Genomic DNA, 54,063 nt, shown 5'->3' with positions numbered 1-54,063 from the left:
GCAGTCAGAGGAGTACTCAGACGGTCTTCGCGTACCAGCCAACTATCCGAAGTATGGAAAGAAGGAGCTTTTTCGGGAGAACGAAGATTCTGGCGGTACCAGAAACCGGGCATATAGAACTGGCAATCGGAATGACGGTATCCGGTTTTTATTTGCTCGCCATAATTGAAATAAACAGTATCCAAGGCCGTGATGACAACGTTAATACGCTGCTTGCCATCTTTATCAACTACCTGGCGGGTAATAACCAATGGCAACTGCTCGGAAGAGTGACAGGTATACACACCGTCCTGCTGCTTCTGGAGAGTCAGTGAATAGTGCCGGGCGTCATTGCCCGGAACTTTTAAAGAAATAGAGGTTGAAACATCTCCCAGAGAATGCTCCATAGCCCCTACATTTGTAATGCCCGCTAAAAGCATTACTCCAAAAAACAATCTCTTTAGTCTCATAATCGCATTTGTTTTATAGTTGTTAGAATACTGGTTTTTCTGCCTCTATTGATGGAGAAGTACCCTTTACAGATGGCCATCCATCTTTCCACTCAATCTTATCCATCAGCAACATACGTCCTTCGGGATTTTTCACGCTTACCGCATGATAGAAAAACCAATCATTACCGGCATTATCCGTCACAATCTCAGAATTATGACCGGTGCCTACAAAAGCACTATTTTTATGAATCAGGATTTCATGTTTATTGTCGAGCATACTCCCACCCTTTTTATCAACATAAGGGCCGAAAAGATTTTCTGAACGTCCTACTACTGTTGTATATGTGCTGTTCAATCCTTCACAGCAAGTACCTATTGAAGCAAAAAAGTAGTAATAACCATCCTTCTTATGAATATAAGTGCCTTCGTAGGCTGTTCCTGCCACTTTTTGAGGTGTAGCACCTTCTTTAAGGAAAAGTCCATCATCTGACAGCTCAATAGCATAAATGCCGCGGAAACTGCCCCAGAAAAGATATTTTCGTCCTCCTTCCTCTATATAGAAAGGATCAATAGAATTCTGCACATTGATTTCATTGCTACGAAACATTTTTCCATGATCCTTAAAAGGGCCTTCAGGCTTATCGGCAGTAGCACATCCGATGCCACAAGTCCACTCGCCTCCCCAAACGGACATGGAATAATAAAGCACGTATTTATCGCCTATTTTATTAATATCTGGAGCCCATAGTCCTCCTTTGGGTTCAAAGTTCGGACGAGTATCATTTGTAAAAGCCGTACCCACATATTCCCAATCTACTAAATTCTTGGAGCGATGAATAGGCAGATTACGGATATTTTCAGTGGCATATAAGTAGAAATAACCATCCTCTCCTCTGATAACAGAAGGATCAGGCAAACTATAGTTTATAACCGGATTATGATATACATTCTTCGGTTGATTTTCCGGATCATCTTCTGTTTTTGACGATGATGAAGAACATGCCGCCAAGCAACATAATGCCGATATTATAAATAACTTTTTCATCAGAACAAATATTTATGATAAAAAAGAAAATGAAGGTATATTTCTCACAGCAATTCACCATTCTGACTTTGCCGATCCTATATACCTCCAATATTCTTTCTGCACTATAGCGAAAGTGACTGATTAAATTTTATCTTCATCAGCTACGGCTTCTTCCCAAGTATTCCATATAGGAGTAGCAGGGTCGTATTCTGTATAACCTACATTCTGCCACAGCTTGGCATTTTTATTAGCCTCGATAGCATTATAAGGAATCGGCCAATAAATATTATGCTTACCCATAATGAAATTAATGTCTGTTTTAGTGGCATCAACACGAATCGTTACGCCCTTGTTGTACATACCTTTGCGTACACAACGTTGATACCAATAGCTACCACCTTCCAGATCTGTACCGGTTTGTTTGTCAAAAGTTTCCACATTATAGGTATTGCCCCATTCATCAGGTCTTCCACTGCGAGCCAGACAGAGAGATACACGAGTCAACTCTACATTACGCCACTCTTCATAGAAAAGCTCACGTGCACGTTCGTCCATGATATCACCGATAGTCACATTGCCGGTATAGAGTTCAGAACATTGTGCACGTTTTCTGATGATATTCAGGTCATCCTTGATAGTCGGATCACTCGGATTAATGTAGAATTTAGCTTCAGCACGAAGTAAGTATGCTTCTGCCAAACGATAGAGATACCAATCGGCAACACTACCCTCAGTAGCTCCTTCAAGACCATTATTTTTAATCAAAGCTTGGTTGACAACATCATCCAGACAGAAAATATAATGAGGCACATCATACCAGCGTCGAATTGTATCGGAACATAATAATTGTCCCTTTGCGGTAACCAACACGGGATTTCCATCTTTATCTTTACCCCAAAAATCTCTGTCGGAATGAAGCATAATGTTCTGTCCATAGAATTCGGAGTCTACATTGTTACAACGCAAATTTTCCATGTGCATCCAGTTTCCAGTTTCTGAACTATGGCGCAAATCCGTTTCATCCATCTTGCCATTTACAGCCCACAATCCATCCTGATAGAAAGTACTGGTACGGAAAGTTGCAATACCACGACCCAAGCCACGCATATAATCATATTCCACACGGTATTTGCTATTAGTACGGTCAAGGTTATACAACGCCTGTTTACCGTCGGGCATCTTGATTCTACCATCAAAGAAGAAAGGATACATGATACGCATACTCAGCATCGGGATAAACGATTCGGCAGCTGCACCACGGTTGGGCATACCCATAATAACTTCCTTGTTAGCTGTAATCAACTTGTTCTCAGGACGATGTAAATCCCAAATCACGTTGCGCGTAATGGGCCAAGAGGTAGGTTCACCACCTTCAAAGAAGGTACCGAAGTTATTAGTCATTAATGAATAACCGGACTCGTCAATCAAAATATCCAGCTGTTTCTTTGCATCCTCATATCTACCCAGAGCTAGATATAACTTGGAAAGCAACATACGACAAGCTCCCTTATTCACCATACCGATGTATTGCATATCCTTCTGGTCGGGCACCCACTGAACTGCAAATTCCATATCAAGCGCCATCTTCTCCAGAATTGCATCCCTGTGAGTAGAATGGTAACTCAATTTAGGAGATGATGTCAATTTAGTAAGTAAAGGCACATGCCCATACTGAAATACCAATGCATAATATCGATAAGCACGATGGAAATAGGCACGACCAATATATTCTTTCTTTAACGTCTCATCCATAGGGACACCATCTATAAATGAAAGTATTGTATTGGCATTTCGAACACCTTCATACCCTTGTCGCCAAAAGAAATAGATGCTGTTTGTACGACCTAAGTTTTTTTCTGTACTTTGATCGCTATTCGAACGCAACATATTATCTACATTATCAAGGAATCCTGATTTATCAGTCGCAGCAGGTACCATCAAATCAGAGAAAGTGTATTCTGTAGCCAACGCCATCATTTCACGAGAATCTTCACTCACATAGTTTCTCTTCAACTGACGATCGCAGATAGCCAACACAGACCTAATACCATCTTCTGTAGTAAACACTTCACTAGGTTTGAACATGGTTTGCGGATCAGGTTCCAAAAAGCTTTCTTTACAACCGGTCAGCACCATTGAAGCTCCGGCCATCAGGATAAATCCCTTGCAAATAAATTTTTGAATATAGTTTTTCATATTTATTCTTGAGTTAAAAGATTTAGAATGTTAAGTTAAGTCCCAGTGTCCAAATACGAGAAGCATAATTGCCTGTTTCCGGGTCACCATAATATTCCCAGTCCTTAGAGCCCCATACAGCAGCATTCCGAACTGTAGCATATACCTTAGCACGTTCAATATCTACTCTTTTTGTCCATTGTCTGGGTAATGTATAGCCTATTGAAATATTTTCTAAACGGACAAAAGAACGGTTATAAAGTCTGCGGGCTCCTCTGGCGCCTTCAGGACCTTGTGCTTCAATACGCGCATATTTATTGCTTGGATTATCTACTGTCCAATACTCTTTTGCTGGTTTATTCACTAAACGGTAAGTCATACCACCACCATCATCGTCATTGTTCAGATACATACTTTCCAAACTCTTATGACCCATACGAGAATAAATATTGATAGATAATGTCAAATCTTTCCACAAAGTAAAGTCATTACGTAATGCCCAAGTTACGGGAGCCGCCGTTTGTCCTTGGAATACTTTATCATCATTGTTATAAATAACCTTCTTCAGATTTCCATCAGCATCATATTCATCGTTAGCCGGATTGTTCCATACCTTTGGATCACCCGGAACCTGACCATATTTCTTTGCTTCCTCTACTTCATCTTTCTGCCAAATACCGGTCACTTTATAGTCCCAAATGGCACTGATAGGTCTGTCAATAAACCAGCCATTACCCACGTAATCAGCTTCTTTTTTACCAATCACATTGCCTGAAGCGTCCAATATATCTTCATAATCACCATATAGATGTTTAATACGGTTCTTATTGTATGAGAGGCTAAATGTTGTGCTCCATTGGAAATTCTTATTATCAATATTCAACGTGTTCAAAGCAATTTCCAAACCATTGTTATCAACTTGTCCCAAATTGGTCGTGATACTTTCAAAACCTGTAAAGTTAGGCAAGCGCTGTCCCATAATCATATCTTTGGTACTCATACGGTAATATTCCAATGTACCGGTTATACGATCATTCAAGAAACCAAAGTCTAAGGCAAAATTCCAAGACTGTGTCTTCTCCCACTGTAGCCCCGGATTCTCCATGCGTTGAGCCATTAAGTAACGCATCAAGTATAAATCGCCAGAAGATGTAATATAGCCCTGCATCTTTCCACCACCCGGATAGAGGTTAGCAAGAGCTTCATAAGGATTAGCCAGCGAACGGTTACCATTCTTACCGAAAGATACACGCAATTTACCAGTACTCATGATGTGAGTGTACGGCTGGAAAAACTTTTCATTAGAGAAAGTCCATGCCAAACCACCGGAGGGGAAGTAAGCGTAAGGATTAGAAGAACCGAAAGCCGAATAACCATCGCGACGCATAGTGAAAGTAGCCATATAACGATCATCATAAGAATAGAACACACGCCCCATTAAACCATCAGCAGTCTGATGTGAGTCATCACTTCTAAACGAACTTGCCGACTTATCACCATTTTGTGTATTGTGGAATCCAAGTACATCAGATGGCAAAATGTTACGGGCTTCAATACGGTCTGACCAATACTGACGTTCTTCAGCTTCTTGTGCCAGTGTCAAAATAACATGATGTTTATCGGCAAAAGTATGATCCCAAGTAATGGTATTATTCAAAGACCAGTCGAAACGTTTAGCTTGTTCACGATTCACTCCACGGTCAGTTGGTTTAGAATTCGGCCGTTCAGCAGACATGAAGTAACGGTCATGGAAATACTGAAGACGCGGAGCAGCATTGAATGTATAAGTAATACCAAACGGTAATTTCAATTTCGCATTAAAAATCGTATTGAATGTAGTATATCCTTTTTGCAATTCCAAAAACTGTTTTTCGTAATACCAGTTTGTCAGATTGTTACGGTCATACTGGAACATCAAAGGGTCTTGTACATAATTACCTTCATCATCCTTAAATACTGCGTATGGACTATTTTCCATGAAACCACCTTTATTCATACCAATTTCACCATCTGAACGATCCTGGAAATTGATGTTAGCACCTATTTCAAACCAATCAGTCACTTTTGCATTCAATTTGAAATTACCACGAATAGCACGATAAGTATCATCTACAAAAGCACCTTCATTACGCAAGTAACCTAATGACATATAATAGTCAATCTTCTCACCTGCACCACTGATACTAGCATTATAATCTTGGTTGAATCCCAGACGGAATGCTTTATCCTGCCAGTCCATTACCTTACCGGACAAAAGATTATCCATCAAAGCTGTATTAGGTCTAAATCCCAAACGTCTTGCCCAAATACTCAGGTCTGATTCCCCTTCATCATTGGTAGTATAACCTCTCCATGCTTCCAAAGACACATCGTCAAGGTTATTAGGATTGCGGAAGTAACCCGGTTTTGAAGTATATTCATTACCCGGTCTTGAGTAAGCGGCATATTCACCGGTTTCAGCATTTACACCATACGTATTTTTTTCTTTCCAGTCTACATAATGTTGCAGATATGCTTCCGGGCTCTGCCACCTGTCGCGATAAGCAGCTTTTTGAGTCAATCCGATGCTAGCTGTAAAATTGATTGTCGGTTTACCCTGCTTACCCTTTTTGGTAGAAATAATGATAACACCATTCGCAGCACGTGCACCGTAAACAGCAGCAGCAGAAGCATCCTTCAACACGTCAATCTGTGCAATGTCATCCGGATTAATTTCAGAGAGCTCACCATAAAAGAACATTCCATCAAGAATAAGCAACGGGTCATTGTGCCCACCATCGGTATAAACTGAACGCTGACCACGGATCTTCATTGAGCCACCACCTTTAGCACCGGCATCACTTTCACCGTATCCTACCGTCAAACCTGGTGTGCCACGCAAAACATCTTGTACTGTCTTGGGATTATCATTAGCTATCTTGTCCGGACGTACTTGTACTACAGACCCCGTAAGGTCTTTCTTACGCATCGAACCATAACCTACAACTACCACTTCCTCCAGAGCCTGGGAATCGTCTTTCAATACAACATTCAGAGGTTGTCCTTTATACTCCACTTCTTGGGTCACCATACCAATATAAGAAATTACAAGCGTAGCACCCTTTGGTCCATTTATTGAGAAGTTACCATCAATATCGGTAATGGTACCTGTAGAAGTTCCCTTTACCTTAATATTCACACCCAACAAAGGTTCCTTATTAACATCCGTTACAGAACCTTTTATTACAACATTCTGAGAATGTGCTGCAAGTGCAAACACGCAAAAAAATAAAAATAAGATTTTCTTAGACATGTTTTATAGATATTAGATTAGAAATACTACGGAAGATGAATATTCCGTATTTTTTATTAATACAGTGTATTGCAAGCAAATTTTTAGCTAGCAAATTAGATTAATCAAAAATTGTTTCTCTTTATACCATAGGCTTATTATTAGATTTAACATTAAACGAAACTTCTGTTTTCACGAAGCAAAATTATCTCTTTACAAGAAAAAACAATAGAACGATCTTTTCAAGAAATGCAATTATAAAACCAAAATATGCCCCTACAGACATTTCTCGACAAGACTATAATCTATATTTTCTAAATAGCGAAACTTTTGGTAAAACTGCATACTATTTAGTATGCAGTTTCTCTTCAAGCATCTTAATGAAATACCCGCCTACCACCGAACGAGCTTGGAAGCCTCGTTGTTTCGGACTGTCTGTAAAGACCCAATCAGACATTGGAATGCGGTCAACGGTCTCATTCATAAAGCTATAAACCGGATCAACAAAACTTTCAAAAGTAGTCTTATCCTTAGCCATAGTGGCTGTCCAGATAATCCAGTCAGTCTTGGTATATGTTTCACGACTGTCAAGTGGCAAACCATAGCGATTTTGCTTGGTCAGATAGTATGCAATTTCCGTTTCAGCTACTTTTTCCGGGAATATCTGCCAATTCATCAATTTATCCCATACCAAATTATACTTCTGACTCCAAGTGCCTGCCTTATCAAATGTCAAACGGTAGTGGTCGCCATCATCGGCCATCTCTACCCATTGGGCAGCCATTTCTTTTGCTTTATTTGTATATTTCTCAGCGACTTCAGTCTTTCCCAGCATATTGGCCAAATAACCATAAGCAGCAATACCCAATATAGCTTTTATAGAAAGATTCGCATTGTGAGCAAAGTGTCCTGCAAAATCATCTGTACAGAGTTGGTTTCCCGGATCTTGACCATATTCTACCAGATAATCAGTCCAGGTGGTCAATGTAGCCCAGTGACGGTTTGCATAGTCTGCATTTCCTTCTATGGCAGCAATGGCAGCAGTCACCAACAACATATTACCACTCTCTTCCAGAGGCATATCGCCACCGTATGTCTGTCCGTTAGCCAACGGATAAGTACCTACGTCATGGGCAGCAAACGGTTTTGTCCATTTACCACTTTCACTGTAGTAGAAAATATGATTAAGCAACCCTTTGGCCAATTCCGGATTATAAAGTAAATATAAAGGAGACGAAGGATATGTAATATCAACAGTTCCAATAGAACCGTTACTGAAGTTCTCCTTAGAAAGGAACAATAATTCACCGTTCGGAGCTTCTACAAGTTTATGGGCAGCTATAGATTGGCGATAAGCTAATACACAAAGTTCAGCATACTTACGACCGCCCACTGCAGTAGCTTCCTCCATCAATTTCTTATCAAAAGCAGCACAATCCTTCATCAGTTTCTGATAGTCAACCGCAGCTTTCTGGAACTGAGATACAATAGTTTCTTTCCCTGAGCGATTCCAATAAGGACGCAAATTGTCACCAAAATATTGGATGGAGTAAATATCATCATATCCCAGCATCAGATAACCATCAGCATTCTTTGTTTCACCTAACGAACATACCAAGGCTAATTTATCATAACCATCAGTAGCCGGTGCATCTAATTTATTCTCCAAAAAGCTCTTACGTAGAGTCTTGCCATCGCCGATACCATAAGTCGCATTATCCTTTTTACCAGCTAAATAAAAATAGCCCCAGTCAATCCGGACATCATCCCCTCTCTTTTTCAGAATTTCCTGACTCTGGCTTCCGGTACGTAAAAGCAGCAAATCGCCTTCTTCAAAACTACCAGCTATAGATTTCTGATGAGGTACATCAACCGCCCATTGCGGAGAGGCCTCGAAATACAAATCCACCTGATGCTTTTTACCATCTCTGGAAACAACTTCATACGAGAGATAATTAACCGGACGAGTCATTAAATCCAGATTATCCATAAACAAAGGAGCTGTAAAAGTCAGTTTCAGATCAACTGGCCCACAAATAAATGTATAATAGGTTTGCATAGCTTGTACATCTACCGAAGTTTGTTCTGCAGTCTGTTCAAAACAATGATAGTTTTCCTGTTCAACCAATAGTCCAAAGTCCAGCAAGGCATTTCCCACACGATTGTAGCAATACGCAGCTATCAGATTCTTTCCCTTTTTCAAAGAAGCGGCCACTCCATCCGAAAGTTTCACCTGGGCATGCTTCTTACAAGCATTACCTGTATCCACCACTTTGACACCATTGATATAAATAATTACGTCATCATCGTGTGAATAATCAAGGTATACACTCCTACCAGCCAAATCTTCCTGAAGATCTATAGTTCTGCGTACCCAAATATACTTTTCACTCCATTGCGTCTTGGCAGTATGCTCATTTTCCATGGTTCCAAAAGCAGCTTTGCCTTCTTTCCATCGACTATCATTAAAGTCCATATTCTGCCACCCTTCAGCCGGTTGTACCACTGTATATTTCGCTACCCAGTCTTCCTGCTCCGAATTGGGAACCACAGAATTCAATTCGAGTTCTTCCGCTCCCATGAAACGGTAAGTTTGTCCGTCTACTTTAGCTACGCCAATCAGAGGAAAGCTCTTGCCGGTCCAATGTTTCACTGCACCATCATACAAGTTATCTTGAAAAGCCCATGCACTCGTATAAGGGTCAATAGTAACCAACGGATAGGCAGGCGCACGCAATTCATTCTTCACATGCTGCTCAGATTGGGGTGAGGTACATCCCGCCAGGGTAGCAAATCCCAGCAATAGCGTCATCAATCGTTTCATAAAATCCAAAAGTTTATCTTAATTATTCATTAGTTACTTCACAACTACAGGTCGGATAACTGTTCCATGAATTGATACTATCCCCTTATCTGAGAGAGTAAGATCCTTGATATAGGAAGAACGAGGTTGTACCTTCTCTTCACTGGCATGAGCATGAAATATGTATTTATAGCTTCCGTCTTCGCAGATAAAAGGAGCACCATGGCCAGTACCCGCCAACCTCGCAGTCTGATCCATATCTCTTCTGAGGATAGGATTTCCATTATATTTCTCCCAAGGTCCGAAAGGAGAATCCGAGGTGGCATAGCCTACAGCATAATCCTTACTTTCAAAATGATTGGCTGAGTAAAGCAAATAATAGACTCCATTCTGCTTCAATATGGAAGGTCCCTCAGCTACAGTAGCCTGTTTACGTTCCCATTCATCCTGCGCTTCAATACACTTCGTCAATGTTTCCTCTTTCAAGCTTTTCAAATCAGAATTCATTTCTGCACACCAAATGACGTTTCCACCCGTAAAACGGACAAAATAGAGATATGCTTTACCATCGGAATCTATAAAAAGAGAAGGGTCAATATTCTTTTCACTACCAAAGAGAGGCTGCTTCACATCCTGCACAAACGGTCCTTCAGGCGAATCGGAAGTAGCAACACAAACCTGTTCGTTTACTGTATAGAACATATAAAACTTCTTCAACGATTCTACATAATAAACTTCAGGTGCCCAATAGCCTTTATTTCCCCAAGAATCTTCGGGTGACAAAGCTAAATTGCGGTTCCGATGCCAATGTTTTAAATCGGTAGAAGTATAAACTTCGAACCCCCGGACATTTGTTCCATATGCATAATAGCAATCCTCGTAAAAGAGTATATACGGGTCTGCTATAGGCAAACGTTCTTCCAGTATCTCAAAATCGTCATCTATTGATGTAGAAGCAGACGGCTTTGTAGAATTCCCACAAGACGTCCATATAAAAAACAATAAGAAAAGTATTAAATGTGTTTTCATAAAATTGATATTTTCATGGTGATACAAAAGTAGAGAATCGAAAACACACAGGATAACAGAAAAGATTCAACGTATGGAATAATTACGTCAATTGCATCTTAGGACGCCTCCTTGACTGGATAATTACTTTTTCTGACGCAATTCTTACTTTTCAGGAGTATACATTTCTCTTCTTATACCACCATTTTTGTTTGTCATGTCTTTTATACTATGATAGAAATAGCATATATATCAAAGCAAAGAAAGATTTTAAAGATCAAGAATCAAACGTGGGCAGAATTCTACCTTCAAAAGTTCACGCTGACGAGCATCAGCTACGAATAAACTAGTCGACAACACCTCACCTACAGCTCCGTTAGCCGTAACAACTGCTACTTCCCTTTTCCCCTCTACCAGTTTTCCACTCTGAGGATCGATAATATGTTTCCGCTCATGCGAATCATTACCCGAAGTTGTGAGACATTCATTTTTAAGAAATATTTCCGGCCATTCTTTCGCTTGCGTGACAGCACTTTGTCCGAAGTTAACCTTCCACCCATCAGCCAATGGATGATGCCCCAAAGCCAATACAGAACTATTCCCCATATTAACCAATGCATTCTCTATTTCATATTGCTGAAGTAGCTCCCGTATCTTCTCCAAAGCATATCCTTTCAAAAAACCGGAAAGATTGATAGTCACTCCAGGTTGCAAAAAGAAGAGAGTATGTTCCTGAGGTGAGAGTTGAATACTATAGATAGAATTACGTGTATAATTAGCCGAATGAATAGTAACATCGAAACATCCGTCAGTTCGAGTATAACATTCTACACAGAAAGCAAGCATATCATAAAGCTCCTTACTAACCGGTTGCGGTCCCGTGGCTGCTGTACGGTTCAAATATGCCAGTTCACTCTCTGCATCATAATAATTTGCCATCTTTTCCAAACGGCATAGCATTTCATGGATAGCACTGATCACAAGCATCAAAGACTCTTCGCCTTGCCTGCCGCACAGCACTATATCAACGCGTGTATGCATCGATGGAAACCAAGCATAAAGCAGTCCACCGTGGACAGATGAGAACTTATAAAGATGTTGAATTACATTCGACATTTTCAAATCTGTGTTTCTTAAGAGAAAAATGAAAAAGGCAAGCCACAGTGTTGCAACTTGCCCTTTTCGAAGACATAATATTAATTACAATTCTTTGATCTTTATATTCTTAAACCAGACTTCATCTCCATGATCTTGCAAAAGGATATTTCCTGACTCATGATTTCCGAAATTAGGCCAATTTTTATACTTGCTATAAGCAACCAATGCATCCCACATTTCATTCTGACGTGTGTATTCAATGAGCTTCACACCATTCAACCAATGTTCTACGTGATCACCTTTCACAACAATCATAGCCGTATTAAAGTCTTTCTTATTGAAAGGTTTGTTTGCCGGAGCAGGAATCAAATCGTAAAGCGAACCCAATTTACGGTTACCTTTTACGCCCAACTTAGCATCCGGGTGCTTGTCATCATCAAGAATCTGGAACTCACAACCGATAGCTGAACCGGCTCCCTTATTCATATCAGGACTAACAAAATACTTCACACCGCTATTAGCACCTTCAGTAATCTTGAAATCAACTTTCAGGATGAAATTCTTGTACTTTTTAGTTGTTACGATGTCGCCACCGTTAGCAGATTCTGCACCACCGCTCTTCATTACTTTCAGAATGCCGTCTTCCATCTTCCAACCCTTTTCCGGGAAAGAGTTCAATCGAGCTCCTCTCCAGCCTTCGGAAGTCTTGCCATCCCAAAGGAGTGCCCAACCTTCTTTGGCTTCGTTCGGAGAAATTGTATTAGGAATAACATTGATTTCCGGTGCTTTTTGAGCTGTCTGGTAACGTTCTACATCTGTAGTACAAATGCGGATATTCTTCCAGCTAACAGTCTTTCCTTCATCAGCTGCGTTGCCGATAGCATGTACTTGCAAAGCAATAAAGCCTACAGGAGTCATATCATCCCAAATATTAGCACAAGGTACTCCATTAATCCAGGTAGCAATAGAATTACCTACAGCCTCAATACGAGCCTTATTCCACTCATTATTTTTGAAAGCTGTTTTAGCTGCTGGATTCTGTGTCAAAGGATACAGCCAGTTACGGCGAGCCTCATCATAGATACCACCCGACCATGCACGCTTTGAAGGGTCTATTTCAAACTGATAGCCATGTACACGGCCCTTCTGATAGTCTTTCTTGCTTTCACTACGTACTTGTACGCCAGAATTCAATCCATCGTCTATCTTGAAATCAAATTCCAGGATAAAGTCACCATACGTTTTCTTGGTAGCCAGGAAGGTATTAGGAGTATTCATCTTTGAAACACCCACAATAGCGCCATCCACTACTTTGTATTCGGCCTTACCATTCAGTTTCTTCCAGCCACTCAGATTCTTTCCATTGAAAAGAGGCTCCCAATTCTGTGCTGAAACCATAGAGGCACAAAACACAAACAGAAGCAACAAATAATTCTTTTTCATATTGATATCTCTTCTATTAATTATTTTAATATGATGCTATTACATTTTATAAAACTCATCCCATCCCTTACGTGGCGGTACTCCTACCAACATGGCATTAGCAAATTCATTATTCGTAATCTGCTTCGTGCGAGGATCAAAGAATAACTGCGTATTGAGACGCTGAGCCATTACTCCCAATGAGAATACCTGACCCAGAACACCGTTAATTTCAAACGGAGAACGAGTCTTTTCTTGACCCATACAAGCTAACAAGAAATTCTCAAAGTGATTGGACGGGCTCTTAGGCACTTCCGGTAACTTATCAGCCATTTCCTTTGCCTTTTCCTCAGGAATGATAGATAGTGTGCTACCGTGACTTCCACCCTTAAAGGTAAGTTCTTTTGAATAAATAATCTTTCCGGGATTCAACTTCGCAGCCGGAGCATCTCCCTGGTTTGTTGTAGGAATGTTAGGATCCAGACCGGATACACCATAACCGGCAGGGATAGGAGGAAGATTATCCAAACCATCGTACCAAGTGATATCAACCGGCGGCATACCCTTACGTTGAGGGAAGCGGAACAGGATCGTGGAAGAATAAGGGAAGAAGAAATCATTATGCCCGTTGGCATACTGCATCGTTATTTCATAAGGCAATCCCAATTCCAGGAACTCATGAACCGTATCCAGAATATGCGCGCCCCAATCGCCCAGACAGCCCATGCCGAAATCGTACCAGCAACGCCACTGTCCCAAATGATAGTCCTTGTTATATTCATGATAAGGAGTTACTCCCAGCCAAGGATCCCATTCCATATCTTTCGGCAATTGTTGTCCTGCAGGGAACTTATAGATGTTCGTATCCCACTTATGCCAACGACGGGGATTATTCATATGCGCTGTTACAGCCGTCACATCCTTGATGATACCGGCATCCATCCATGCCTTAAACTGGAAGTAATTAGCTTCAGAGTGCCCCTGATTACCCACTTGGGTCACCAGATTAGGCCGTTTCAACGCAGCCTGCATCAACAACTCACCTTCATAGAAAGTACGTGCCAAAGGCTTCTCTACATATACATGTTTACCTGACGCCAGAGCCAGCATGCTGATAGGGAAATGGGAATGGTCAGGCGTTGCTATAGCTACAGCATCAAACTCATTGCCTGCCTTATCGAACATCTGGCGAAAATCACGGAAACGCTTTGCTTTGGGATACAGGTTCATCACCTTTTGCGTATGGGGTGCTCCCATATCAACATCACACAAAGCTACAACCTCTACCATACCGGTACGGGCAAAGTCCCCAATAATCTGTTCGCCACGATTGCCAATACCTACATAGGCAATCTTCACCTTATCTGTTATCTTTCTTTGCGATGCAAAGGTGGGATTTGCCAGTATATCACCAGCACCCAATGCCAATCCGGCAGAAGCCATGGTCATGGTCTTCAAAAAATCTCTTCGTGTTGTCATTATCTCATTGGTATTAATTAAGTAATTCTATTTCAATTATCTCTAGACTTCACTTTTCTTCTTAAGGAACAAATTTCTTATTCCGTAGAATAAAAGTCGCAATAGGGTCCAAAAGGCATAAAGCACACACGAAAATGCCAGAACATAGAAAATAGATGTCAGCATCTCCGAGAAAGGGGTTTTATAGGAGATTATTGCATACAAATTTGCCAAGTTGCCGATAATGAAACATACCAGCAAGGTCAGCAATTCTATCTTTTTCCGGCGAGCGGTAATAACTGTATTTTTCATACGGCTTCTATTGTTTTAGCTTTATGATTCAGATAATCTATTTTATACTCATCGGGGAAGTAAAGTACTTTTTCTTCCTGCAAAGCCTGATCGCCCAATAAGCACAGCATACTTGCATAATAACCCTCTTCGGCTATACGTTTCGGCTGCTTGCGGGTAATAGCGGCCTCTACAAAAGCCTCCAGCAGCAAAGAAGTACCATCCGATTTAGGACGTTCTCCCAAAATAAATTCTCCCTTGTTTTCATTGGCAGTTTCCGGTGCCCAACTGGTACCAGCAAAAGGCAAAGAGTCAAAGACTTTATTCTCCCAATCATTGATCATCTGCAGGAATCCGGGTGCAGGGGCTACACTCTCAAAATAATACTTACCCTTTTCAGGCTCTACTGTTCCCAAATTACCCATGATTTGCTCTTCCAAGCCATAGAATTTATTGGATATGACAGAATCGAACGTCATCTTCACTCCATTATCAAACACATATATACAACTTACATTGTCATACACTTCACGGCCGTCTTTCCAGTAAGTGATGGCTCCATGTCCCATCACCTTCTCAGGAAGCTTTTGCAAAGCCCAACTTCCGATCTGTAGCTGATGGCAAGCCAATTCAGTCATCAAACCCTTGGAATATTCGCGATACAAACGCCAGTTTATCAAACGTTCCAGCTCAGGCGAAGGAACTTCCCGTCTCCAATCTCCATTCCGGTTCCAGAAAGTACGGATAGCATTGATCTCGCCAAATGTACCGGCGTGTACCATCTCCATTACTTTTATATATCGCGGGTCAAAAAGGCGCTGCTGACCGGTGAAGAATATCTTGCCCGTACTGATGTGCTTCTGATAGATGCGGTAGCACTCTTCCATCGTAAAACCTATGGTCTTTTCACAGAACACATGTTTACCGGCGTCAAAAGCATCTAATACAATCTGGCAATGGGAATTAAGGGGAGTAGCCACCAATACCGCATCAATCGTTTTGTCCTCCAGTAGTCTCCGGTAGTCATTATAAACCTTCGCTTTCGGGGCAAGTTTCAACCCCTCATCAATGGAAGGCTGGTAAATATCACACAATGCCACAATATCCACTTTAGGATTCTGTATCAGGAAACTCATCAAAAAGCGTCCCCGTGATCCCGGCCCAATAACAGCCAAACGGCATTTTTCATTGGAAGTTTCCTTAACTTCCGAAAAGGCAGAAAGCCAAGGACTTGCTGACAACAACACCCCAGCTCCAAGCACCCCTATATTTTTAAGGAATTCTCTTCTGTTGATTAATGTATCTTTCATAATATGGTCTTTAAAATAAAATCCAGATATACTCCTTTCTTTTTTCCAGGCAGAATACCCATATAAAAATAACAGCCCAAAAGTAGTGAAATTTTAAGATATAAAATATAAAAATCCACTCAAACAATGCAAAAATAGTACCAAACCCTCCTCATAGCTATTTTATAAAGTCCTTAGGCAAAACACCAAACTGTTTCTGGAAGCATTTGGCAAAATAAGAAGGGGTATTAAAACCGATCATGTAACAAACCTCATTTATCCGGCATTCCCCCTCTTTGAGTAATTGCACCGCTTTCTTTAAACGCTCCAAACGAATGTAATCATTCGGAGTCATATCCAATATACCTTTTATTTTCCGGTTAAGACTTGAACGGCTCATATTCAGCTGGCTTGCCATATCATCCAAATTAAAGTCTGGATCCTGCATATTTGCGACCACTACTTCTTTCAAGGTCTTTAAAAAAGTTTCATCCGCTTTAGTCATTGCCATACTGTTGACCTGTTCAAAAGGTGAATGAACGAAAGCAACACGAAGTTTCTCACGGTTACTTAGCAAGTTAGAAACACAAACCTTAAGATATTCCACAGAAAAAGGTTTCTCTATATAGACATCCGCCCCAAGCTTCATACCTTCGATCTTAGCCTGAAGGGTGGTCTTAGCTGTCAATAAAATAACAGGAATATGGCTATAATCAACCGCAGATTTTAAATGCTCGCATAATTCCAGTCCATCCATTTCAGGCATCATGACATCCGAAATAACCAGATTGACGGTGTGTTCTTCCAATACTTTCAAGGCTTCCACACCATTTAAGGCTGTCAAAACCCGGTATTTCGCCGATAATTGTTTTACAATGAACGCCTGCATTTCCAAACTATCCTCTACAACAAGTAACGTATAACGATTTTGCGAATCAACTTCTTCTTTAGCCTCCTGACTTTCAAAAGATTCTTCAGGCACAACTTGCTCTTTTGTCTGTATTGTATGGGCATGTTTTATCGGAAGCGAAAGCAAAAACTGATTGCTTTCCATGGAATCTACCATACACAAAGTCCCTCCATGAAGTTCGGCAAGCGAACGCGCCAAAGGCAATCCTATACCCGTACCGGAAACAGAATGCAGCACTCCGGCTTTGTATTGAACGAATGGTTTAAATATCTCTTCACGCATCTCCAGCGGAACCACACGTCCGTCATTACACGCCAGGAGCAACATCTGATCCCCCTCAACGTATAACTTAATGCGGATATATGTTTCCGAATATTTCACGCCATTTGTCATCAAATTACTGATGATCTTGGTCAGTCCTTCCCTATCTACCGAGGCATACAGACTCTCCGGAGAATCAATGGTAAGTTCTAGTCCCTTCTCACGTGCCAAAGGCTTAAAACGCTTATAGGTCTTTTGCAATATATCTACAACGTCACATTCCACAAAGTTCAATTGAAATCCTTGCGTCTCCGTCTTACGGAAATCAAGCAATTGATTTACCAAATCAAGCAAGCGGTTTGTATTCAGATCCATCACTTCCAAATCGTCCCTGATCTCGTCAGAAACCTTTTTAGAAAGCAGGACATTCTCAAGCGGACTTTTTATCAATGTGAGCGGAGTGCGTATCTCATGCGCTACATTCGTAAAGAAATCGATTTTCGCAGAGTAAAGTTCACGTTCCTTTTCCCGTTCAAACTTCTCCATTGCCAACCGATGTCTTTGTTGCGTCCGTCTTTTGAAATACAAAATAGTGGCAACCAATGAACACAGAACCAAGATAACATAAATAACGTATGCCCACACTGATAAGTAAAAAGGAGGACGAATACGTACATTGAGCATCCGTTCCACATCATTCCATTTTCCATCACCATTAGATCCTTTTATACGCAACGTATAACTACCATAGGGTAAATTAGAATAAGTAATCATAGAATTTCGCCCCAACATATACCACTCCTGATCAAAGCCTTCCAGCTTATACATCAGGCGGTTCATCTCCGGTGCTTGATAGCTTAAAGCTGCCACCTGGAAGGCAAAAGAATTTTGGTCTGCATCAAGCTCTATATTATCAGCATAAGTTATATTCTGCCGTAAAGGAGATCCCGGAGTATCCACAGAAAAGCGTTTATTAAACAGATAAAAGTCGGTAATGACCACCGGAGGAAGAAAAGTATTCTCGACAAAATTATCTGGATCAAATATGACAAACCCATTAATACTGCCGAAATAGATACGCCCTCTCTTGTCACGATATCCAGACTGGAAATTGAACTGATTGCTCAGTAACCCATTTGCCGTAGTATATACATGCATAGCCTCACTATCCGGATTAAAGCAAGTAAGCCCATAATTACTTGTAACCCAAAGGTTTCCCCGTTTGTCTTCAACCATTTTGTAGACGGTATTGTTAGGAAGCCCTTTTGACGTATCGTAACGTGTAAAATTATCCGTTTCCCGATTATAACGGCAGAACCCCTTTCCCATCGTCATAAACCACAAACGCTTCTTGCTGTCCTCGCAAATAGAAATTACCTTGTTATAAGAGAGAGAAGTCGAATCTTTTTCATTTGAAAGATAACTCTTCCATTGTTGGGTCTGAGTATTGTACGAGAATACCCCATTTGAGAAAGTAGCGAACCACAAATTCCCCTCAAAATCCTCTAAAATATCATAAACGAACAAATTTCCCAACTGTGGAATATGGGTAAAATTATCAAAAGAACGATTATATTTGAATAAACCGGATGTTGTTCCTATCCAGATATCCTCCGTAGCAGTTTTGCAAACAGTAAAAGCATCACTGGCAGTTAGCGATCCTTCACCTTTATCTTTGAAATAATGCTTCACTTGCCTGGTACGCAAATTCACCTTATTCAATCCCCTCGAAAAAGTACCGACCCATAAATCATCTCCATCCAGACAAAGAGCATGGACATTCTTATATATATCCGGATGCTCAAATGGTACCATTTTTTCTGTCTCCGGATCAAAATTAAACAATCCTTTATCCTCAGTACCTATCCATAAAGTACCGTCATTGCCTTCACATATCTCACGCACCCGACGACCAAAAAACTTAATCTCCTCTCTCGGATAAAACTTCTCAAAATAGGTCCATTGATACGGATAATAATTTACGCCACCAAAATAAGAACCTACCCACATTCCATTCTCACTATCGCGATAAATCGAATAAATAGCATTGTCTGATAACGCATAGGAGTCATCTTGATCGGGTACCGTCAGGTGTGTGATCTTGTTAGTCGTCAAATTATAGATGTACAATCCCTTTTCCGTACCTACCCATAATTCATCATCGGACTTAAATTCTAACGTACGTGCAAAAGCATCCAAAATCCTACGGGATTTACCCGTCACAAAATTAACCTCGGTCAATCCGTTCGATGATGCTATGTAAGTGTAATTATGAGGACCGACAATCTCACAATTGATGATATCATCTTTGAATATCTCATTGCCATTTGCATCTTTAAAAGGCTGCAAAGGCGATTCAAAGTCAGCCTTTGTATAATAAAGATTATCACCATACAATGCCAGCCAACAGGTATTCCCATTTAACCAGAAGCGATGAACATTGGCCAGCCCCGCATCATGAAAATAATTCCGTAATTTGTTTTCATCACTATTATAACAGAACAGTCCCTGATTCTCAACTGATATCCAAAGATTTGAGTGCTCATCACACCTTATCATCGTCACAAAATCCCGGATAACGGTTCCTTTATCACTTACTAAATTGAATTCAGTAAAAGAATCAAGTATAGGGTTATAAATATAAAGTCCTCCATCAGTACCGACCCATATATTCCCTTTACTATCTTCATAAAGTACCGTTATGAAATTCCTGCCCAGATTCGAATTTTCATTGTTATAGATGCGGAAAGACAAGCCATCGTAGCGGCTCAAGCCATCTTTAGTACCAAACCACATAAAGCCTTTCTTATCCTGGAAAATACAATTCACAGAATTCTGAGAAAGACCATTTCTGATATCTACCGTTCTGAAATAATAGTGAACGGTATTATAGGCATAGGACGGCAATGCCGTCACTATGCACAAACAGAGGAAAAGCTTTATAATAGTTCGATTCATAGTTCCCTCCTTTTTTAGGAAAGATTATTTCTTTAATGAATTACAAATACGTGTATTAATTTCTTTCACACGCTTTTCATCCAACTTGATTACCTTACGGTCATAAGTTATAAAACCATTCACTTCCACTTCTACGTCAGTAGTCTGCGTATAAACAGCTGCTGAGAATCCTCTGTCAATCATCCGATATAACATATCGGCATACTTCACATATTCATCAGTAGCCTCTTTAGAAGAATTGAACTGTACATAACCCCAGTTACGGTTCGGCTCCCAAAGGTGATCTTTCAAAACCAAACCGATACCACCATATTCACCTAAAACCGTTGCACGCTGACCGTCATATAAAAACATTTCCGGTGCAGGATAATGGTGCAAGTCAAGCATATCACCACAGGGATAATGGTTACCACCACTTGCCGGATTCACCAGACGGGTCGGATCATATTGCTTTGTCCATTCAGCTATTTCTACCGTTTTAAATTGTCCCCAAGCTTCGTTGAACGGCACCCACGTACCAATACAAGGATAAGAATACAGGCAATCTATGATTTCCTTCCATTCTTTGCGATAATAGCCTTCAGATTCAGCAGAACGCTTCATTTCCGTACCATTAAAATATTGACGCATCTGCCACTGTGGATTACGGTCACCACTCGGCATATCTTGCCATACAATAATTCCAAGCTGGTCACAATAGGTATACCAACGGGCAGGCTCAACTTTGATATGTTTGCGAATCATATTAAAACCAAAATCTTTCGTCTTCTGGATGTCATACAGCAAAGCCTCATCCGTAGGAGCTGTATACAAACCATCAGGCCACCAACCCTGATCAAGCGGTCCAAACTGGAACAACGCTTCATTATTCAATTCCAGGCGTACAATACCGTTAGCATCCCGTCGAGTAGAATATTTACGCATAGCTGCATAGCTATCCACCTTGTCCACAATTTTACCTCCATCCTTCAGGGCTACTTTCAAGGTATAAAGGAAAGGAGAATCAGGACTCCATAACTTAGCATTTTCAGGCATAGCCACCTCTACAGCTTCTCCATTGATACTCTTACCGGCAGCTACCAGTTGATTGCCATCATATACATTCACTTCAACGAGGTCTGTTGCACAATTGGCATTCAGTTCAGCCTTTACCGTCAACAAATTGCGGTCAATATCAGGAGTAATGCGAAGGTTTTCAATATGTTTTCCACTAACAGGTTCCAGCCATACAGTTTGCCAGATACCGGTTACAGGGGTATACCAAATACCTTCCGGTCTGTTCACCTGTTTGCCACGGGGTTGAGGTCCTCTGTCCGTAGGGTCCCACACTTTCACCACCAGGGTATTATTACCTTTGGCAGCCAAAGCAGGAGTTATGTCGAAAGAGAACGGAGTGAATCCTCCGGTATGGCTTCCAACTTTAACACCATTCACCCATACATCTGTTTTCCAATCGACAGCACCGAAATGCAACAGAACTCGTTTGCCTTTCCAAGCCGATGGCACGTCGAAACTCCGTTGATAAATCACTTCCTGCTTCTCATTCACTCTCTTTCCTACTCCGGACAGGGAGGATTCTATCGCAAAGGGAACAAGAATCTGTCCTTCAAAATTGGTTGGTATAGCTCCACCTTTATCAATAATTGCATAATCCCACAAGCCATTCAGGTTCTTCCAATCATTACGTTGCATAATTGGTCGTGGATACTCCGGTAAAACTTGAGACGGATTGATTTGTTCCGCCCAATTAGTCTTTATCTTATCACCGACAGGCTTCCACTGAGCCACACTCTCCGAAATAAAAAACGTCACTAAAAATAACGAGATAAATAATCTTTTCATGGTATCTAACTATTTTAATTGTTCGAAAGCAAAGTTAGCCACAAAAACATTTTCAAAATAACGCAATTGGCTCAATAAATGCAAGAATCTTTTCATATTTAGCGTATTAATCAGAAAGATACCCCAAAAGTACAGAAAAATGGAGCAATCAGGAATGTTGCAGGGCAACCGCATCAAAAGCCTCCTTCATCATCTTTCTAATGAACAAAATGTACTAAAGTGATAGGGCGATAAAGTAAGTGTTTGAATTAAGTTCTCAGCTCGCTACTTTTATGTTTTTTCCCTGCGACGGCTAAGAAAAATCGCAGTAGACATTTATTCTTTCCACCGTGGGGAAAGTTTCTTTCCATCACGGAGAAAGTTTCTTTCCACCATGGTGGAAAGAAAAAACCTCCACGGTGGAAAGAATAAGCATTCGTAGGCAAAGAACTAAGCGTTGGCAGGGAAAAAGAATAAAAGTGCCTAAGAAAGAAGCTATGAATTCCAAGATTTTCGTAAGTTTGCCCAATGAAATCTAATAGCATGCAGTATGAGAACACTTAAAGCAGCATTGGCTCTCCTGATAATAACCTTATCATTTCTTTCCGGACAAGCACAGACCCGCTTCGATAATCTGGAATTCAAGCAATTCTCCACACCGGAAGGATTACCCAACAGCATGGTTCACCAAGTTTATCAGGACAGGGATGGATATATCTGGATTTCTACATTCTATGGATTATTCCGTTACGACGGTTACGAAGTTCGTACGTATAAATCCAACCTTTACACTCCCGGACTTTTGGTTAATAATAATGTGATTTGCGTAGAAGAAGATTATTCCCACCACCTTTGGATAGGGACGCATGAAGGACTTTGCGTACTCGATAAGCAAACAGGCAAAATGAGGAAAATGAAGCTGGAAGGAATAAGCAAACATCGCTTGAACGAAATTCACGTAACCAAAGATAATAAAGTTTATCTGGGATATATCCGTGGAATGGCTTGTTATAATGCAGAGCTAGATACATTAGAGTTAATGACAAGCAAGAATTGCAAAGGTGAAGTACCCGAACAAATCAACATTCAAACCTTGCTTGAAGATGAAAACGGTGATTTATTGATTGGCACATGGCAGGATGGTCTTTTCCACTATAATATAAAAGAGAATAAGTTTATACACTATCCTCCGTTGGATGAAAGCAACTCCGTATTGGCCTTATTCCAAGACTCAAAAGGTGCATTATGGATAGGTACAAGCGGTTTCGGGCTGTATAAGGTAAACTTCTCTCCTGATAAGAAGACATTATCTGTAGAAAAAGCTTATAAGCACGATGCTCTTAACACGCTGTCCCTCTCTTCCGATTATATTTATTCCATTCACGAAGACCTGCAAACTCATTCGTTATGGCTGGGTACACGGAATGGGGTCAGCATCATGGACTTGACCGATGAAGGGAAATTTATAAACTACCGAGAGTCGGGTTCAGAACACTATCTGCCTGTCCGTGAAGTGAACACCGTCTTTCGCGATAAAAACGGCTTGATGTGGATTGGTACCAAAGGCGCCGGAGTGTTTCATGTGAATACCCGTACGCGTCCTTTTGAAGTCTTTTATCCGCGTGGCAACGGGAAATCTTTTACGGATATTATCTCTACCCTGTATGTGGAAGAAAGCGGAGCTTCCTGGGTAGGCTTCGGATATGGAATTGATTATCAGTCGGAAGACGAGAAAGTAACTTTGATTCCCTCCAAGCGCCCCTATCATATTTCTTACAGTCCATCTGCCCGGGAGGTGCTGCTTGCTATCCATGATGGCGGGGTGATAGCTTGCCGGGATGGGAAGATTGTCCACCAATACAGGGCCTCGAATTGCGGTTTTATACCTCACGATTTAGTCTATTGGGTGCACGAAGACCGGAAAGGGAATTGGTGGTTAGGCACCTATAAAGGGCTTAGTGTGCGTTATCAGGAGGGTCGTGAATACTGTTTCAATCAATTGCCCGATGTCGATAAATTACTTTCTAAAGAGATAACCAGCATAATGGAAGATAATGACGGCTCTTTGTGGCTGGCGACCAATAATAATGGTATCGTTCACGTCACCGGCAATATGGAACAACCCGGGTCTTTGCAATGCAAGAATTACTGCATTGAAAATGGCTTGTTACCGGTCAACACTCCACTTTGCTTTCTTCTGGATAAGAGTGGAAAGGTTTGGGTGGGAACGGAAGGAAGTGGTCTTTGCTTGTATGACGCACAGAATGACTGCTTTCGGTCTGTTCATCAGGAATACAATTTGCCGGGAGATATGGTTGGCAGCATGGAGGAAGACAATAACGGAAACCTTTGGCTGGGCACTAACCAGGGACTGGTGAAGCTGACAATTACCGGAGAAGAGAAAGGACGGGTGCGGATATTTACGGTGGCCGACGGATTGGCCGATAACTTCTTCAATCAGAATGCATCCTTCTATCGTAACGGGACTTTCTACTTCGGTTGCAGTCGCGGCATCGTTACGTTCAACTCTAAAATGGCCGAAGGAAATCACTCTGATGTCTCTTTATGCATTACGGATATATGGATAGACGGAAAATCATTGGAGCAGATGCCGGAAAATAAAAGAAGAGAAATCAGCCCTTTCACCGCCGATTTTACGGAACAACTCGTTGTCCCTGCCGCATATTCCAATTTCACCGTATGCTTTGCTTCCCTCACTTACAATCATCCCCAACAGAATAATTACGCCTACAGATTGCAAGGACTCGACACCGACTGGCATTATGTAAATGCCTCCAACCGCAATGCCTATTACTCCAAACTATCTCCGGGAGAATACGTCTTTGAGCTACGTGCCACGAACGAGAATGGAGATTGGGGAGAAATACGGAAAATGGAAATAACCATCAGACCTCCTTTCTGGGCCACTTGGTGGGCATATCTTGTTTATGCATTCATATCCGTATCAGTCTTGGCATTAATATGGTGGGAGGTACGCAGAAGGCTGCTGCTGCGCAACCGGAAATATCTGCAAAAAGGGGAAACAGACAAGGTGCATCACATCAAATTCCAGTTCTTTACGAACATCGCTTCGGACGATGAGAAGTTCTTGCAGGATGCCATTGCTTGTGTGAACAGGCATCTGAGTGATACGGACTTTGACGTTCCCCAATTTATCGATGAAATGGCGACAAGCCGCACCACCCTGCACAAGAAACTCAAATCACTGACGGGGCTGAATACGACAGGCTTTGTACGCAGCATCCGCCTAAAGGCCGCCTGCAACATTATGGATGAGAATAAGAACATACGTATCTCCGATCTCGCCTATCAGGTAGGTTTCAATGACCCCAAGTACTTTTCCATCTGTTTCAAGAAAGAATTTGGTATGCAGCCGACAGAATACGCGATGAAAGCGGCTAAAAACGCATAATCTCCACAGCATAAGTGAGGTTGAAACATGTTCTTAAAAGGTAGAAGGAACATGTTTCAACCTTACCGGACGATGCTTCACCCACTTAAAACATATGGCTGATTACTTTTGTGACGTTAATTTTTTAATGTCTAATTATAAAAAAAGTTGGCCTATGAGACTTATTTTCTATGGAAACAAAAGATCGCTAATGGCGATTATTATTTGTGTGGCTTTGCTTACCGGCAGCCGGATGACTTATGCGGTTAATGAACACGCATCTGTGTATTCTACTCAGCAGACTGGTAAGATTAAGGGAACTGTAATCGATGTTAATGGGGAACCCGTCATTGGGGCAAGTGTTGTATTGAAAGGTACTTCCAATGGTACGATAACCGATATTGACGGTAATTTTACTCTTTCTGATATTCCTTCTAACGGAATGATCCAGGTAAGTTTTATTGGGTATAAAACACTCGAAGTGCAAGTTAAGGGGCAGAACTCCTTTAGCCTGACTTTATTGGAAGATACCGAAACCTTGGATGAAGTTGTTGTGGTAGGTTATGGCACGATGAAGAAATCGGATTTGACGGGCGCTGTAGGGTCCATATCTTCCGAAAAACTTGCAGCCAGAGGTACTACCCGTTTGGAGGATGCATTACAGGGAGCGGTGCCGGGAGTAGATATTACCCAATCTAATAGCCGTGCAGGAGGAGGATTCAATATCCAAATCCGTGGACAAGCTTCTATTAACAAACAGGCTTCTCCGCTGTATGTTATTGATGGTGTAGTATCTGAATCTATGGATTTCCTCAACCCTGAAGACATTGAGCGTGTAGACGTCCTGAAAGATGCTTCTTCTACAGCCATATATGGTTCCCGAGCTTCTGCCGGTGTGGTTATGATTACTACCAAAGGTTCTAAGGGAGCTAGTAAAGTCCAAAAAATGTCTGTCAGTTACGATGGATATTACGGTATACGTAAAATAGCCCGTATGCCTGATCTGATGGATGCTGAAGAGTTTATAGATTATCGCTTTGCTCGTTTTACTACATTAGAAACAACAAAGTACGATGGGTCCGGTCGCGCAGGGATCGATGCAAATGGTGTGCCTCATTACACAATTACAAAGGCTAATCAGGAAACGGCTTTCATGAAACGTATTGGTGGAGCTGATTACCGTGACTCTAAAGTTTACGAGATGATGATGGCGGGCGAATCATACGACTGGACGGATTTAGTAACACGTACAGCAGCCCAGCAAAACCACTTTATCAGCATGGATGGTTCAACCGAGAAAGCAACCTATCGTTTAGGCTTTGGCTATCAAAATGAAGAAAATGTTTTCTTGTACAACGATTACTCGCGTTTCAATATAAAAGGTTCATATGATGCAAAGCTTTCTAAAGTGCTTGAGGCTGGCTTGTCCGTTAATATGGCTTACAGTATAAAGGAGGACTTTCAAACGAATAGTAGTTACTCACCTTATGAAACAGCTTTTCTATTTAATCCGTTCATTTCTCCTTATGATGAAAATGGAAAAATTCTGCTTCAACCAGCTTCTAATGCACCTTTTGAAACAACTGCCGGATTTACATCTACCATCAGTCCGCTTATTGATCTTGCAGATAAAAATTATACAGATGAAACAAAGAAATACAATGTACTAACCAGTTTCTATCTGCGTGCTAATATTATGGAAAATATGAAATTTACTACAACTTTTTCGCCAAACTTCCAATATTCGCGTCAGGGAATTTTTAATGCTACAGGGTTGAATGACAATAATAAAGAGGGTTCTAGTTACTATTTTAGCACGGGTATGAACTCTGCACAAGTAGAAACCAAACAGCGTTTGAATTGGACATGGGATAGCCAATTGGACTACAATAAAACAATTGGAGATCATTCATTTAGCGGTATGGGACTTTTTTCTATGTATCGCTCGCAACTGGAGGCTTATAAGATGAAAGGCTTTAATATTCCTAACGATAAGCTTTCGTTCCATGCGTTGGAAAAAGCAGCGTCAAGCGACAAAACAATCGAATCTTCTTATACAGAATCAACAATGGTGTCGGGCGCTTTTCGTGTAAATTATTCATATAAAGGTCGATATATGGCAACGGCTACTGTTCGTGCCGATGGTTCTTCTCGCTTTGCTGAAGGTAATCGTTGGGGCTGGTTCCCATCGGCAGCATTGGCATGGCGTATGTCTGAAGAAGCTTTCCTGAAAGATACAAAGTGGTTGGATAACTTGAAGCTACGTCTGTCTTATGGGGTTACTGGTAATAATAACGTAAGCGATTATGTGACGCATTATTCAGCATCTGGTCCCAATTATGTGGTACTGGATGGTACGGAAGTACAAGCATATTATCCGAACGGGTTGGTGAATACAGCCCTTATCTGGGAAAAGGTGAAAGAGTTTGATTTTGGCGTTGATTTGAGTATCTTGAATAGCCGCATAAACTTAACGGCCGATATTTATAACAGATTGTCTGACGGGCAGATTATGGATCGGATTGTTCCGCTTGAGACGGGTGAGTCTAAAGCAACATTCAATGTAGGTTCTGTAAGAAATAGAGGTATTGAACTGGGGTTGCAATTTGGTGTAATCAGGAACAGTGAGTTCTCGTGGGATGTTAATGTTAACTACTCTCGCAACTGGAACAAAATTATAGAACTGAGTAATGGAAAGGTAGATGAGGTCGCTTCGAATCGTTTCATTGGTAAACCACTGAATTCATTACGTGACTATACTCATACGGACATAATTACCGACAAAGGTGTGACTATGAAAACAAAAGATGGCAACATACACTATACTTTGGAAGAATTATATGCTAAATATGGTTCGAAATATAAATGGTACGAAGGTCAGATGGCTGTAAACGACTGGAATAACGATGGACAGATAACCGACGAGGATAAACAAATCTATGGATGTACAGATCCTAAATGGATAGGAAGTCTTAGTACAACTCTGAATTATAAGAATTTCGACTTCTCAGTGATGATTTATACTAAACAAGGACAATGGACACGTAGTTATTTTCATGATAAATATATGGATGTAGGCCGCGGTCAGCAGAAGATGGCTATGGACTTCTACATTCCAGCAGGTACTCCTGTCATTGACCATGCCACTGGCGACATTGTTTTAAGTACCGAAACGAAATATGGAAAGTATCCTTATCCTAATAATTCCGATACTTCGGCAGGAGGGTATTACTCCAGTGCCGGTAGTGCAAAGGGGGAAGGGTTTCAATACCAGAAAGCCTCATTTGTGAAAGTAAAAAATATTTGTTTGGGATATACGTTTCCAAAACAGTGGATTGCAAAAGCTGGAATGCAGCATTTACGCCTTTATGTGAATATTCTTAATCCCTTTTGTTTTACCGATTACGAAGGTTTTGACCCAGAGTGGGCAGGTGCGAAATTGACTGATGGTGGTCCTGCTTCCGTAACGTATCAGATGGGTGTAAATATCAAGTTCTAATTTAAATGAAAGAATAAACAAGATGAAGAAATATATATATACAATCATGATTTTGATTTGTTCTATTTTAATAGTAAGCTGTGACGATTTCCTTACTACAGAGAATAAATCAAGTGTAACAGACAAGGATCATTTTTCGACTGAAGCCGGATTTGAAACTTTGGTGAACAATGCTTATGAGAAACTCCGTGGTATCTATGCAACTTCCAGTTATACAACTTTTTTCCAGGCAGGTACAGATATGTATGGTGACGCACGGCTTAAAATTAACGATGAATTGCACGAATATGAAACCTTGAACCCTGAAAACAGTTCGATGAAAACTCTTTATACAAACTGTTATAAAGGTATTCGTGCGGCTTATGCGGTATCCTATTATGCGGCAGATGCAAATGTTAGTGAAGCATTATGCAAAAAGCGTATTGACGAAGCACGCGTCATTGCAGTACAATTCTATTATATTTTAGTTAATACATTTGGAGGAGTGCCTCTGATAAAAGAATATGTGTCTAATATTGAAACCGGATATCCGAGAGCTACAGCAACAGACGTTTACACGTATATGATTGACGAACTTGAAGATGTAATTGCAGCAGGAGCACTTGATGCATCAACCGCAAAAAAAGGAGGTGGTAGAGTTAGTATTGAAGCAGCACAAGCGCTGTTGGCCCAAACTTATTTGGCTGCAGCTTGGGATCTGGATAAAAGCGAATATTTTACAAAAGCTGCACAAGCAGCTGATGCCGTTATTGCAGGTCGTAGCCTGACTACTCCTTTTGCTGAACTTTGGAAATCTGATTATAATGGAGATTACAGCGGAGATGACAATGAAGAATTCCTTTGGGATGTTGAATATGATCATGCTACTGCCAGTACTCCACAAGGTGGCGGTCACTGTTGGAGTGTCTTCTACACAAACTATATAGGTTCTGGGAGTGATGGAGGTAAAGGTTCAAAATCGGCTTTTATTGTAACTCTGCATGCTTTAAAGTGTTTTGAAAAAGGAGATGTCCGCTATGATGCGACATTCATGAAGGAACTACCCGATCTTCTCAATGGTGTATATTCGTATTGGACTTTCTACAAAAACGGAGGAAATTTTATCGGTACGCCAATCAAACGTTATTATCCCGCTTGGTATGAGACAGCAGATGATATAGAGGCATGGAGAAGTATTGATCCAGAAAATCGCAAGGATACCTGGATCATTCCAATGAGCGAGAATACACGTGAGCCTCAGGATTATACAGAAGGAGTTATTACCTATGAACAGATGATAGGTTATAATTACGGTGGTTCTCCTTGTCGGAAATTTGATGATAGCTATACGCTCAAAAATATATATTCTGAAAAAGATGATTATCGCGATATTCATATTATTACCTTGTCAGAAATCTATTTGGTAGCGGCCGAAGCTTATTTGAAAGCGGGTAATGAACAATCGGCGTTGGCGCGTCTGAATGAAGTTCGGCGTCGTGCTGGATTGGCTGCTGCTGCTTCTATTGATATTGATGCAATACTTAAAGAGCGCGTTTGTGAACTTTTTGGACAAGGCTCAAGATGGTTTGACCTTCGGCGCACAAAAAAGTTAGTGGAATACAATAACTTGTATAACAAACGTCTGGAAGGTCGGGCTCAACAGGCTATCGGTCAAAAGTTACTTCGCCCTATTCCACAAGCCGCTATTGATGCAAACGACCAAATGAGTAGTGCAGATCAGAATCCAGGCTATTAATCTAATATAGAAAAATAATACCCCACCAGCTAATTAAATTTATTATAGTATGAAAATAAAGATGATTCTTCTAGTGTCCTTTTTGTTATGCTTGAATGGTCTCCTAGCATCGACAATTACATCCTTTGGAAGTGGACAAAGACATTTTTATCCCGTTCGTGAGAGGATGATGGTCAAATCTTTGAACGGTACATGGAAATTCAAGTTGATTAAAGGACTTTTGGTTCCCAATGAATTATCAAATTGGAATACTACCGATTTTGATATTTCCGGGTGGGGTGATATTACTGTTCCCGGAAACTGGGAAACACAAGGTTTTAAAATACCTGAATATGGTAATGAAATCGCAGAATTAACAGGGCTCTATCGTACATCATTCGATTATGATTCGGCATGGGAAGGGCAACATGTTATTCTGCGATTTGATGGTGTGCATTTTGGCTACGAAGTTTTTGTTAACGGACAAAAGGCTGGTCAATGGGGTAGTGCTTATAATTTGTGCCAATTTGATATTACCCCATATCTTTTTTCTGATAAGAAAAATATCTTGAGTGTCAAAGTTATGACTCGCTCTATGGGTTGGGAATTTGATACTTATGATTGTTGGGGGATAGCTGGAATTACTCGCAATGTTGAATTGTTTGCTATAAACAATACTTATCTGGAAGATGTAACTTTTGTTTCGAATGTTAATCCTGAATTGGACGCTGAAATACGGCTTCGTATAGATGTGAATAGGTTTGATAAGATTGAAAAAAATAGTTTGCAGTTGAATATTTCCCTGTCTGACCCGCAAAATAATCATCTTTTAAATTTCACACGAGCTATTTCGGAGAATATCAATGTATACAATTTTGAGGGATTTATTGAGCATCCATTGTTGTGGACAGCAGAAACACCAAATTTATATCGTTTGGAAGTTTGCATTGTTGATGCTAAAGGACAGATACAGCAACGTATAAACGAATATGTTGGCATCCGGAGTGTGACTATGGATGGGTATGAACTAAAGGTTAATCATCGCTCTATCCTTTTGCGTGGAGTATGCCTCAATGAAATTGATCCAAAATCAGGTCGTGCTTTAACCTATGAAGAGCGTCGAATGCAACTTTTAAAGATGAAAGAAGCTAATATTAATTTTATCCGTACGGCACATTATTCATTTGCTCCTGATTTTCTGAAGCTATGTAATGAAATGGGCTTCTATGTATGTAATGAAGTCTCTTTTGGAGCCCGGGGGGCAGATAATCTGTCTAAAGAAGAGTTTATTCCTGAATTAAAAGCAAGAGCTGAAGCTACAATTCGACGTGATAAGAACAATCCATCCATTATTATTTGGTCATTAGGCAACGAGAATCCCTATACACCCATAGTTGAAGAGGTTATTAAATATGTAAAAGAAAAAGATCCGACTCGACCTCGCGGATTACCGCAAAAAGCCGGTGATTTCACGGCATTTACTAAAAAGCCTAGTGAGAACGTTGATATTGTGATGGGACATTATTTGAATGACGCTCGCATTGACAAGGCTATAAAAGATACTCGCTTACCGATCATTCATACTGAGTATGCTCATGCACAAGGAAATGCATTCAATGAGTTTGAATCAAAGTTTACCCGGATACTGAAAGAAGAAAAGGTTATCGGAGGATCTATATGGTGTTGGAGTGATCAGGCCATTTTAACAAATGGAGAGATGAAAATCGGCTATTCCTCAAATCCAAAAGCTTTAAATCGTGACGCAAGGCGAGATCTGCCTAAAGAATATCAGGGTATTTGGATTGATTCAAAGAGATTTCTTGACACATTTGGTGACCGGGGGTCAGATGGAATTGTTTATGCGGATGGTTATCCGAAAGAAAGTTTTTACTTGGTCAGAAAAATGTATTCACCAGTTGTGGTATTAACTTCATATTTAAATGGAAAGTTAAATGCAAAAAACACGTTCTCTGTGGAACTGGAGAATCGTTTTGATTTTATTTCTCTTCATGGTTATCAGTTGAAATGGCAGGTGAAAAATTTACAAAAGATACTGGATGCCGGAAGTTTTTGGTTACAGATACCAGCTCGAGAAAAGGGAGTAATAAACTTGAATACGCAACTACCACAGATGGTCGACTTTAACGACTTGACCCTTTATCTAGAGGTATTAACTCCTAATGGTAAAAGAATGTATGAACGTAATCTTCCAATAGAACTTGGCGGAAGTAACGAAGATTACATGAGCTTAGTTAAGAATGCAGCATCTACAAAGAAGTCAAAAACTAAAGTTACCAAAACGAATGCATCATTAACTTATGGAGAGTACAGTTATAATATTTCACATAATGGGGTATTTAGTGTTGTAAATGAAAAAAGAAAAATAATAGAGACGCCTTTACTCCTTCGTGTTGGACGTCCTGAAACAATAATGCTCCTCACACAAGGCTTGAAGAATAAATATTATTGGAATCCTTATTTGTTAGAACCCATTGTAGAAGAGTTTGCAGCAATTAAAAAAGATGATGGCGTGTATGTAACATTGCAATGCCGTTGGAATCGAAATGGGCAGGCCGAACAATATATTTCAGGCGAAGTGACTGTTTTCATAGCGGCTAATGGAAAGGTACAATTTGATTATAACCTTAAGGCTTCTCCGAATGCGAATGGTAATTTCCTTGAATGTGGGCTAACCTTAGATTTAGGAAAATCATTTAATCAATTTGATTGGTTAGGTGATGGACCCTATTCATCCACTCCTGGTAAAACTGCTTATAATGAACGGGCTATCTGGCAGTTGCATCGTGACGATATACGGTTCAACGGAAACAGAATGAATGTTGATGTTGGTGTTGTTACGAATGGAGCACAACACATCGCATTCTTAAGCGGCAATGGTAACATGGGTGTTGAAAATGTAAATGGGAATATACATATATCTCAAAATGCAATTGTTGCCGGGTATGGTACTAAATTTACGTCCCCCATCGGGTTATTGCCGATAGCGGATGTAGCTATCCAAGGGACTCTTATCTTATTTGCAGAGAATGCCCATGAAGATGCATCTATTTTGAAGTCGATATTTAAAAAGTTTCCGACAGTTGTTCCGGAAAAGCCTTATTTGAGAACTTATGGATGGTAATGCTATGAAAATATTTATATATATCGTTTTCATTCTATGTGGAGTTCATACTTCTGTTGCCCAAGAGAAGATTCTGTTATGGCCTCAGGGGAAAATGCCGAATAGTAAGGGGGTGATAGTATCTGATACTATAATTGATGGTCGATTGTTTCAAGTTGGAGAGCCGAGAGTCTATGTGTATCCGGCTGCCAAAGAAAAAAATACGGGTGCTGCAATTCTTATTGTTCCCGGGGGAGGCTATCTTCGCTTAACGGCCGATTACTCTAATATCCCTATTGCCTCTTATTATCAGCAACAGGGAATAAGTGCATTTGTAGTTTGTCATCGTATGCCAGCATCACCTGATTTGGAAGTTCCTGAAATAGCACCTTGGCAGGATATTCAACGGGCCATGCGGATTATTTGCGCTAATGCGGCGAAATGGGGCATTGATTCCAACCGGATTGGTGTTTTCGGTGGATCAGCGGGAGGACATGGAGCCTCAACTTTGGCTACTCATAAAGAAGATATAAGCGCTATTGGTGATGAACTCGATTGTTTTTCATATACGCCCGCCTTTATGATATTGCTTTCGCCTGTTATATCGTTTGAATCGCCTATTGTTCACGAAGGAAGCCGGGATCGCCTGTTGAGAGATAACAGTTCGGAAGAATTAATTGAGTTTTTTTCCAATGAAAAACATGTGACACCAGATACGCCTCCTGCATTTTTAGTTCATGCGAACGATGATAAGGTTGTATCGCCTCTGAATAGTATTGTATTTTATCAGGCTCTTAAAAATGCTGGGGTAGAATCATCTTTACATATATTTCCTTATGGTGGTCATCGTTTAGGTATAGGGAATTGTACAGGTTCTGCTGCCGTCTGGCCAAATTTATCTATTGATTGGCTAAAAGAGATGAAGTTTGTAGAATAGTTTAATAATCTTCAATAATGAAATGTGTTATGAATAAAATAGTTCCTAAAAAGTTAAGTTATAAAATCAATGTTATGCATTTACGTTTATTCTTATTGATACTTGTTTTCAATTGTTTTCAATTTGTAAAAGGGAACGACTTCGTCTGGTACAGCGATAACCGTCCTGTTACCTATTGTGCCCCCGAATCCCTTGCTCCGGTGGTATCTGTTGCCATCGACATGTTCCGGGAAGATATTCAGCAGGTAACAGGACGATTGCCCCAGTCTGTATCTATAGATGATGCAACCATACGCATCATCCAGTTAGATAACACTGATATCCCAATAAAAGATTTGCAGAAACGAGGAGTGCCAGTTGATAAACTGGCCTCGAAGCGGGATGCCTTTTATATAACCGTTTCCAAACGTCAGTTACTTGTAATTGGAGGGGATGCTCGTGGAACCGCATATGGCATCCTTGAACTCTCACGCCTGGCAGGTGTTTCTCCCTGGGTTTGGTGGGGAGATGTGACCCCCGAGAAGAAAACCAAGTTGATACTTCCGGCTAAATACCAAACTTTTCAAAGCCCATCTGTAGAATATCGCGGTATCTTTTTGAATGACGAAGACTGGAGTTTACAGCCTTGGAGTTGGAAAAACTTTGAGCCATCTGACATTAAAGGGCGTATCGGTGCCCGGACTTATAAAGAAATCTTTAAATTACTGATGCGCCTTCGTGCTAATGCCATTTGGCCGGGTATGCATGGGATTACCACTCCTTTCTACTTTGTACCGGGAGCCAAAGAAGCAGCCGATAGTTGCGGCATCCTAATTGGTACTTCGCATTGCGAACCAATGATGCGCAATAATGTAGGCGAATGGAAAGTCAGCGAGCGAGGCGACTATAATTACATGACCAACCGTGAAGGAGTGCAATCGTATTGGATAGAACGGCTGAAAGAGGCAGGCCCCTATGAGAATTTCTATACTATGGGCATGAGAGGTATCCATGACAGTGGAATGGAAGGAGTCAAGACCCTTCAGGAAAAGACCGATGCCCTGCAACAAGTAATCAACGACCAGCGTAAACTACTGGCGAAATATGTAAATAAGGATGTAGAGAAAATCCCCCAAGCTTTTGTCCCTTATAAAGAAGTACTTCAAATAATGGAGAATGGCTTGCAACTGCCGGAGGACATCACATTGATATGGTGCGATGACAACTATGGCTATATGACCCGTTTGAGCGACGAGGAACAGCAAAAGCGTAGCGGAGGTGCCGGAGTGTATTATCATCTCAGTTATTGGGGGCGTCCGCACGACTACATGTGGCTATGTACTACCCAGCCGGGATTGATTTATAGCGAAATGAAACAGGCATACGACTGCAATGCCCGCCGCTTGTGGGTGGTCAATGTGCACGACCTGAAACCGGTGGCTTACGATCTGGAACTCTTTCTGGATATGGCATGGAATATCAACTCTGTATCTCCATCTACGCTTGTGGAGCATCAGAAGAACTGGCTTTGCCGCGAATTCGGAAAAGAAGCAGGAGAAAAGCTATTGCCCGCCATGTTAGAGTTTTATCGCCTGTGCGGCATCCGTAAACCGGAATTTATGGGTTGGAATCAGGTGGAACTTGACAAGAAGAAGTATACTAAAGGTTGGTCTCCGGTTAGAAACACAGACTTTAGTCTGACTGAATTCGGCGGAGAACTGGACCGTTATCTGGAATCTTATGAAGCCATTAAAGAAATCTTATCGGAAACGGAAGCAATAATTCCTCAGGAACGCAAAGATGCTTTCTTTGCCCAAATCAAGTATCCTGTGTTTGGTGCCGCAGCTATGAGCACGAAGATATTGGAAGCACAAAGAGCACGTTGCATCTCTCCGGGAAGCTGCGACACGACTTTATGGACCCGAGAGAGCCAATTAATGGCTGCCTGTGCCAAAAGCATCAAGGCTTATCAAGAAATACGCGACTTGACGGACTACTACAACAATGAGCTGGCAGGTGGCAAATGGAAATACTCCATGTGCCACAATCCGCGGGATTTATATGTGTTCTATCCGCCTAAAGTCCCTGTATGGCTGACAGACAAAGAAATAGAGAAGTATGCTTCTTTAAAAAGAACAAAATCATTACCTTTGGCAGAAGCAGTTAAAGATAGTTGTATCGTTTCTAATGCTTGCGATTATGCAAGAGCGTCCGAAGGTGTCATGACAATTCAATCATTGGGGCACAGCATGAATGCAGTTTCCGTACCGAAAGGAAAATCAATTACTTTTGAATTTGATTGCTCATGGGATGGAGAAGCGACACTGCGCACCGCCGTCATTCCTACACAACCTAATGATAAAGGGGATATTCGTTTCAGTGTCAGCATAGATGGTGAAAAACCTCAGATATGCTCCTTTAAAGAAGGTTTCCGCACGGAGGGCTGGAAGCAGAATGTGCTTCGGGGGCAGGCTATTCGTGAAACCAATCATCGATTGGCAAAAGGAAAGCACACCTTATCCATCACAGCTTTGGATGACCATGTATTGATAGACCAATGGATGATTGATTTCAAGCCAGATAGAATGTTTTACGTATTCCCTGTCCAACCAACATATTAATATAGCATGAATTATATGAAAAGAATTATTGGATTATTCATTATTTTACTGTGTCTTTGTTCTGCAAAAGCTCAACAGACAGAAGTGAGATATCTCTCCGGCACAGGACCGGATAATACTGTGAAGTGGGATTTCTGGTGCTCATCAGGTATGAATTCCCAAAAGTGGAGCGAGATAGAAGTTCCGTCTTGCTGGGAACAGCAAGGTTTTGGAGGCTACACCTACGGACGCTACTACATTTATAAGGAACGCGAAAATGAAAAGCAATATGATGCCTACAGAGAGCATGATTTTTGCGATGAATACGGCATTTATCGTCACCGTTTTGACGTTCCGGATACTTGGAAAGGCAAACAGATAAGCATTGTATTCGAAGGTGTCATGACCGATGCCGAAGTGAAAATCAACGATGTTATCGTTGGTCCCACTCATCAGGGAGCATTCTATCGTTTCTCTTATGATATCACAGACAAACTGAAATTCGGGAAAAAGAATTCAATGGAAGTGACGGTGAGGAAGCAATCGGCGGATAAATCAGTAAATGCAGCGGAACGCCGTGCCGACTGGTGGCTCTTCGGAGGTATCTACCGCCCCGTATATCTGATGGCGAAACCTCGCACGCAAATAGACCATATAGCGGTGGATGCCCGTGCAGATGGTACATTGCGCACAGATGTCTATCTGAAAAATATTTCCAAAGGACAGCAAGTAGAGCTGTCGCTCATGTCCTGCGATTCACAGCTTTCCATAGGGAGACAGGTATGTGGACTTTCGACGGGAGAGAAACAGACACTTACCACACATTGGGAAAATATCAAGACATGGGACCCTGAACATCCTAACCTTTATCGACTTACTATGCGTCTTCTTTCCACAACAGGAGATGTTGTACACGAGATAACGGAGCGCATTGGGTTCCGCACCATTGAATTCCGTCCCGAAGATGGCATATATCTGAACGGTACACGGCTTTTAGTAAAGGGAACTAACCGCCATTGCTTTGATTCTGAGACGGGTAGAACAATCAGTCGGGAACTCAGTCTGAAGGATGCTTTGCTCATTAAGCAGATGAATATGAATGCCGTGCGTTCACATTATCCTCCTGATACCCATTTCTTAGAGGTATGCGATTCCATAGGGCTTCTTTATCTCAATGAATTGTGTGGTTGGCAGAATAGCTATAGCACTGCAATAGCAGAAAAGTTGCTGCCCGAAATGATGTTTCGTGATGTAAACCACCCGTGCATCTTTATTTGGGCAAATGGTAACGAAGGAGGATGGAATACCGCCATTGACAATCGTTTTGCCAACTATGACCCGCAAAAACGCCACGTCATTCATCCGTGGGCAGATTTCAACGGTTTGGATACACGCCATTATCCCAACAGTACGGATAACATGTATCGGTTGGAACGCGGACATAAGGTTTTCATGATGACGGAGTTTCTACATGGGCTCTACGACCGTGGACAGGGTGCAGGCCTCAAAGGACTATGGTCAAAATTTAAGGCGAATCCACTCTTTGCCGGTGGCTTCCTTTGGGCGTATGTGGATGAAGCTATCCGCCGTACAGATACCGGACAAATGGACACTTACGGTCCTAATGCTCCCGATGGTATCGTGGGGGCAAATCGCGAAAAAGAAGGCAGCTTCTATACTGTTCGGGAGGTATGGTCGCCCATTCAAATAAATCCGTTTAAAATAACGTCTTCCTTCAAAGGAGATTTTTACGTAGCTAATGATTACTTATTCAGCAACTTAAACGAATGTCGAATGAAGTGGAAGGTAATGCGCTTACCTATTCCACGGGTGTCCGACAGCCCCATCTGCTTAGCAGAAGGTAGTGTACTGCTACCTGCAATTCAACCTGGTGAAAAGGGTACAGCCCACTTCGATCTGCCGGAGAAATTCTTCAATGGCGACGTTCTGGAATTGGAAGCCTACAGTGCGACGGGTGACACGGTATGTAACTGGGCGTTCCCCATCAAGAATAATCGCAAGTACTTTGCAGAATACAGGCATTTACAACCGGCAGCAACAACTGCCGCCAGATATCAGACAAACGACAACAGTGTTACACTGATGGCGAATGGAGTTGCAGCAACATTCAACAAAGCAAATGGCAATTTGGTGGAAGTGAAAAATGGCAGCAAGGTAATATCATTGTCTGATGGTCCTCTCCCGGTCGGAATGAAGATGCTTTTCAGCTCTGCTAACCTAAAAATGCAAGGTGACACTGCCATTTATACCGTAAAATATAAAGGTGCAGCCGACTCCATTGTCTGGAGAATGACGCCTGACGGATTGCTTGGAATGGATGCATTGGTGCTGAATTACAGGGCAGATAACAAGTTTGACGGTGCATACTTTGACCGTCCGGTTCATAATCTCGGCTTTTCATTCTCTTTTCCTGAAAAGAACGTCAGCGGGATGCGTTGGTTAGGTAAAGGCCCTTACCGGGTATGGAAGAACCGTATCGAAGGAACGAATTATGGCATTTGGCAAAAGGACTACAACAACACTGTGACGGGAGAATATTATCATCCGCTTGTCTACCCGGAATTCAAAGGGTATCATGCCGGTCTCTATTGGGCAACACTCCAATCACAGACAACCCCAATGACAGTCTATTCGGAAACTGACGGTATTTTCTTTCGTGTCTTCACTCCGGAAGAGCAGCGCGACCGCGAAAGCCGTGGAATATCGGTAAAGGAATATCCTGCCGGAGACATCTCATTCTTATTTGAAATTCCTGCTGTCAATTCTCAAGGAACAGGAGGAGAAGCCTCTTATATTAAAATCAACAAAGGCGACGAGGGCTTCAGAATGAAACTTTGGTTCCAGTTTTGAATAGAGTTATAATATGAATATGAAAAGAGTTTTAGTATTATTCTTATGGTTGTCTTCTTCCTTACAAGATAGAGCTTACGGCAGACAGAACACAACTCGCAGCAGATGGAAAAGATTTAGCATATATTACTGTAAAAGTAACCGACAAGAATGGCAATCTCTGCCCACATGACAGACGATTAATCAAGTTTTCAGTAAAAGGGAACGGAAGCTACCGCGCCTCGGCTAACGGAGACCCTACTTCGCTTGATTTATTTCATTTGCCCCAGATGCATGTTTTTAATGGTATGCTGACTACCATTGTGCAAGCAGGAGAAGCTGCTGGAAAACTAACTCTTGAGGCAAAGGCTTTTGGAATAAAATCGGGCAAGTTAGAAGTTACAACCAAGTAAAACGTAATATGAAGAACCTCGCCGAAGGATATTCAGTAGTTGCAACGTTTAAGACCATAAGAATAAAAGGAACAAAAACAGTGGGTATTTATCTCCCTTTTGCATAAAGAATTCACAGACGGTGGCTATTTTTTAGTATAGCCACCGCTGTGAAAAATTGTACAATTTTAATGTCTAAAGGGAAATTACACATGAAAAAAGAGGACAGATGCTCTTTGGAAAACAGATAGGAAAGATGTTCTCTTATACAAATTCTACCGTATAAGATTCTCCCAAATTAGTTAAAAATTACAAGAGTATTATCAATAAAAGTGTCAGAATACACGATTTCACCGGATTCGGTATCTTTAACTACTAAATATTCGTTTTCAAGAGGCGTCCCCAAACAAATGTAAAGTTAATTATCCTTGATATAACCGGGAACTACGGATAATATGAAACAAGTAAGCGTTTCTCCTTTCAATAAATAAATATTAGCAAGCTTTCTGGTTTTCTGTAGGAACAGACAAAGTTAGCTATAGTCTGTACATTTATAGACAGTACAGATGGTTACAATAAGCACAAACTTTCTAATAAAACAAATGATAACGCTTTCATATATTTCACGCATTCTTCCAGATTGATAATATGGCAAAGTTAACCACATCGTAGCAAAAAAGAGAATAAAAACAATAATATCTCTTTTTCATAAAAGCACAGAGTTCAGTTATTTAAGATATCCAACCATAACAAGAACATGTATATTTCATTAAATATCAACCTTTAGCAATTCCACATCCTGCTCACTATCCAATTGTATAATCCTTTTGCAACGTTTTGCCTGTTGAACATACCAAATAGCCAAAACAATCACAAGCAAACTAAGAATAATGAGAGAAAAGTTGCTGTCTCTTTATCTTACCTTATAGACTTTCATTTCCGCTTCGTGTTAAGAGTCGTTCTTCTCCAAAGCAAGCCCCAATCTCCGTTTCATGTGTTCAAAAGCAAGTCGGGTATCACCCTGAAACAAATAATTCCATCCTATACAATTAGCAACAGAAGCTAATCCTTCCTTACAGTCACATCTCATAAAATAATCCTCAGCTTGTTGATATGCTTCAGTCGATTTTTCCGTCAGCACCTGATTAGAATAAAGATTACACAAATCCTCATAAAGCATTCCTTTTATCTACAATTCTTTTTTATCCGCCTCCCCAAATTCTTTCAATATTGCAAAGTAGTTTTCCATAGCCTCCGCATACATATTCATCCGAAACAGCAAACGCCCTTTATACATCAAAGCTTTCTCACAATTTATACCGCTACCATAGTAATGAAAGCTTCATTTAGCAAAGAGTTACATGCAAAGAGAGGAAGATATTTCTTATCCGTTGCCTCAGCCAAAAGCAACCCGTAATACATTTGTTCGGACTTGGAAAGGGCATCGGGAGAAATGGATTACAGAATCTGATAACTACTGTCGGGAGAAAAAGAGATTAAAATCTCGGCACGAAGCAACTGTTTGTCTTCTACTTTGTTCTTATTGCAGGAAACAAGCAGCAGAAAGAGACAAAGGACAGATAATAAGTTTTTCAATCGGGTTAGCATAAAATGATTCTATTATTAGATAACAAAGAAAACAAAAAGGAAGAGATGGGGCAACAGATATATCAGAATAATTCAGACTTATCCTCCACATCATTCACAGCTTTACTTTATACCTTCTCTACAACCCACCTTAGCCTAAACAATGATAAGAAAGAGAAAAAATAAAGGAGTAGCTGTTTTTTTCGTAACTTTGCACAGTTTTAAAGACATTGAATGAATGGAGTTTAAATACGACGTTATCGTGATTGGAGCCGGACACGCCGGTTGTGAAGCGGCTGCGGCTGCGGCAAATCTGGGCTCAAAAACCTGCCTTATCACCATGGACATGAATAAGATAGGGCAAATGAGTTGTAACCCTGCCATAGGCGGTATTGCCAAAGGACAAATAGTACGCGAAGTAGATGCTTTAGGCGGATACATGGGATTAGTAACCGATCAAACCGCTATTCAATTCCGTATATTGAACCGTTCCAAAGGGCCCGCCATGTGGAGTCCACGCGCACAATGCGACCGCAATAAATTCATCTGGGCATGGCGCGAAATATTAGAAAACATTCCTAACCTACACATCTGGCAAGATACTGTACGCGAAATTCTCGTTGAAAACGGAGAAATTACCGGGCTGACTACTTTCCTTGATGTGACTTTCCATGCCAAGTGTATCATATTAACAGCCGGAACTTTCCTAAACGGGTTAATGCACATAGGACGTACCCAGCTTGCAGGTGGACGTATGGCAGAGCCTGCATCCTACGAATTAACTGAATCCATCGCAAGACATGGTGTCGAATACGGACGCATGAAAACCGGTACCCCTGTACGCATAGACGGACGAAGTGTACACTATGAATATATGGAAACCCAGGATGGGGAATGTGACTTCCACAAATTTTCGTTTATGGATACCAGTGTGCGTCACCTGAAACAACTCCCATGCTGGACTTGCTTTACGAACGAAGAAGTGCATCGTGTGTTACGTGAGGGACTGCCGGATTCTCCCCTTTTCAACGGACAGATTCAAAGTATAGGCCCCCGCTATTGTCCCAGCATTGAAACCAAGATTGTGACCTTTCCTGACAAGGAGCAGCATCAGCTTTTCTTGGAACCGGAAGGAGAGACAACACAGGAACTTTACTTGAATGGTTTCTCTTCATCACTTCCGATGAGCATACAAATAGAAGCTTTAAAGGAAGTCCCTGCATTTAAAGATCTGGTGATTTACCGTCCGGGGTATGCCATTGAGTATGATTACTTCGATCCTACCCAACTTAAACACACGTTGGAATCGAAAAAAATCAAGAACTTATTCTTTGCTGGACAAGTAAATGGAACCACTGGATACGAAGAAGCTGCCGGACAAGGAATCATTGCTGGTATCAATGCACATATTAATTGCCATGGCGGAGAACCTTTTACGCTGGCACGCGATGAAGCATATATCGGCGTATTGATCGATGACTTGGTAACAAAAGGTGTGGATGAACCTTATCGCATGTTTACTTCACGTGCGGAATATAGAATCTTGCTGCGCATGGACGACGCGGACATGCGACTCACTGAAAAAGCATGGAAACTCGGATTGGTGAAAGAAGACCGCTATGAATTACTGAAGCGAAAACGTGAAGCTATCAGTAACATTGTAGGATTTACTCAAAACTATTCGATGAAACCGGCATTAATAAATCCGGTACTCGAACAGTTAGGAACTACTCCCCTGCGCCAAGGATGTAAATTAATAGATTTGATAAACCGTCCGCAAGTTACACTTGAAAATATGGCGGAACACGTCGGTGCTTTCCGTCGAGAACTGGATAAGGTTACCGAAAGAAAAGAGGAAATCATCGAGGCTGCCGAGATCCTTATTAAATATGAAGGCTATATCGGACGGGAACGAATTATAGCAGATAAGCTTGCCCGTCTGGAAAGTATAAGAATCAAAGGGAAGTTTGACTATAATTCCATTCAATCCCTTTCCACCGAAGCAAGACAGAAGCTGGTAAAGATTGACCCGGAAACCATTGCTCAAGCAAGCCGAATTCCGGGAGTGTCTCCAAGCGACATTAACGTTCTGCTGGTACTTTCGGGCAGATAACTCGGAACGTTCCACGTGAAACAAAAGAATTCAATAAACGCATTAAAAATACTGATTATGAGCAAAGAAACTCTTGCTAAAAGCATTCGGGAAATTCCCGATTTCCCAATACCAGGGATTTTATTTTACGATGTGACTACATTGTTCAAAGATCCTGCAAGACTACAGGAACTTTCGGACACATTGTACGAGATGTACAAAGACAAAGGCATTACGAAAGTTGTAGGCATTGAATCAAGAGGTTTTATTATGGGTCCTATCCTTGCCACTCGTTTGGGCGCAGGTTTCATTCCTATCCGCAAGCCGGGGAAACTTCCGGCAGAAACCATTGAAGAAAGCTACGATAAGGAATACGGGAAAGACACAATTCAGATACATAAGGATGCTTTGAACAAAAACGACGTAGTTCTGCTTCACGACGATTTACTGGCTACAGGTGGAACAATGGAGGCCGCTTGCAAGTTAGTACAAAAGATGAATCCGAAGAAAATTCATGTTAACTTCATTATCGAGTTGGAAGAATTGCACGGAAAAGATTTATTCAGTAAAGATGTAGATGTACAATCAGTACTTTCTCTATAAACAGATAGAATAGCCTCAAGCAATATATGGAGAATAATCCGGAAGTTAAAACCAGCGAATATTTGAAAGGGATAGTATTAAACCTTCCCGAAAGCCCCGGTATTTATCAATACCTGAACACCGAAGGAGTTATTATATACGTAGGTAAAGCTAAAAACTTAAAGCGAAGGGTTTCCTCCTATTTCAATAAAGAGCACGAGCCGGGAAAAACAAGAGTGCTCGTCAGCAAGATAGCAGATATACGTTATATCGTTGTAAATACAGAGGAGGATGCATTGTTGTTAGAAAACAATCTAATCAAAAAATACAGACCACGATACAACGTTTTATTGAAGGATGACAAGACATATCCATCTATTTGCGTTCAAAACGAATATTTTCCCCGTGTATTTAAAACTCGTAAGATTATACGCAACGGCTCCTCCTATTATGGCCCTTATAGCCATATACCTTCTATGAATGCGCTGCTCGACCTGATCAAGCATTTATATCCGTTGCGTACCTGCAATCTAAATCTTTCACCCGAGAATATCAATGCAGGCAAATTCAACGTATGCCTGGAGTATCACATCAAGAATTGCGCTGGCCCTTGCATCGGAAAACAATCATTGGATGATTACTTGAAAAATATCGGTGAAATCAAGGAAATCCTCAAAGGAAATACGCAAGAGATACAACGCCATTTATTCCAGCAAATGCAGGAATTGGCAACCGATATGAGGTTTGAAGAAGCACAGAAAGTGAAAGAAAAGTATATGTTGATTGAGAACTATCGCGCAAAATCAGAAGTTGTAAGCAATGTACTGCACAATATCGATGTATTCACCATAGAAGAAGACAGCGACGGAAAGTCAGCATTCATCAACTACCTGCATATTACGAACGGAGCTATCAACCAAGCATTTACATTTGAGTATAAGAAACGCCTTTACGAAACAAAAGAAGAGCTTCTCGAACTAGGTATCATTGAAATGAGAGAGCGATACAAGAGCCTTTCACGCGAAATCATCGTGCCTTTTGAGGTTGATATGGAACTAAAGGATGTGGTTTTCACAATCCCCCAGCGAGGAGACAAGAAGAAACTGTTGGATCTTTCTATTCTGAATGTAAAACAGTACAAGGCAGATCGCATGAAGCAGGCCGAAAAGTTGAATCCCGAACAACGAAACGTCCGCCTGATGAAAGAAATACAAGATGAGCTGCACCTCGACCGCCTGCCCATGCAAATAGAATGTTTTGATAATTCAAATATCCAAGGTTCCGATCCCGTTGCTGCCTGCGTAGTTTTCAAGAAGGCCAAACCCTCCAAACAAGACTACCGGAAGTATAATATAAAGACTGTAGTTGGTGCGGATGATTATGCTTCCATGAAAGAAGTCGTAAAACGTCGTTATCAGCGCGCTATCGAAGAGAATAATCCTCTACCCGACCTCCTTATCACCGATGGTGGAAAAGGACAAATGAACGCCGTAAAAGAAGCCCTGAACGAACTAAATCTGAATATACCTATTGCCGGACTTGCTAAAGACGGTAAACACCGCACATCAGAATTACTTTACGGTTTTCCTCCACAAACCATCGGACTGAAGCAAAACACTCCCCTTTTCCGCCTTTTGACACAGATACAGGACGAGGTACACCGCTTTGCCATTACTTTCCATCGGGATAAACGCAGTAAACGGCAAATAGCGTCTGAGTTGGATGAGATAAAAGGTATCGGAGAGAAAACAAAAGCTGCCTTGCTAAAAGAGTTTAAGAGCGTAAAACGCATTAAAGAGGCATCTTTGGAAACACTTGCAAAGGTGACAGGAGAGGCAAAAGCAAAAGTTATTAAAGAATACTTCAGACAGGCTACAAGCTAAATCTCTTGTCGATTAAAAATGAATCATACGCTCAAATTACAGGCAATCACGAATTTATTCGTAACTTTGCACATCGGAAAAGATTAAAAAGATTAGGATAAAAGAACATGAGAGTAGTCATACAACGTGCCGGACACGCTTCTGTTACGATTGACGGAACGTGTAAATCCGCTATAGGAAAAGGACTTTTAATATTGGTAGGTATTGAGGAGACAGACGGGCAGGAAGACATTGACTGGCTTTGCAAAAAAATTGTCAATCTGCGTGTCTTCGACGACGAGAACGGAGTTATGAATAAATCGATCCTCGACATTAAGGGTGAGATACTGGTAGTCAGCCAGTTTACCCTACATGCTTCTACAAAAAAGGGAAATCGTCCCTCCTATATACGGGCGGCCAAACCTGAAATTTCAATCCCTTTATATGAACAGTTTTGCAGGGAATTGAGTTCTTCTTTAGGTAAAGAGATAGGCACCGGAGAATTTGGTGCCGATATGAAGGTAGAATTATTGAACGATGGTCCTGTGACCATCTGTATGGATACAAAAAACAAGGAATGATGACATTAGAAGAGGCTCAGCATCAAGTAGATTGCTGGATTAAGAAGTATGGAGTACGCTACTTCAGCGAACTCACCAACATGGCTGTTCTTACCGAAGAAGTCGGAGAACTGGCCCGAGTGATGTCCCGTAAATACGGTGACCAATCCTTTAAAGAAGGAGAAAAAGATAATATTGACGACGAGATAGCAGATGTCCTGTGGGTACTCCTCTGCATTGCCAACCAAACAGGTGTAAACGTCACAGAAGCGTTTGCCCGGAATCTGGAGAAGAAAACCCAACGGGATAGTGCCCGACATATCAATAACCCTAAATTGCAAGACCATGGAGAAGAATGAACCTACGCAGAACAAGTATGATGCCGCTTTGGCAAAGTATAACACACAACTGGATGACGCAGAAATAGCTGCAAAAGTAGCGAAGCTCATCGCAGAAAAAGTACCCGGAAACCATACGGAAGAAGTTAAGAAGTTCTTGTTTCACTGCATTGATCTCACCACGCTAAACACCACGGATAGCGATGAAAGCGTAATGAAATTTACGCAAAAGGTGAATCAATTCGACAATGAATTCCCCGATTTAAAGAACGTAGCTGCCATTTGCGTTTATCCAAATTTTGCAGAAATCGTAAAGGATACCCTGGAAGTGGAAGACGTAAAAATAGCTTGCGTTTCGGCTGGCTTCCCCTCTTCGCAGACTTTCACGGAAGTAAAGGTGGCAGAAACTGCTATGGCATTGATGGAAGGTGCAGACGAAATAGATATTGTTATCTCTGTAGGTAAATTCCTGAGTGGAGACTATGAGAGCATGTGCGAAGAAATTCAGGAACTGAAAGATGTCTGCAAAGAACATCACATGAAGGTTATTCTGGAAACAGGAGCACTCAAGAGTGCTTCCAACATCATGAAAGCCTCTATCTTATCCATGTATTCAGGAGCAGATTTCATCAAAACCTCTACTGGAAAACAGCAACCTGCCGCAACCCCGGAGGCCGCTTACGTAATGTGCCAGGCCATTAAAGAATATTACAACAAGACTGGCAACAAAGTAGGTTTCAAGCCTGCCGGAGGAATCAACACCGTAAATGACGCAGTTATTTACTATACGATCGTCAAAGAGATACTTGGAGAAGAATGGTTGGATAACCAATGGTTCCGTTTAGGTACCAGCCGTTTAGCTAATCTTTTACTTTCTGAAATTAAAGGCGAGGAAATGAGATTTTTCTAAAATAAAAATAAAACTATAAGAAAAAGCCTGATAGAGATCTTCTATCAGGCTTTTTCTTATATCATTAGGGTTATTCTCCAACTATTTATCACGATCTACCACATAATCCAGATAGGCAGTAAGAGCGGCTTTCACATCAGAATCGGGTAAGGACGCCAATAACGAAAGTGCTTTTTCTTTAAAAGTAAGCATCGTCTGCACAGCATACTCAATGCCGCCCTGCTGCTTGGCAAACTCAATTAAATAGTCGATTTCATCGGTAGTAGCCGAACCACTCTTCACCTTTACGGCAATTTCTTCAGCAGCTTTATCTTTGGTTGAATTCAGAGCATAAAGAACAGGAAGGGTCAATTTTCCCTCTAACATATCATTTCCTGTCGGCTTACCTATCTTCTTGCTATTATAGTAATCAAAAATATCGTCTTTAATCTGAAAACAAAGACCGATGTATTCGCCGAACTGGCGTGCGAATTCAGCCTGTTCATCGGTCACCCCTACCGAAAGAGCCCCGGATTTAGTGCACGCAGCAAAAAGAACAGCTGTTTTCTTACGGATTACATCAAAATAAACTTCTTCGGAAAACTGAAGACTGCTCACATTGGAAAGCTGGAGAAGCTCCCCTTCTGACAAATTCTGTCCCAGACGGGAAACCACCTCAATAATAGCATAATTATGCGTTTTGCCTACTTGCACAAGTGAAGTTGCCAACAAATAATCGCCTACCAGCACTGCTACCTTATTATTATAGATTGCATTTACCGATAACTGACCACGACGTTCAGTGCTTTCATCCACCACATCGTCATGGACCAAACTGGCCGTATGCAATAATTCAAGGGATACCGCTGCATGAAGTGTTTCGGGACAGATCCTGCCATACAGCTTTGCCATAAGTAACAGCAACATCGGACGCATCATCTTCCCATTCTTTTGTCGAATATGAGATATAACTTCATTCAACAAAAAGTTGGAACTGGTAAGTGAGCTGTCGAACAGCTTTTTGAAATCATCCAGTTCTGCCGCAATCGGAGTTTTTATGAGTGATGAGTTGTCCATGCATCGCTATTTTCCCACAAAAATAGTAATAAAACACTTAATACGGTATTTTTTTGTACTTTTACCATGAAAAAAAGGATAAATATATGAATTCTGACGATAAACTGTTTCTTCTCGATGCTTATGCATTGATATATCGCGCTTATTACGCATTTATCAAGAACCCACGGATTAACTCCAAAGGTTTCAACACTTCTGCCATTCTGGGGTTTGTAAATACCCTTGAAGAAGTACTCAAAAAAGAAAATCCATCACATATTGGTGTGGCGTTCGACCCGGCAGGTCCTACCTTCCGACATGAGGCCTACGAACAGTATAAAGCACAGCGGGAAGAAACTCCGGAAGCAATCCGTCTCTCCGTACCTATTATAAAAGATATTATTCGTGCCTATCGCATCCCCATCCTGGAAGTACCGGGCTATGAAGCGGACGACGTCATAGGCACGCTTGCTACTGAGGCAGGCCGCCAAAGCATCACAACTTATATGATGACACCGGATAAAGACTATGGACAACTGGTATCTGAAAATGTATTCATGTACCGCCCCAAACATACAGGTGGTTTCGAGGTCATGGGTATAGAACAGGTAAAAGCTAAGTTTGATATCCAATCGACCCAGCAGGTAATTGACATGTTGGGACTAATGGGTGACGCATCCGATAACATTCCCGGCTGTCCCGGCGTAGGAGAGAAAACCGCACAAAAGTTAATCAACGAATTCGGCAGCATCGAAAATCTTCTGGAACACACCGACCAACTGAAAGGTGCCTTGAAGACTAAAGTCGAAAACAATCGCGAAATGATTACCTTCTCCAAATTTCTTGCAACAATCAAGATTGATGTTCCCATCAAACTTGATATGAAAGCACTCGTTCGTGAAGAACCCAACGAAGAAGAACTTCGGAAAATTTTCGAAGAGATGGAATTTCGTACACTCATTGATCGCGTACTCAAAAAAAGTAATGCCCCCTCTCCTTCTTCCGCTGCTCCCGATCTTTTTTCACCAGGCCCGCTTTTTGCCCCAAATAATGGCCCGGTTCAAGGCAATTTGTTTGAAGAATTTGCGGGCGACCGACCGAATGATGAAAAAGAATCGAATCTCGCGCGTTTAGAAACCAGCGATTTCAACTATCAACTCATTGATACAGAAGAGAAAAGATCCAAAATTATTAAAAAGTTACTTACAACGAAAATTCTCTCAATAGATACCGAAACGACCTCTGCTGAGCCAATGGAGGCAGAATTGGTAGGAATGAGTTTCAGTGACACCGAAAATCAGGCCTACTATGTTCCGGTTCCACCTGAACGGGAAGAGGCGTTAAAAATAGTAAATGAGTTTCGACCTCTTTACGAGAATGTAAATTCAACGAAAGTCGGACAAAACATCAAGTACGATATTTTGGTTCTTCAAAATTACGGAGTGGAGGTGAAAGGTGAACTTTTCGACACCATGCTTGCACATTATGTATTGCAACCCGAACTTCGCCACAATATGGATTATCTGGCAGAAATTTATCTGCACTATCAAACTATCCATATCGACGAACTTATCGGACCGAAGGGAAAGAATCAAAAGAACATGCGCGACCTCCCACCGGAGGAAGTTTACAAATATGCTTGCGAAGATGCGGACATTACCCTGAAACTTAAAAACGTTCTTGAGGAAGAATTAAAGAAACAAGGCGTGGAACACCTCTTCTATGAAATAGAGATGCCACTCGTACGTGTGCTTGCCAATATGGAAAGCAACGGAGTGCGTATTGACACCGAAGCACTGAAACAAACATCCGAGCACTTCACTGCCCGCTTGCAGGAGATCGAAAAAGAAATCTATGAGCTGGCAGGTGAGACATTCAATATCGCTTCACCTAAACAGGTAGGTGAGATCCTTTTTGACAAGCTGAAAATTATAGATAAAGCCAAAAAGACAAAGACAGGGCAATATGTTACTTCGGAAGAAGTGTTGGAGAGCCTACGCAATAAACATGAAGTCATTGGAAAGATACTCGAATATCGTGGACTGAAGAAACTGCTGGGAACCTATGTAGATGCTCTTCCTCTATTGATCAATCCACGTACCGGGCGCATCCATACTTCCTTTAACCAGGCAGTCACGGCTACCGGACGCCTCAGTTCCAGTAATCCGAACCTGCAGAACATCCCTATCCGTGATGAGGATGGAAAGGAAATCCGCAAGGCTTTTATTCCGGATGATGGCTGCGAGTTCTTCTCTGCCGACTATTCGCAAATAGAATTGCGCATTATGGCGCATCTAAGCGAAGATAAGAATATGATCGACGCATTCCTTAGCGGTTATGACATTCATGCCGCCACCGCCGCTAAAATATATAAAATAGATATCAAAGACGTCACCCCCGATATGCGCCGTAAGGCAAAGACCGCCAATTTCGGTATCATCTATGGTATTTCTATCTTTGGTTTGGCGGAACGTATGAACGTGGACCGGAAAGAAGCTAAAGAACTGATTGACGGATACTTTGAAACTTACCCGCAAGTACGCGAATATATGGATAAAAGTATCCAGGTGGCGCGTGAGCAAGGGTATGTGGAAACCATTTTCCATCGCAAACGCTTCTTACCTGATATCAACTCGCGAAATGCAACCGTACGCGGATATGCAGAGCGCAATGCTATCAACGCACCTATTCAAGGAAGCGCTGCCGATATCATCAAAGTTGCCATGGCACGCATCTATGAACGCTTCCAAAGTTACAAATTGAAAGCTAAGATGATTTTACAGGTCCATGACGAACTAAATTTCAGCGTTCCAGAGGCTGAAAAAGAGTTTGTGCAACAAATTGTAATCGAAGAGATGGAACGCGCATATCGCATGCACGTACCCCTGAGAGCCGATTGTGGATGGGGAAAGAACTGGTTAAAGGCCCACTAAATCCAACTATAACTTTATTTAACTTACAATCAGAAAGCAACTGAAGTAATCTATTCAAAATACAGTTTGCTCACCAGAATATCCGGCAACATCACTACCGGATATTTTTTTATCATTAATATTGGCAAAAAGAAAACATAGCAAACCCATTCGCACTAACATTTTGACTATATTTAATCTATTTATCGCTATTATGTCAATTTAATCCGTACCTTTGCAGCGAATTTAATGACATAATGATAGAATATAGTAAGAGATAACTTAAAAACATATAGAACCATGAAAACAAAAGTATTTTTAAAAACAGTTGCATTATCAGCAGTTATTCTATTTGGTGGCATTGCAGCTTCTGCAGCTAACAAAAACAACCTCATTTACAATTCGGAAGAGAAAGATGGAGTAATGGTTGGACAGACCGTTTACAAAATGGACGGTGGTACTTTAGCAAATTATATGAAGCATAGTTATAAATATGATGACCAAAAACGCATGACTGAAAGCGAGACTATGAAATGGAACAGCGGAAAGAATGCTTGGGAAAACGACCTTCGCGTTTGCTACGCTTATCAAGGAAAAACTCTCACTACTACTTATTATAAGTGGAATAACAAACAAAAAGCATATGTCCTTGTTCCCGAAATGACGGTTACAATGGACAATCCAAATCTGTAAAAACAGCAGATACTCTCTTAAAAATCTAACAAACAAATTGAACAAACCGAAACCTTTATAAGTTTTGTACACCAAGTGAAAGCCGGAATACGTGATGTATTTCGGCTTTTTTCATAACTTTGCCTGCCTAAACAAAACCTATTTATGATACCTGCTACCCTCACCCACTACATTGAAACAGAGATTATTCCCCGTCACGAGCACTTTGACAAGGCACACAACCTCGCACACGTACGTACTGTTATAGAAGAAAGCCTCGCACTTGCCAAGGAATATAATGTGAACGAAAGCATGGCATATACCATTGCCGCATACCATGATACAGGACTTTGTCGGGATCGTGCTACACATCATCTCATCTCAGGAGAGATTCTGAAACAAGACAAAATGCTCTGCCAATGGTTCAGTGAGGAAGAAATAGAAACCATGAAAGAGGCGGTGGAAGACCATCGGGCATCTACCGATCACAAACCGCGAAGCATTTATGGCAAAATAGTGGCAGAGGCAGATCGTGTGATTGACCCCGTAATCACCTTACGCCGCACCGTGCAATACGGATTAAAACAGAAACCGGAAGCGGAAAAAGAATGGCACTACCAACGTTTCCGCCAGCATCTGATGGAGAAATATGCACCGGGTGGATATCTGAAACTTTGGTTTCCGGAATCAAAGAATGCAGAAAAGCTGAAAGAACTGCAAAAGATTATCGCAGACGAAGCACAGTTGAGGAGTATCTTCCAACAGTTGTTTGCCGAGGAAAAAGAA

30 protein-coding genes and 2 pseudogenes (1 of these 32 running past the window's edge) are annotated in these 54,063 nt (G+C 41.2%); 17 read left to right on the top strand and 15 right to left on the bottom strand.

The annotated features are described in order from the left end of the window. The 13 genes and pseudogenes from DW182_RS22515 to DW182_RS12460 form a co-directional block, all read right to left on the bottom strand. Positions 1-449: pseudogene (locus DW182_RS22515) on the bottom strand (hypothetical protein); the annotation flags it as partial. 22 nt (positions 450-471) lie between these two features. After that, positions 472-1,476: a family 43 glycosylhydrolase gene (locus DW182_RS12515; RefSeq protein WP_115503777.1), complete on the bottom strand. Its 1,005-nt coding sequence runs from the start codon at positions 1,474-1,476 to the stop codon at positions 472-474. A gap of 123 nt (positions 1,477-1,599) precedes the next feature. Beyond that, positions 1,600-3,654, bottom strand: coding sequence for a RagB/SusD family nutrient uptake outer membrane protein (locus DW182_RS12510; RefSeq protein ID WP_115503776.1), 2,055 nt, complete (start codon positions 3,652-3,654; stop codon positions 1,600-1,602). Positions 3,655-3,676: 22 nt separating this feature from the next. Beyond that, positions 3,677-6,925 (bottom strand): SusC/RagA family TonB-linked outer membrane protein, encoded by a 3,249-nt coding sequence (locus tag DW182_RS12505; RefSeq protein ID WP_118295736.1) that lies wholly within the window; start codon positions 6,923-6,925, stop codon positions 3,677-3,679. A 325-nt stretch (positions 6,926-7,250) separates the two neighbouring features. Further along, positions 7,251-9,728: a glutaminase domain-containing protein gene (locus DW182_RS12500; protein WP_118295735.1), complete on the bottom strand. Its 2,478-nt coding sequence runs from the start codon at positions 9,726-9,728 to the stop codon at positions 7,251-7,253. A 33-nt stretch (positions 9,729-9,761) separates the two neighbouring features. Continuing rightward, positions 9,762-10,736, bottom strand: a complete 975-nt coding sequence (locus tag DW182_RS12495) for a glycoside hydrolase family 43 protein (protein WP_118295734.1) — start codon at positions 10,734-10,736, stop codon at positions 9,762-9,764. Positions 10,737-10,985: 249 nt separating this feature from the next. Then, complete coding sequence (locus DW182_RS12490) at positions 10,986-11,831, bottom strand: FAD:protein FMN transferase (RefSeq protein ID WP_117694309.1); 846 nt, start codon at positions 11,829-11,831, stop codon at positions 10,986-10,988. Between the two features lie 84 nt (positions 11,832-11,915). After that, positions 11,916-13,256, bottom strand: a complete 1,341-nt coding sequence (locus DW182_RS12485) for a DUF1080 domain-containing protein (protein WP_115503774.1) — start codon at positions 13,254-13,256, stop codon at positions 11,916-11,918. Between the two features lie 39 nt (positions 13,257-13,295). Further along, the gene (locus DW182_RS12480; RefSeq protein WP_115503773.1) at positions 13,296-14,714 is read right to left on the bottom strand and encodes a Gfo/Idh/MocA family oxidoreductase; all 1,419 of its coding nucleotides are present in this window, start codon (positions 14,712-14,714) and stop codon (positions 13,296-13,298) included. Positions 14,715-14,756: 42 nt separating this feature from the next. Next, positions 14,757-15,005 carry a hypothetical protein gene (locus DW182_RS12475; RefSeq protein ID WP_007661297.1) on the bottom strand — a complete coding sequence of 83 codons (249 nt, stop codon included), beginning with the start codon at positions 15,003-15,005 and terminating at the stop codon, positions 14,757-14,759. Then, on the bottom strand, positions 15,002-16,294 hold the full coding sequence (locus tag DW182_RS12470) for a Gfo/Idh/MocA family protein (protein WP_115503771.1): 1,293 nt from the start codon (positions 16,292-16,294) through the stop codon (positions 15,002-15,004). The genes DW182_RS12475 and DW182_RS12470 overlap by 4 nt, the downstream gene beginning before the upstream one ends. Positions 16,295-16,451: 157 nt before the next feature. Beyond that, positions 16,452-20,402 (bottom strand): hybrid sensor histidine kinase/response regulator transcription factor, encoded by a 3,951-nt coding sequence (locus DW182_RS12465; protein WP_118295733.1) that lies wholly within the window; start codon positions 20,400-20,402, stop codon positions 16,452-16,454. A gap of 24 nt (positions 20,403-20,426) precedes the next feature. Then, complete coding sequence (locus DW182_RS12460; protein WP_118295732.1) at positions 20,427-22,244, bottom strand: glycoside hydrolase family 2 protein; 1,818 nt, start codon at positions 22,242-22,244, stop codon at positions 20,427-20,429. A gap of 529 nt (positions 22,245-22,773) precedes the next feature. On the opposite strand from DW182_RS12460, the gene DW182_RS12450 reads away from it, so the two are divergent. The 8 genes and pseudogenes from DW182_RS12450 to DW182_RS22155 form a co-directional block, all read left to right on the top strand. Then, positions 22,774-25,656, top strand: a complete 2,883-nt coding sequence (locus tag DW182_RS12450) for a two-component regulator propeller domain-containing protein (RefSeq protein WP_118295730.1) — start codon at positions 22,774-22,776, stop codon at positions 25,654-25,656. A gap of 154 nt (positions 25,657-25,810) precedes the next feature. Further along, entirely contained in the window at positions 25,811-29,134 is a 3,324-nt protein-coding gene (locus DW182_RS12445; RefSeq protein ID WP_118295755.1) for a TonB-dependent receptor, read from the top strand. A 22-nt stretch (positions 29,135-29,156) separates the two neighbouring features. Further along, positions 29,157-30,869 (top strand): RagB/SusD family nutrient uptake outer membrane protein, encoded by a 1,713-nt coding sequence (locus DW182_RS12440; protein ID WP_118295728.1) that lies wholly within the window; start codon positions 29,157-29,159, stop codon positions 30,867-30,869. A gap of 49 nt (positions 30,870-30,918) precedes the next feature. After that, complete coding sequence (locus DW182_RS12435; protein WP_118295727.1) at positions 30,919-33,990, top strand: glycoside hydrolase family 2 TIM barrel-domain containing protein; 3,072 nt, start codon at positions 30,919-30,921, stop codon at positions 33,988-33,990. Positions 33,991-33,994: 4 nt separating this feature from the next. Beyond that, positions 33,995-34,906, top strand: coding sequence for an alpha/beta hydrolase (locus DW182_RS12430; protein ID WP_158580801.1), 912 nt, complete (start codon positions 33,995-33,997; stop codon positions 34,904-34,906). A gap of 74 nt (positions 34,907-34,980) precedes the next feature. Further along, entirely contained in the window at positions 34,981-37,506 is a 2,526-nt protein-coding gene (locus DW182_RS12425) for a glycosyl hydrolase 115 family protein (protein WP_370449806.1), read from the top strand. A 15-nt stretch (positions 37,507-37,521) separates the two neighbouring features. Continuing rightward, complete coding sequence (locus DW182_RS12420; protein ID WP_118295754.1) at positions 37,522-40,356, top strand: glycoside hydrolase family 2 TIM barrel-domain containing protein; 2,835 nt, start codon at positions 37,522-37,524, stop codon at positions 40,354-40,356. A gap of 59 nt (positions 40,357-40,415) precedes the next feature. Further along, positions 40,416-40,748: pseudogene (locus DW182_RS22155) on the top strand (invasin domain 3-containing protein); the annotation flags it as partial. A 928-nt stretch (positions 40,749-41,676) separates the two neighbouring features. Here DW182_RS22155 and DW182_RS12410 read toward each other — a convergent pair. Next, entirely contained in the window at positions 41,677-41,907 is a 231-nt protein-coding gene (locus DW182_RS12410; protein ID WP_117694329.1) for a hypothetical protein, read from the bottom strand. 645 nt (positions 41,908-42,552) lie between these two features. Between DW182_RS12410 and mnmG the strand changes: the two genes are divergently transcribed. The 6 genes from mnmG to deoC all read left to right on the top strand — a co-directional run bounded on the left by mnmG (position 42,553) and on the right by deoC (position 48,658). Continuing rightward, positions 42,553-44,427, top strand: coding sequence for a tRNA uridine-5-carboxymethylaminomethyl(34) synthesis enzyme MnmG (mnmG, locus tag DW182_RS12400; RefSeq protein WP_118295721.1), 1,875 nt, complete (start codon positions 42,553-42,555; stop codon positions 44,425-44,427). A gap of 57 nt (positions 44,428-44,484) precedes the next feature. After that, a complete protein-coding gene (locus DW182_RS12395; RefSeq protein ID WP_199678586.1) occupies positions 44,485-45,009 on the top strand; it encodes an adenine phosphoribosyltransferase in 525 nt (174 codons plus the stop codon). Positions 45,010-45,035: 26 nt separating this feature from the next. Next, positions 45,036-46,871 carry an excinuclease ABC subunit UvrC gene (gene uvrC / locus DW182_RS12390; protein WP_118295719.1) on the top strand — a complete coding sequence of 612 codons (1,836 nt, stop codon included), beginning with the start codon at positions 45,036-45,038 and terminating at the stop codon, positions 46,869-46,871. Between the two features lie 107 nt (positions 46,872-46,978). Beyond that, positions 46,979-47,431: a D-aminoacyl-tRNA deacylase gene (gene dtd / locus DW182_RS12385; protein WP_115503764.1), complete on the top strand. Its 453-nt coding sequence runs from the start codon at positions 46,979-46,981 to the stop codon at positions 47,429-47,431. Then, on the top strand, positions 47,431-47,769 hold the full coding sequence (locus DW182_RS12380) for a nucleotide pyrophosphohydrolase (RefSeq protein ID WP_115503763.1): 339 nt from the start codon (positions 47,431-47,433) through the stop codon (positions 47,767-47,769). Before dtd ends, DW182_RS12380 begins: the two co-directional genes overlap by 1 nt. Continuing rightward, on the top strand, positions 47,756-48,658 hold the full coding sequence (gene deoC / locus DW182_RS12375; RefSeq protein WP_118295718.1) for a deoxyribose-phosphate aldolase: 903 nt from the start codon (positions 47,756-47,758) through the stop codon (positions 48,656-48,658). Before DW182_RS12380 ends, deoC begins: the two co-directional genes overlap by 14 nt. 81 nt (positions 48,659-48,739) lie before the next feature. Here deoC and DW182_RS12370 read toward each other — a convergent pair whose 3' ends face one another. Continuing rightward, on the bottom strand, positions 48,740-49,714 hold the full coding sequence (locus tag DW182_RS12370; RefSeq protein WP_118295717.1) for a polyprenyl synthetase family protein: 975 nt from the start codon (positions 49,712-49,714) through the stop codon (positions 48,740-48,742). An 86-nt stretch (positions 49,715-49,800) separates the two neighbouring features. Between DW182_RS12370 and polA the strand changes: the two genes are divergently transcribed. The 3 genes from polA to DW182_RS12355 all read left to right on the top strand — a co-directional run. Then, a complete protein-coding gene (polA, locus tag DW182_RS12365) occupies positions 49,801-52,626 on the top strand; it encodes a DNA polymerase I (RefSeq protein ID WP_118295715.1) in 2,826 nt (941 codons plus the stop codon). Between the two features lie 279 nt (positions 52,627-52,905). Beyond that, a complete protein-coding gene (locus DW182_RS12360; protein WP_007661271.1) occupies positions 52,906-53,298 on the top strand; it encodes a DUF3836 domain-containing protein in 393 nt (130 codons plus the stop codon). A gap of 144 nt (positions 53,299-53,442) precedes the next feature. Next, positions 53,443-54,063, top strand: the 5' portion of a protein-coding gene (locus DW182_RS12355; protein WP_118295713.1) for an HD domain-containing protein. It continues 3 nt past the right edge of the window; only the first 621 of its 624 coding nucleotides appear in the window; its start codon is at positions 53,443-53,445; its stop codon lies beyond the right edge, outside the window.

Source organism: Bacteroides sp. AM16-24 (assembly GCF_003471885.1).
In the GTDB taxonomy this organism is placed as follows: Bacteria; Bacteroidota; Bacteroidia; order Bacteroidales; family Bacteroidaceae; genus Bacteroides.
This window is presented reverse-complemented; position numbering and strand designations above follow the sequence as displayed.

Bases quoted from the DNA above. Each gene is read 5' to 3' on its own strand.
- DW182_RS12515 (WP_115503777.1), bottom strand. From the start codon at position 1,476: ATGAAAAAGTTATTTATAATATCGGCATTATGTTGCTTGGCGGCATGT.
- DW182_RS12510 (WP_115503776.1), bottom strand. From the start codon at position 3,654: ATGAAAAACTATATTCAAAAATTTATTTGCAAGGGATTTATCCTGATG.
- DW182_RS12505 (WP_118295736.1), bottom strand. From the start codon at position 6,925: ATGTCTAAGAAAATCTTATTTTTATTTTTTTGCGTGTTTGCACTTGCA.
- DW182_RS12500 (WP_118295735.1), bottom strand. From the start codon at position 9,728: ATGAAACGATTGATGACGCTATTGCTGGGATTTGCTACCCTGGCGGGA.
- DW182_RS12495 (WP_118295734.1), bottom strand. From the start codon at position 10,736: ATGAAAACACATTTAATACTTTTCTTATTGTTTTTTATATGGACGTCT.
- DW182_RS12490 (WP_117694309.1), bottom strand. From the start codon at position 11,831: ATGTCGAATGTAATTCAACATCTTTATAAGTTCTCATCTGTCCACGGT.
- DW182_RS12485 (WP_115503774.1), bottom strand. From the start codon at position 13,256: ATGAAAAAGAATTATTTGTTGCTTCTGTTTGTGTTTTGTGCCTCTATG.
- DW182_RS12480 (WP_115503773.1), bottom strand. From the start codon at position 14,714: ATGACAACACGAAGAGATTTTTTGAAGACCATGACCATGGCTTCTGCC.
- DW182_RS12475 (WP_007661297.1), bottom strand. From the start codon at position 15,005: ATGAAAAATACAGTTATTACCGCTCGCCGGAAAAAGATAGAATTGCTG.
- DW182_RS12470 (WP_115503771.1), bottom strand. From the start codon at position 16,294: ATGAAAGATACATTAATCAACAGAAGAGAATTCCTTAAAAATATAGGG.
- DW182_RS12465 (WP_118295733.1), bottom strand. From the start codon at position 20,402: ATGAATCGAACTATTATAAAGCTTTTCCTCTGTTTGTGCATAGTGACG.
- DW182_RS12460 (WP_118295732.1), bottom strand. From the start codon at position 22,244: ATGAAAAGATTATTTATCTCGTTATTTTTAGTGACGTTTTTTATTTCG.
- DW182_RS12450 (WP_118295730.1), top strand. From the start codon at position 22,774: ATGAGAACACTTAAAGCAGCATTGGCTCTCCTGATAATAACCTTATCA.
- DW182_RS12445 (WP_118295755.1), top strand. From the start codon at position 25,811: ATGAGACTTATTTTCTATGGAAACAAAAGATCGCTAATGGCGATTATT.
- DW182_RS12440 (WP_118295728.1), top strand. From the start codon at position 29,157: ATGAAGAAATATATATATACAATCATGATTTTGATTTGTTCTATTTTA.
- DW182_RS12435 (WP_118295727.1), top strand. From the start codon at position 30,919: ATGAAAATAAAGATGATTCTTCTAGTGTCCTTTTTGTTATGCTTGAAT.
- DW182_RS12430 (WP_158580801.1), top strand. From the start codon at position 33,995: ATGAAAATATTTATATATATCGTTTTCATTCTATGTGGAGTTCATACT.
- DW182_RS12425 (WP_370449806.1), top strand. From the start codon at position 34,981: ATGCATTTACGTTTATTCTTATTGATACTTGTTTTCAATTGTTTTCAA.
- DW182_RS12420 (WP_118295754.1), top strand. From the start codon at position 37,522: ATGAAAAGAATTATTGGATTATTCATTATTTTACTGTGTCTTTGTTCT.
- DW182_RS12410 (WP_117694329.1), bottom strand. From the start codon at position 41,907: ATGCTTTATGAGGATTTGTGTAATCTTTATTCTAATCAGGTGCTGACG.
- mnmG (WP_118295721.1), top strand. From the start codon at position 42,553: ATGGAGTTTAAATACGACGTTATCGTGATTGGAGCCGGACACGCCGGT.
- DW182_RS12395 (WP_199678586.1), top strand. From the start codon at position 44,485: ATGAGCAAAGAAACTCTTGCTAAAAGCATTCGGGAAATTCCCGATTTC.
- uvrC (WP_118295719.1), top strand. From the start codon at position 45,036: ATGGAGAATAATCCGGAAGTTAAAACCAGCGAATATTTGAAAGGGATA.
- dtd (WP_115503764.1), top strand. From the start codon at position 46,979: ATGAGAGTAGTCATACAACGTGCCGGACACGCTTCTGTTACGATTGAC.
- DW182_RS12380 (WP_115503763.1), top strand. From the start codon at position 47,431: ATGACATTAGAAGAGGCTCAGCATCAAGTAGATTGCTGGATTAAGAAG.
- deoC (WP_118295718.1), top strand. From the start codon at position 47,756: ATGGAGAAGAATGAACCTACGCAGAACAAGTATGATGCCGCTTTGGCA.
- DW182_RS12370 (WP_118295717.1), bottom strand. From the start codon at position 49,714: ATGGACAACTCATCACTCATAAAAACTCCGATTGCGGCAGAACTGGAT.
- polA (WP_118295715.1), top strand. From the start codon at position 49,801: ATGAATTCTGACGATAAACTGTTTCTTCTCGATGCTTATGCATTGATA.
- DW182_RS12360 (WP_007661271.1), top strand. From the start codon at position 52,906: ATGAAAACAAAAGTATTTTTAAAAACAGTTGCATTATCAGCAGTTATT.